We start from the raw sequence: 45,262 nt of genomic DNA on the forward strand, positions 1-45,262 counted from the left end.
TTCAGGCACTTTTCTCACGGCGGAAAGTTTCAGAATATCCTTTGATTTTTCAAAAGTAGAGGATGGTTTGCAAGTAATTTATTGACTCATATGTCAATAAAAATAGTTTATCTATCTTCTGAAAAAAAACCAATTGTTCCTTGTTTCTTTTTGTTTGCATTGATAAAAGTGGTGAAATGATGTATGATAAACGTGTAAGGATTCCAAAATAGGAGGTGTTCAGATGGACTTTCGTTTAGATCAAAGTTTAGTAGCTCTTGGTATTGATACGGTTGTGGTCGGAATTGCTAGAAATGTAGATCCCCAAGCAGTTTTGCCCCCTTCTTTTCTTGAAAAGAAGAAAGCAGTTGAACAATGGGCGCTCCAGTGTCGACTGGAAGAAGTCTCAGATTCAGCGGTTGTTACAGGTTATACAGACCTCTTGCAAAAAGTAGGGCGTAGCATCAAGAAAAATCCCCCAACAGTCCTAGCTCTTATCCGAAACATCCAGCATCGAGGTGCTCTTCCTCAGATCAATAGCATCATCGATATCTATAATGTCGAATCTCTGAAGTCTTTTCTCGCGATCGGAGGACATGACCTAGATAAGATTGAGGGACCGATTGAATTTACAGTGAGTCAAAGAGACGATCTCTTTCTCCCTATCCTTTCTAGTGAAAAACATGTCGCACCGACAGATCCTGTCTACCGGGATCAAAAAGGAGTTCTGGCTTGGTTGGATGTACGCGATAGTGACCATTACAAATTTGAGGAGACTACGCAAAACGCCCTCTTTGTCATCCAAGGAAATACCGAGACGTCAGTCGAGATGCGTTTAGAAGCGCTAGAACGAATCCACAAGGACCTTGCTCTTTGCATGCCTCAGCTTCAATTTGAGAAATTTCTCGTCACACAAAATGGAGTGGAAAAGGTCGTGTAAACAGCGAAAATTATTTTCATGAAATTTTCAATTTGACAAAGTAGACCATTTGCGGTAAGATATTGTTCGGGCACCTCATTTTGAGGTCGGAGCTCCCTAAGGATTAGGGAGCTATTTTTGTTTTTTCTGCAAAGAGGAATGGCCTCTACAACATTAGAAGAAGAGGAAAGCACATGTCAACAAAATATATTTTTGTCACGGGTGGTGTCGTATCATCCATCGGGAAAGGGATTGTCGCAGCAAGTCTTGGTCGCTTGCTCAAAAATCGTGGATTGAAAGTGACGATCCAAAAATTTGACCCTTATATCAATATCGATCCAGGGACGATGAGCCCTTACCAACACGGGGAAGTATTTGTCACAGACGATGGCGCAGAGACAGACTTGGACCTTGGTCACTATGAACGCTTCATTGATATCAATCTGAATAAGTACTCAAATGTGACAACAGGGAAAATTTATAGCGAAGTCCTTCGCAAGGAACGTCGTGGGGAATACTTGGGCGCGACTGTACAGGTGATTCCTCATATTACAGATGCTTTGAAAGAAAAGATCAAACGAGCAGCGACAACGACGGATTCAGATGTCATCATCACAGAAGTCGGGGGAACAGTTGGAGACATTGAGTCCCTTCCATTCCTTGAAGCTCTTCGTCAAATGAAGGCAGATGTTGGTGCTGAAAACGTTATGTACATCCACACCACTCTTCTTCCTTACTTGAAAGCTGCGGGAGAAATGAAAACCAAGCCGACGCAACACTCTGTGAAAGAATTGCGTGGTCTTGGGATTCAACCAAATATGTTGGTCATTCGTACAGAAAAACCAGCTGGTCAAGGAATTAAGAACAAGTTGGCTCAATTCTGTGATGTCGCACCAGAAGCTGTCATCGAGTCACTTGATGTGGAACATTTATACCAAATCCCATTGAACTTGCAAGCACAAAATATGGACCAAATCGTTTGTGACCATTTGAAATTGGATGTTCCTGCAGCAGATATGACAGAATGGTCTGCGATGGTCGACAAGGTCATGAACCTTAAGAAACAGGTCAAGATTTCCTTGGTTGGAAAATACGTAGAATTGCAAGATGCCTACATTTCTGTCGTTGAGGCCTTGAAGCACTCAGGGTATGCCAATGATGCAGAAGTCAAGATTAATTGGGTCAATGCCAATGATGTGACAGCCGAAAATGTGGCAGAACTCCTTGGAGATGCTGATGGAATCATCGTCCCAGGTGGTTTTGGTCAACGGGGAACAGAAGGAAAAATTCAAGCCATCAAGTATGCGCGTGAACAGGACGTCCCAATGTTGGGTGTCTGCTTGGGGATGCAGTTAACCTGTATCGAATTTGCCCGTCACGTTTTAGGCTTGGAAGGAGCTAATTCATCCGAATTGGATCCAGAAACCAAGTATCCGATTATCGATATCATGCGAGACCAGATCGATGTGGAAGATATGGGAGGAACGCTCCGTCTCGGTCTTTACCCATCTAAACTCAAACGAGGATCAAAAGCAGCTGCTGCCTATGACAATCAAGAAGTGGTACAACGTCGCCACCGTCACCGTTATGAGTTTAACAATGCTTTCCGTGAACAGTTCGAAGAAGCAGGTTTTGTCTTCTCAGGCGTTTCACCAGACAACCGTTTGGTCGAAATCGTTGAAATCCCAGAAAACAAATTTTTTGTCGCTTGCCAATACCACCCAGAATTGTCAAGCCGTCCAAACCGCCCAGAAGGACTTTACACAGCCTTTATCACAGCGGCAGTTGAAAACCACAATAGCAAATAAAAATCAAGGGAGCAGGTCTATAGACCTGCTCCCTTTTTGTGAAAAAATGACAAACTCTGAAAAAAGTTTGAAAAAAATCTTGACAAAAAAGTTGTTGATTGATATACTAGTAAAGTACTCAATCGCGGGGATGGCGGAATTGGCAGACGCGCAGGACTAAGGATCCTGTGACCGCTTTAGGTCGTGAGGGTTCAAGTCCCTCTCTCCGCATCGGATCAAGATAGCTTTGGCTATCTTTTTTTGTTTTTAAATTTCTTTGTGGTAGAATAGGTGTGAGATGAGGTGAGAACATGAAGAAGTATCTTGTTTTGGTCGATGGCCTCTTTGCACTATTGGGAAGTGCCATTAATTTTTTCGGTCCTATTATGATTTTAGCTATGGCGATAGGCGCATACAAGGATACTTTTAGATATTTTATCGCCTTAAACATATGGAATGTTTTCATTTTTTTAGTGGCGATTGCTTCTAAGAATCTGCTCAGAGATGAAAAAAGAATCAAAAAATGGATTCTTCATCTTTTTTTGATAGCGGGCAGTATTCTCTTTCTTGCGGCAATCCTTGCTGTGGGTGAGAATATTCCCTTTCTTGAGGGTTTGGTAAAGGGGCTTTTTGGAAAAATGTTCACCGACAGTCAATTATTTGCTGCTTATTTCTATTCTCAATGGGTTGTAGCAGTACTCCTTGTGATTTGCGGGATCGCCTTTCTCCTTTCGCTAAAAAAAATTAAAGAAGAGAATTGAGAGTGGGACAGAAATCGGTAATTCGTTAGAATTCGATTTCGTCGCCCCACCTCCGCACAGTTGTGTAGGGCTGTAAAAGCTGATGAAAGCAGCGTAGTAGAGCCCACTCAACCACTGCGTCTTGCTCGACAATTCAAAGATAACTGAGAGGCTAGGACTTTTGTCCCAGCTTCCTTTACTTGTTTGCTAGGATGAGAGTCTTAGGAGATAGGAGATTCCGTCCTATTTATCGGAAGAAATCGCTTAAAGCTACAGGAAAAGCTAGCAATTTCATCTAAAAAGTGATAAAATAAACAATGTAAGTGGGATTAACCCCACAAAAATTTATAGGAGGCCTATAACAAATGGCAATCGTTTCAGCAGAAAAATTTGTCCAAGCAGCTCGTGACAATGGTTATGCAGTTGGTGGATTTAACACAAACAACCTTGAGTGGACTCAAGCTATCTTGCGTGCAGCAGAAGCTAAGAAAGCTCCAGTACTTATCCAAACTTCTATGGGTGCTGCTAAATACATGGGTGGTTACAAAGTATGTAAAGCCCTTATTGAAAACCTTGTAGAATCAATGGGTATTACTGTACCAGTTGCTATTCACCTTGACCATGGTCACTACGACGATGCTCTTGAATGTATCGAAGCTGGTTACACTTCAATCATGTTTGACGGTTCACACCTTCCAGTTGAAGAAAACCTTAAATTGGCGAAAGATGTCGTTGAAAAAGCTCATGCTAAAGGTATCTCAGTAGAAGCTGAAGTTGGTACTATCGGTGGTGAAGAAGACGGTATCATCGGTGACGGTGAATTGGCACCAATCGAAGATGCTAAAGCAATGGTTGCTACAGGAATCGACTTCTTGGCTGCAGGTATCGGTAACATCCACGGTCCTTACCCAGCAAACTGGAAAGGTCTTCACCTTGACCACTTGCAAAAATTGACTGAAGCTGTTCCAGGATTCCCAATCGTATTGCACGGTGGATCAGGTATCCCTGATGATCAAATCCAAGCAGCTATCAAACTTGGTGTTGCAAAAGTTAACGTTAACACTGAATGCCAAATCGCATTTGCAAATGCTACTCGTCAATTCGTACGTGAATACGATGCAAACGAAGCAGAATACGACAAGAAGAAACTCTTCGACCCACGTAAATTCTTGAAACCAGGTTTCGAAGCAATTACAGCAGCTGTTGAAGAACGTATCGACGTATTCGGTTCAGAAGGCAAAGCTTAATTAAAAACAGGAAAGCAAGGTCCCATGTGGATCTTGTTTTTTTGTTTGAGAAAGGTTGCTTCCAGAGGTTAATTTTTGTACAATATGCCTATGAAAAAATTCAAACTGTGGAGCTGGATCGTTTGTGGCTTTCTCCTGCTCTTTTTAGGTGCTACATTTGTTTTCCATCAATTCAGTTTACGAAATGAAAGTAAGCTTCTCACACCCATTGGTAAACAAGTTACAGTCAATGGACATCGAATGAATGTCTCTATTAAAGGAGAAGGGCCTCAAATAATCGTTTTTCTTTCAGGTGCGGGTATCGCTTCCCCTGTCCTAGACTTTAAGAATCTATCAGATTCCCTATCCAAAAAATACAAAGTTGTTGTCGTGGAGCGAGCAGGGTATGGTTTTAGTGAAGATAGTGATCGTTCAAGAGATGTGATGGAGGTCCTTTCTGAGACCCGTCAAGCTTTGGCACAAGCTCATGTTTCAGGACCTTATGTGATTGTTTCGCATTCAATGGCTAGTTTAGAGAGTCTTGCTTGGCAAGAGAAATATCCGAATGAAGTGAAGGCTTTGATTGGCCTGGATTGGGCCTTGCCAGCGAGTTATGAAGATTTAAAGGATAATCAGGCCTTGCTTACTGTGGCTTATTGGAGCAGTAAGATTGGCTTATTACGCTATTTCCCTGAGTCCTTTTATATAAAAAATCCAACTCTGACTGAAACTGAACGACAACAATATAAATTACTAGCATATAAGCAGTTGATGTCACAAGCCATGCTTCATGAATCCCGTTTGGCAAAGGAAAATGCCAAGAAAGTTCCATCTAGCATTAATCCGAAAATTCCAGCCTTACTCCGGGTTTCTAACGGTGAAGGCACGACCTTTAGCCAATCAGAGTGGCAACGTTATGCAGAGAGATTTGCAAGCGACCAGTCTAATGTTCAAGTCGACTATATGGATGCGCCTCACGACCTCTATCATTATCAAAGCGATGCTATTGTTTCTCGTATTAAAGAATTTTTAGAGAATAATTGAGGGCTTAAAAATCCATTGAGACTGATGATAATAATTAAATGCTGAAGGATTAACAGTAGAATCGTTAATTTTCTCGATTAAAAAAATTCTTTTTCTTAACAATAAGCCTGCCCCTAAGGGCAGGTTTTTTGGTGTCTTAAGGAAACTATTTAACAGAATTTTTGATTAAAAGTTTCATTTTAAGAGAGAAATCTCTAATTTCATAATCTATAAGCAAACGCTTGCATTCCTTTTTTTATTAGATTATAATAGGTTGGTATAAAGCCTTCTGTAATAATATTGAGTAAGTGTAGAAAGTAAGGATTTAGAATATTTGTAGTCAAAAATACAATGTTGCTTCTTACGATAGGGAGATAGATATGGCAATGATAGAAGTGCAACATCTTCGGAAAAATTTTGTGAAGACAGTTAAGGAGCCGGGGTTAAAGGGAGCCTTGCGCTCCTTTATTCATCCTGAAAAGCAGACCTTTGAAGCGGTCAAGGATTTAACTTTTGAAGTTCCAAAAGGGCAGATTTTAGGATTTATCGGGGCAAATGGTGCTGGGAAGTCAACCACCATCAAAATGCTGACAGGAATTTTGAAGCCCACATCTGGCTTTTGTCGGATTAACGGCAAGATTCCGCAGGATAATCGCCAAGATTATGTCAAGGATATTGGAGTCGTTTTCGGACAACGCACCCAGTTATGGTGGGATTTGGCTCTGCAAGAGACCTACACGGTTTTGAAAGAGATCTATGATGTACCGGACTCGCTTTTCCATAAGCGCATGGACTTTTTGAATGAAGTTTTGGATTTGAAGGAATTTATCAAGGATCCTGTGCGGACTCTTTCACTAGGTCAACGGATGCGGGCGGATATTGCGGCTTCCTTGCTTCACAATCCCAAAGTTCTCTTTTTAGATGAACCGACTATTGGTTTGGATGTGTCGGTCAAGGACAACATTCGTCGGGCCATTACCCAGATTAATCAGGAGGAAGAGACAACTATTCTCTTGACTACTCATGATTTGAGTGATATTGAGCAACTCTGTGATCGGATTTTTATGATTGATAAGGGGCAAGAGATTTTTGATGGAACGGTTAGCCAGCTCAAGGAGACATTTGGAAAGATGAAGACTCTCTCCTTTGACCTGACGCCAGGTCAAAATCATCTAGTCTCTCATTATGAGGGTTTGCCTGATATGTCCATTGATAGACAAGGAAATACTCTCAATATTGAATTCGATAGTTCCCGCTACCAGTCGGCCGATATTATCAAGCAAACCTTATCTGATTTTGAGGTCCGTGATTTGAAGATGGTAGATACGGATATTGAAGATATTATCCGTCGCTTCTATCGAAAGGAGCTCTAAGATGGTCAAATTGTGGAGACGTTATAAACCCTTTATCAATGCAGGGATTCAGGAGTTGATTAGCTATCGAGTCAACTTTATTCTTTATCGGATTGGCGATGTCATGGGTGCTTTTGTGGCTTTTTATCTATGGAAGGCTGTCTTTGATTCCTCCCAGGAGCCTTTGATTCAGGGCTTCAGTATGGCGGATATCACCCTCTACATCATCATGAGTTTTGTGACTAATCTTCTGACTAGGTCGGATTCTTCCTTTATGATTGGTGATGAGGTCAAGGATGGTTCCATTATCATGCGCTTGTTGCGACCAGTGCATTTTGCGGCTTCTTACCTCTTTACGGAGCTTGGTTCCAAGTGGTTGATTTTTATCTCTGTTGGACTGCCATTTTTAAGTGTCATTGTTTTGATGAAAATCTTATCTGGGCAAGGGATTGTAGAAGTGCTGGGACTAACTACCCTTTATCTTTTTAGCTTAACGCTGGCCTATCTGATTAACTTTTTCTTTAATATCTGCTTTGGATTTTCAGCCTTTGTATTTAAAAATCTTTGGGGTTCCAACCTACTTAAGACTTCCATAGTGGCCTTTATGTCTGGGAGTTTGATTCCCTTGGCTTTCTTTCCAAAGGTCATTTCAGATATTCTGTCCTTCTTACCTTTCTCATCCTTAATTTACACTCCGGTCATGATTATTGTTGGGAAATACGATGCTAGTCAGATTCTTCAAGCACTTTTGCTTCAGCTTTTCTGGCTTATAGTGATGGTGGGCTTGTCTCAGTTGATTTGGAAACGAGTCCAGTCATTTATCACCATTCAGGGAGGTTAGTATGAAAAAATATCAACGCATGCATCTGATTTTTATCAGACAGTACATCAAGCAAATCATGGAATACAAGGTAGATTTTGTGGTTGGTGTGTTGGGAGTCTTTCTGACTCAAGGCCTGAACCTCTTGTTTCTCAATGTCATCTTTCAACACATTCCCTCCCTAGAAGGTTGGACTTTTCAAGAAATTGCCTTTATCTATGGATTTTCCTTAATTCCAAAGGGACTAGATCATCTCTTTTTTGACAATCTATGGGCTTTAGGTCAACGACTAGTTCGAAAAGGGGAGTTTGACAAGTATCTGACTCGTCCTATCAATCCTCTCTTTCACATACTCGTTGAGACCTTTCAGATTGATGCCTTGGGTGAACTTTTGGTCGGTGGAATTTTACTAGCGACAACGGCGACTAGCATTGCTTGGACTCTTCCAAAATTCCTGATTTTTCTAGTTTGTATTCCTTTTGCGACCTTGATTTATACTTCCTTGAAAATTGCAACAGCCAGCATCGCTTTTTGGACCAAGCAGTCAGGTGCCATGATTTACATTTTCTATATGTTTAATGATTTTGCCAAGTATCCTATTTCTATTTACAATTCGCTCCTTCGTTGGTTAATTAGCTTTATTGTACCTTTCGCCTTTACGGCCTACTATCCTGCCAGCTATTTCTTGCAGGACAAGGATGGACTCTTTAATATTGGTGGTTTGATTCTGATTTCCCTTGTTTTCTTTGTTATTTCCCTCAAACTTTGGGACAGGGGATTGGATGCCTACGAAAGTGCTGGTTCGTAAGAGGTAAAGTAAGACTAAAATCAGGAAAGGAACTTATGATGTTTGTAATTAAAGAAGTCAAGGGTGAAGATCAAAAAATGGCAGTTGTCGCTGAGATTTTAAGGGATTTGCCAGAATGGTTTGGAATACCAGAAAGCACGCAAGCCTACATTGAAGGAGCTAAGGATTTACGAGTTTGGGCTGCTTATCAAGAAAGTGATGTAGTAGGGTTTATAAGTTTATCATATTCGAGTGAAGATTGTGCTGAAATTGACTGTCTAGGCGTGAAAAAATCATTCCAAGGTCAAGGAATTGGAAGGGAATTAATTACGACTATAGAAAGAGAAGCAGTCAAACAAGTGGACTACCTACAGGTCAAAACAGTCGCAGAAGGTTCAAATAAAGATTATGACCGAACAAATGTCTTTTATCGCAGTCTTGGTTTTAAAAAATTAGAGATTTTTCCGCAACTATGGGATCCACAGAATCCATGTCAGATTCTGATTAAAAAGATCAACTAAAAGTGCTTGACATCCGCTATCAGAGTGCTATACTAAGAAGGTAATCGCCGATTTAGCTCAGTTGGTAGAGCAACGCACTCGTAACGCGTAGGTCACAGGTTCGATCCCTGCAATCGGCATAGAAAAAATCTGCTTTGAAGGAGCGAGACGATGAATAATGGTGATCACATATTCGTTCGGTCTCGCTCCTTCTTTTGACCACATAGGCGCCATTTTTGACCACTTAGTCAAAAGTCCTTGTCTCCGTAGGAGCTCTCTGCTATCATAGAATCATCAAAGGAAGAATACTTCCGAATAATCAAAATGAGGTATATGATGATGAAAAAACTACTTGGACTTGGATTTATTTTGGTTGCTCTTGCGGTTGTCACAATGGGAATGGTTGGTTTTCCAAAGCTCGATGTGAACATCTGGCCCCTATTTCCTGTTCTCTTATTTGCATTCTTTACACTTGAAAATCTCTTGAAAAAAGATTACAAGGCAAGTGTTATCTGCGCCTTGATCGCATTTATGATCGCAAATGCGATTTACGATGTCCTGCCGGTTTCAAATGGTCTGGTCATCACAGCAGGTGTGCTCGCTTGCGTAGGTCTTAGTTTTCTTTTACCGGACAAGGAAAGCAATAAATAAAGGAGGGCTGGTCACTTGATCAGCTTTTTTACTTCTCAAAAACTACCTCTTGATGGGGAAAACGTGCCACTTACTGAAAAGCCCTTGTTTTGTTTTCAACAGCTGTTATAATGGTACTATCAAAACGTTGGGAAAGGAGTTTTATGAAAGTTAGAATCGAATTGGATCCATCTATGGACGAGCCTGAGATCTTGATTCGAGCTCCGCGCTTGACCCCGGAGTTGACCCAGCTGCAAGAGAGAATCCTCGAACAAAAGGTTGCTCCTTTGGCCTTTTACAAGGATCGAAGTGAGTATTTTCTGGATGTGGCATCGATCCTCTTTTTTGAGACGGACGGGGAGAAGATTTTTGGGCACACCAAGGACGAGGCCTATGAGGTCAAGCAGAAGCTCTACGAGTTGGAGGAGCTGCTTCCCATCGCCTTTTGTCGGATATCCAAATCCACCATTGTCAACACCAAGCAGATCTATTCTCTGGAAAAGTCTTTTTCAGGGACCAGCACGGTCAATTTCTACCAGACCCATAAGCAGGTTCACGTATCTAGACGCTACTATCAACTCTTAAAAGAACGACTAAATGAAATGAGGTAATATCATGAGAAAAAAATTAATCGGAGTATTCTTAATCCTTTTAGCAGCCTTAATCCTTTTACAGGGCTATTTTGTAAAATGGGACATCAGCATCTGGACCTTAGCTTGGGTTACCTTGCTTGCCGTCCTGTCCCTCTCTAGTTTCTTAAAACGCCATTTTGGTTGGGGCTTCATCTATGGACTTTTAGCCCTCTTTTGTCTCAATGGGCAATACCATTTCCTCCCAGTTTCAAATTCAGTTGTCATCCTTTCCTCAATTCTCGCTGTGATTGGGCTCAACATTTTGTTTAAACCCTCTAAGAAAACAAAAGCCCGCCTAGCTTCCTATTCTGCTGGATCCATGAATAAGTCGGATGGCAATGACATCGATGTCACTTTTTCAACAGTGACAAAATATCTCAATGACCAACACTTTACCCACGGAAGTGCAGATGTAAGTATGGGAGAAGCATCGGTTTATTTTGATAATTGCCGGATTGAGGGTCCTTCTGCTCAGTTTGTTGTCGATGTTTCCCTTGGGAGTCTGAGCCTCTATGTACCAAGCGATTGGCGCGTCCATGTAAATGTGGATAATTCCCTCTCAGCGATCCAACATCAGGAAAATCCAAGTGCTCTTACTAGCAAGGATTTCTACATTACGGGCGATGTTTCCTTAGGAAATCTGGAAATTATCTATGTCGGAGCGAATTCGTTTTCTTAAGTCGGAAATGAAAAACTTTGGCCAAAAGCTTGCCAAGAGAGATTTTTTTTGGTAATATAGTACGGTATGTGGTGCTAGCACATCCGTTATATTAGATCTAATAGGAGGAAACACAGAAATGGCTAAAGTATGTTATTTCACAGGTCGTAAGACTGTATCAGGTAACAACCGTTCACACGCTATGAACCAAACAAAACGTGCCGTAAAACCAAACCTTCAAAAAGTAACTGTCCTTATCGATGGTAAACCTAAAAAAGTTTGGGCTTCAGCTCGTGCATTGAAATCTGGTAAAGTAGAACGCGTTTAATAAAGAAAGAAGGCTGGGCATAAAGTGTCCAGCCTTCGCTTTTGATAGGAATAGTAGCATGACGCAGTGGTTGATTGGAACTACTCATGTTTGAAACATTCGTACTTCCTAATCAACTGTGCGGGGGTGGAAAAATTGAAAAGGTTTGGGGAACCTTTTCAACTTTTTTTATTTTACGGAGTTCTTTCCCACTCCCTTTTCTTTTTCTCTAGAGACAGCTGTCACAGCGGGAGAAGAATAGTCCCTACCCTTTTACAGCTGATCTCTTTTATGGTAAAATAGAATATAAAATACTTTTGAGGTAGAAATTATGACAGTAAAAATCAATACAAAGGACGGTCAAATTGAATTGACTGATGAGGTTATCGCAACTGTTGTAGGCGGTGCCGCTACTGAGATCTTCGGTGTGGTTGGAATGGCCAGCAAAAATGCGATCAAAGATAATTTCCAAGCCCTCCTAGGGAAAGAAAACTTCTCTAAAGGTGTTGTTGTCAAAACAACGGAAGCAGGAACTATCGCAGTTGATGTTTACACTGTTTTGAGCTATGGAACAAAGATTAGCGAAGTCTCAAAAAATATTCAAGAACGTGTGAAATTTAGTTTGGAAAATCAACTTGGAATCACTACGGATACTGTGAATGTCTATATTCAAAATATCAAGATTGTGGGAGAATAATCGTGGCTAATATTACTACAAGTTTATTTCAAGAAATGGTTCAAGCGGGGGCTACGCGCTTAAATAAACAAGCGGAATATGTAAACTCTTTGAACGTCTTTCCTGTACCAGATGGAGATACAGGGACTAATATGGGAATGACCATCGAAAATGGGGCCAAAGAAGTATCTGACCGTTCTGCATCAACTGTTGGAGAAGCGGCAGGGATCTTCGCTAAAGGTCTCTTGATGGGTGCGCGTGGGAACTCAGGAGTCATCACTTCTCAATTGTTCCGCGGATTTTCTCAAAGTGTCAAAGACAAAGAAGAATTGGATGGAGCAGCACTTGCAGCAGCCTTCCAATCTGGGGTAGAAGTTGCTTATAAAGCTGTTATGAAGCCGGTTGAAGGAACCATTTTGACGGTTTCTCGTGGGGCAGCTATCGGGGCTAAGAAAAAAGCAGAATCTACCAACGATGCAGTAGAAGTTATGCGTGCCGCTCTTGAAGGAGCTAAAACTGCTCTTGCGAAGACTCCAGATATGTTGCCAGTCTTGAAAGAAGTTGGCGTGGTAGACTCTGGTGGTCAAGGGTTGGTCTTCATCTATGAAGGATTCTTGTCAGCCTTGACAGGTGAATTTATTGCTTCTGAAGAGTTCCAAGCAACACCTGCAACCATGTCAGAAATGATCAATGCAGAACACCACAAGTCAGTTGCTGGCCATGTGGCTACTGAAGACATCAAGTTTGGTTACTGTACAGAAATCATGGTCGCTTTGAAACAAGGTCCAACCTATGTCAAAGACTTCGATTACGATGAATTCCGTAACTATTTGAACAACCTTGGGGATTCCCTATTGGTGGTGAATGACGATGAGATTGTCAAAGTTCACGTCCATACAGAAGATCCAGGTCTTGTCATGCAAGAAGGTCTTAAGTACGGAAGCTTGGTCAAGGTGAAAGTCGACAACATGCGCAACCAACACGAAGCGCAAGTTGAAAAAGAAGAACGTCAAGCCAAACCAGTTGAAGAAAAAGAATATGCCATCATCGCAGTAGTTGCTGGTGACGGATTGGCTGATATCTTTAAAGCGCAAGGAGTTGATTACATCATCTCTGGTGGTCAAACCATGAACCCATCAACAGAAGACTTTGTCAAAGCGGTTGAAGAGTTGAATGCGCGCAACATCATTATCTTGCCAAACAACAAAAATATCTTGATGGCGGCTCAATCTGCAGCAGAAGTGATTGATCAACCTGCAGCAGTTGTTGAGACCAAGACTATCCCTCAAGGATTGACTAGTCTTCTTGCCTTTGATGAAAGCAAGTCGATCGAAGAAAACTACGAACGCATGAGCGCTTCATTGGGTGATGTTGCGTCTGGTAGTGTGACAACAGCGGTTCGCGATACCACTATTGATGGGCTTGAAATCCATGAAAATGATAATCTTGGAATGGTCGATGGCAAAATCGTTGTTTCAAATCCAGATATGATGGAAACCTTGGAAGAAACATTCGCTCATATGTTGGATGAAGACAGTGAAATTGTGACCATCTATGTCGGTGAAGACGGCAGTGAGGAGTTGGCAAATGAATTGGCCCAAGCCCTTGCTGAAAAATACGAAGATGTAGAAGTAGAAATCCACCAAGGTGGCCAACCTGTCTACCCATACTTGTTTAGTGTAGAATAATTGAACAGAAGGTTCCTTTCGGAACCTTTTTTGTATATAGAAAAACGAGGAGATTCCCTATGAAATCAGCGTGATTCAGAGGGATTGAGACTGAAGTGAACCCTCCACTGAGGCTTTATTCGTGAGAAAAAGGGGTTTCTGCAAAAAGTCTCAAATTCATCAGTTTTTTATTCAAATTGAAGAGCTTGAAAAGAGGGGGAAATGGTTTGAGAAGTGGAGTTTTTAGACAAGAAAGACGCGATATGTTATACTGGTATCAGTATGTGAAAGGAGAGTTATAAAAATGAAGAAATTTTTTGTAACCCTTGGGCTAGCCATTTTGGTATTGACTGGTTGTTCGCAATCCCAAACGAAGAAAACTACAACCGCTAGCTCATCTAGCAGTTCCACTGTTAAAAAAGAAGTAAAAAATGAAGAAAAAACCACAACCTTAGTAGGAGATATCAATGGAACAAAACACCGGGATATCATCAAATCTAAGGGAGATAAGGTTGAAAACCTTCGTATCGAAGTGACAGCTGATCTGCCCCAACAACTTAGAACTATCGCAGCAGAGAAGTCACCTGAAGAGCTCACGGCAGCCATTCAAGCTTTGCTGGAGCAAAATGAAGACTATAAGAAGCTAAAAACCGTTCCCGGTTTTAGTTTGGAATACACAGTCACACCAGAGAAAAAATTGCTCTCAACCAGTGTGATTGACCTCAACCAAATTGACGCCAAGTCTCTAGAAGAAATTTCTTACTTCAAAGATGCTGGTCTCAATGATTTGAAAAACATGAAGGCAGATGCCTTGGTCAAGGCCTTGAAACTGCATGGCATGAAAGAAGAAGGTCAGTAAGAAGAATAGAAAAAGTCGAGTGAAGTCACTTGGCTTTTTTTAGTGACTTTTGTCATGTGAGCGAGTGACAAAATTATCTAGTGGCTGTTATTTTCTTTCGCTATAATATAGTCAGAAAGTAAGAGGTAAGGAAAAATGAAACAATGGTTCTATAAAGTGTTTACGTTAACAGTGGTGGGGATGGTCGTCTATTTGATCTTTTCAAAGGATGATAGTCTCTATTACCATTTTCCTTGGGAATTATTTGCTGGGCTTGGCATCATGAGCTGGGCAGTCCAGGAAGTTTTGAAAATGGTCAAGGCGGTTAAAAAGGAAATGGAGCAATGAACAAAACGGGAGTGACCTTGGTTGTTTTTGTCAACATTCCAGCTAGCCAAGCCTGCTTGAAAGGAGAGTATCATGAGCGTCATTAGAGTAGAGAACTTGAACAAAAGTATCAAAGGAAAGGTGATCCTAGAAGATCTTTCTTTTGCGGTTGAACGGGGGGATTGTCTGGCCTTGATCGGGCCAAACGGAGCTGGGAAAACAACCTTGATGAACTGTCTTCTGGGAGATAGGAAGGCGACTTCTGGGATCATTGAAGTAGAGGGGAAGGCTCCTGGTCATCCTCAGTTGAAGGCTAGTGTAACCTATCTCCCTCAAGAGAATGCCATCGTTCAAAAGTTAACCGTGCAGGAACTGATCAACTTCTTTCGCTCTATTTATCCCCAACCCTTAACAGGGGAAGAAATCGATGATTTATTACGTTTTAGCTCAGAACAAAAGAAGCAATTGGCTAGTAAGTTGTCTGGTGGTCAAAAGCGTCTCTTATCTTTTGTTCTAACCTTGATTGGTCGTCCTAGCTTACTGTTCTTAGATGAGCCAACTGCGGGAATGGATACGTCCACTCGCCAACGCTTTTGGGAGATTGTTGGGCATTTAAAGGATCAAGGTGTAACCATTGTCTATTCTTCCCATTACATCGAGGAAGTAGAGCACACGGCCGATCGAATTTTGGTCTTGCATCAGGGGCATTTGCTTCGGGATACGACGCCACTAGCTATGAGAAGCGAAGAGGTAGAAAAACATTTTACCCTGCCTTTGCGCTATCAAGCTCTAGTGGCAGAGATGAAAGACGTTGGTGAAGTGGTCATTAAACCCGATGCCCTTCAGGTTGTGACAGGCGATGCTAATCGTTTGTGGAGGCGATTGCAAGAAGAAGGATGTTCGATCCAAGAAATCGAAGTAACCAATCGAAGTTTATTGGATTCTATTTTTGAAAATACAAAGGAAGTAGGTAGAGAAGATGAAACGCATGAAAGCTCTCGGCGTGGTTGAGTGGCATTTGACCAGTCGCCAAGCTATTTATTACTTGTTATCAATTGGGATGCCCACGGCCTTTTATCTCTTCTTTTCAGGGATGTACCAGGACACGCCAGGGGCCCCCGCTCACTTTATGAGGGATTATCTCCTCTCCATGACGGCTTTTTCCATGATGTCTACGGCTATCTTTTCTTTTCCAACCGTTCTTGAAACCGATAGACTCAATAATTGGCAAAAAGTCTTGCACCATACCCCCGTATCTATGGTAGAATATTATCTAATAAAGGTTGTGGGTCTCTTTGTCGATTTTCTCCTATCGATTGGAGTTGTCTTTACCGTGGGCCATGTGGTGCGGCATGTGAATATGTCCCTACAGGATTGGGTCTTAGCAGCCTTTATTCTCATCCTAGGGAGCCTAGCTTTTGTAGCGATCGGTCTGGTCTTGACCCTGCTTCCTTCTAGTCAATTGATGTCTGTTGTGGGCAATCTCCTTTACATGGGACTGGCTGTCATGGGTGGACTGTGGATGCCCATTAGTCTCTTTCCAGAATGGATGCAAGCCATCGGCAAATGCCTGCCAACCTATCAATTGATGGAACTGATTAAGACCTTTTTAAACAAGGGGCAGGTTAATGTCTTTGCGAGTGCCTATTTAACCTTGTTTACCCTGGTCTTGTTTGCCCTTGTTATCGTCTATCGTCGTCATTCTGAGGTTCGTTCATGATTGAAAAACTCAAACATATTCACCATATGTTTTACGTAGGCTTAATCTTTATGGCCTTTCCCTTTGCTTCTATTTTCTTGGGGCAGATTCCCTGGTGGCATTTCTTTTTAGCCATCTTCTTTATGATAAGCTATCTAGGAATCCTCATTACTGAAAATAAGAAACTGACCTGGCTTTTTTGGATTTATCTTCTGCTGTATATTGCAGGAAATACCTTTTTTGTTGGAACTAGCTTTTGTTGGTTTTACTATTATCTGAGCAATATTTTGCTCTATCGTTTAGGGATTCGCGATTTTCGCTCGCCCTTTCTTTGGACGGCTGTTGGATCACTACTGATCCTTTTTGGAGCCCTGTTATTTAATAGGGAGATGAGAGAAAATGATTGGCTTTTTGTACTGATCATCTGCCTGTTCATCGCGATTATGACCTATAGTATGGCCCGGGCTGAGATGATGGAAGAGTTGAAAGCTGACCACGCCAAGCAAAATGCCCAGATCAATCTTTTGCTGGCAGAAAACGAGCGCCATCGGATTGGCCGTGATCTGCATGACAGTCTAGGACACACCTTTGCCATGCTCAGTGTCAAGGCGGACCTAGCCGATCAATTCTTGGCATTGGGTCAGGTTGAGAAGGCCCAGGAGCAGGTGCAAGAGATTCAAGCCATCAGTCAAGAGTCCATGCACCAAGTCCGAGAGATTGTCGAGAACTTGAAGCAGCGAACCCTGGCAAGGGAGCTAGAAACCGTCAAGCAAATGCTGGAAGTAGCGCAAGTAAAAGTGGAGATTCAAAATGAGCTTGATACAGCCAGCATCTCGCCGATCCTAGAATCTGCTCTGGCTATGGTATCTCTGGAATTAGCCACTAATATGATCAAACATGCCAAAGCGACGCAAGCCCTTCTCTCTTATCGCTCCAGCGAGACAGGTGTGGAAATGGTCGCAGAAGATAATGGCATCGGATTTGACAAAGTCTCTGACAAAGACCTGCACTCGATTCGCGAACGGATTGCCTTATTGGGAGGAGAGTTAGAGATCAGTCGTCGTCACAAGCCAACCCGCATAGAAATACGGATCCCCTATCAAGAAAGGAAATAAGATGCGCTTATTAGTTGCTGAAGACCAAAGTATGTTGCGCGATGCGCTCTGCCAGCTCTTGCTCCTGCAAGAGGATGTGGAAGATGTCTTGCAGGCTGGCGATGGGCAAGAGGCCATTCGTTTACTCGAAACACATCCAGTCGATATTGCGATTTTAGATATCGAAATGCCCATTAAAACTGGGTTAGAAGTGTTGGAATGGGCCAAAAATCAACAACCCCAGCTCAAGGTCGTCATCGTTACCACCTTTAAGCGGCCGGGCTATTTTGAGCGGGCTCTCAAAGCTGGAGTCGATGCCTATGTCTTAAAAGAACGCCGCATTACGGATTTGATGGCGACTCTTCATGCAGTTTTAGCAGGGCAAAAAGAATATTCGCCTGAATTAATGGAAGGGATCTTGACCCATCCCAATCCTCTGAGCCCTCAAGAAAAGGCAGTTTTAAAAGAAGTCGCAAAAGGGGCTTCTAACCAAGAAATTGCTGATCGCTTATTTCTCTCAAACGGGACCATCCGCAATTATATGTCAACCATTCTGACCAAATTGGATGCGGAAAACCGGACTGAGGCAGCAAAAATTGCCCATGAAAAGGGTTGGTTATAAGGAAGAAAAGTTTCTAGGATTTCCTAGAGACTTTTTTTCTGATAGACCTAGCATTTTTAGAAAAACTCTCATTATTCGAATTTGGATAGAAAATTCAGAAAATTTACTATTTTTCCTTGAAATATTTTCTAAAAATGGTATGATAGTAGCATGCTAATTTGATATACAAAGTACTGGAAAGGAGAGACATGGAGAAAATTACCTTAGAAACTGCAAAAACCGGTTCAGAGCTCGTTCTTGAAACCCTGCGTGATTTGGGCATTGACACGATTTTTGGTTATCCTGGTGGAGCGGTTTTGCCTTTATACGATGCCATCTATAGCTTTGAGGGTATCCAGCATATCTTGGGTCGTCATGAACAAGGATGCTTGCATGAGGCTGAAGGCTACGCTAAATCAACTGGAAAGCTGGGTGTCGCAGTCGTCACTAGTGGACCGGGGGCTACAAATGCCATTACAGGGATTGCAGATGCCATGAGCGATAGCGTTCCCTTATTAGTCTTCACTGGTCAAGTCAATCGTGCTGGGATCGGGAAAGACGCCTTTCAAGAAGCGGATATCGTGGGAATTACCATGCCCATCACCAAGTACAACTATCAAGTACGTGAGACGGCAGATATTCCACGAATTATCACAGAAGCTGTCCATATTGCGACGACCGGCCGTCCTGGCCCTGTGGTAATTGACCTTCCAAAGGATGTGTCTGCTTTAGAGACAGATTTTATCTATGAACCAAGTGTGAAGCTTCCAAGCTACCAGCCTACCATTGAACCCAATGAATTGCAGATCAAAAAGATTTTGAAGCAATTGAGTAAGGCTAAAAAACCAGTTCTTCTTGCTGGTGGTGGCGTGAGTTACGCTGGAGCTGCAAAAGAGTTGATTGCTCTAGCAGAGCGCTATCAGATTCCAGTAGTGACTAGTCTTTTAGGTCAAGGAACGATTGCGACCAGTCATCCTCTTTTCCTAGGGATGGGAGGAATGCACGGATCCTTCGCGGCCAATATCGCTATGACAGAGACGGATTTCATGATCAGTGTTGGTTGTCGATTTGATGACCGTTTGACAGGGAATCCAAAGACTTTCGCTAAAAATGCTAAGGTTGCCCATATCGACATTGATCCTGCAGAGATTGGGAAGATCATTGCTGTCGACATTCCTGTTGTTGGCGATGCAAAGAAGGCCTTGCAGCAGTTGCTAGCAGAGCCGACGGTTCATAACAACACAGAAAAATGGATCGAAAAGGTGACCCAAGATAAGAACCGAGTTCGTTCATACGACAAGAAAGAACGGGTTGTGCAGCCACAAGCTGTGATTGAACGCATTGGAGAGTTGACCAAGGGGGACGCTATTGTCGTCACAGACGTTGGACAACACCAAATGTGGGCAGCTCAATACTATCCTTACCAAAATGAGCGCCAATTGGTAACATCTGGTGGTCTAGGAACGATGGGATTCGGTGTTCCTGCAGCTATCGGAGCGAAAATTGCCAATCCAGATAAAGAAGTTGTTCTCTTTGTCGGAGATGGTGGTTTCCAAATGACCAACCAAGAATTGGCGATCTTAAATATTTATAAGGTTCCGATCAAGGTCGTTATGCTCAACAACCACTCGCTTGGGATGGTCCGTCAATGGCAAGAAGCCTTCTATGATGGTCGGACGTCAGAGTCAGTCTTTGATAGCCTTCCGGATTTCCAATTGATGGCGCAAGCTTATGGGATCAAGAATTATAAATTTGATAATCCTGAAACTCTTGAGAAGGATTTGGAAGTCATCACAGAAGATGTACCAATGTTCATCGAAGTAGATATTTCTCGGAAAGAGCATGTCTTGCCGATGGTACCAGCTGGTAAGAGTAATCATGAGATGTTGGGGGTGAAGTTTAATGCGTAGAATGTTAACAGCCAAACTTCAAAACCGCTCAGGTGTTCTGAACCGCTTTACTGGAGTCTTGTCGAGACGTCAAGTCAATATCGAAAGCATCTCTGTTGGCGCAACAGAAAACCCTAATGTATCGCGGATTACCATTATCATTGATGTTGCTTCGCATGATGAAGTAGAGCAAATCATCAAACAGCTCAACCGCCAAGTGGATGTGATCCGTGTCCGGGATATCACTGATAAACCACACTTGGAGCGCGAAGTGATCCTGGTGAAAGTTTCTGCACCAGCTGAGAAGCGGGCAGAAATCTTGGCCATTATTCAACCTTTCCGTGCGACCGTGGTCGATGTGGCCCCAAGCTCTATCACCGTTCAAATGACGGGAAATGCAGAAAAGAGCGAAGCCCTTATTCGGGTTATTCGTCCGTATGGCATTAAAAACATCGCTCGTACCGGTGCAACCGGGTTTACTCGAGATTAATTCTCGACTGAAAATTGTTATCCTCGCCTTAAAAAGGCAAATTAAAATAGAAAAGAGATTTTACTTATGGCAGTTCAAATGGAATACGAAAAAGACGTTAAAGTACCAGCACTTGATGGTAAAAAGATCGCCGTTATCGGTTACGGTTCACAAGGTCATGCCCACGCACAAAACTTGCGTGATTCAGGTCATGATGTGATCATCGGTGTGCGTCCTGGTAAATCATTCGATAAAGCAAAAGAAGATGGTTTTGAAGCTTACCCAGTTGCAGAAGCAACTAAATTGGCTGATATCATCATGATCTTGGCACCAGACGAAATCCAAAAAGATATCTACAAAGATGAAATCGCTCCAAACTTGAGCGCTGGTAAAGCTCTCGGATTTGCTCATGGTTTCAATATCCACTTTGGTTACATCAAAGCTCCTGAAGACGTAGATGTCTTCATGGTTGCACCAAAAGGACCAGGTCACTTGGTACGTCGTACTTACACTGAAGGATTTGGTGTACCAGCACTTTACGCTGTCTACCAAGATGCTACTGGTAATGCCAAAGATATCGCAATGGACTGGGCAAAAGGTGTTGGTTCAGCACGTGTTGGTCTTCTTTCAACAACCTTCAAAGAAGAAACAGAAGAAGATTTGTTTGGTGAACAAGCCGTTCTTATGGGTGGTTTGACAAGCTTGATCGAAGCTGGATTTGAAGTTTTGACAGAAGCTGGTTATGCCCCTGAATTGGCTTACTTCGAAGTACTTCACGAAATGAAATTGATCGTTGACTTGATCTACGAAGGTGGCTTCAAGAAAATGCGTCAATCATGTTCAAATACTGCGGAATTTGGTGATTTCGTAACTGGTCCACGTGTCATCGGTCCAGAAGTAAAAGAAAACATGAAAGCTGCCCTTGCTGATATCCAATCAGGTAAGTTTGCGCGTGAATTTGTTGAAGACCACGATGCTGGTTTCCCACGTTTGAAAGCCTTCCGCAAACAAGCTGAAGAACTTGAAATTGAAAAAGTTGGTGCTGAATTACGTAAAGCAATGCCGTTCGTTGGTCAAAACGACGATGACGCCTTCAAAATCTACAACTAATTGTCTGTAGAAGACTGAGCAAGTTGGGACACCCTGGCTTGCTTTTTTCATCAAAACACAGCAACAGAGGTATGAAATGATAACAGCAAAAGATGTGGCTAAGGCCCATAAAATATTAAGAGGGGTCGTTGTTAATACGCCCCTTGAATACGACCACTATTTATCTGAAAAATATGGGGCAAAGATTTATTTGAAAAAAGAAAACGCCCAACGTGTTCGTTCGTTCAAGATTCGTGGAGCGTATTTTGCAATTTCTCAACTCTCAAAAGAAGAGCGTGAGCGTGGTGTAGTGTGTGCTTCTGCGGGAAACCATGCGCAAGGGGTTGCTTATACTTGTAATGAAATGAAGATTCCAGCGACCATCTTCATGCCGATTACGACACCGCAACAAAAGATCGGTCAAGTTCGATTCTTTGGTGGGGATTATGTAACGATCAAGTTAGTTGGGGATACTTTTGACGCGTCAGCTAAGGCGGCTCAAGAATTTACTCTTGCAGAAAAACGGACCTTTATTGACCCGTTTGATGATCCACACGTACAGGCTGGCCAAGGAACAGTGGCCTATGAAATTCTTGAGGAAGCTCGAAAAGAATCGATTTCTTTTGATGCTGTCCTTGTCCCTGTCGGTGGAGGAGGCCTCATTTCAGGTGTTTCTACCTATATCAAAGAAACAGATCCTCGGATTGAAGTCATCGGGGTAGAGGCTGAAGGAGCGCGCTCCATGAAGGCTGCTTTTGAAGCAGGTGGTCCCGTCAAATTACCAGAAATCGATAAGTTTGCAGACGGGATTGCTGTGCAAAAAGTGGGACAATTGACTTATGAAGTGACCCGTCAACATGTGGAAACTTTGGTTGGGGTCGATGAAGGCTTGATTTCAGAGACCTTGATTGATCTTTATTCCAAACAAGGGATCGTAGCTGAACCAGCAGGAGCGGCCAGTGTGGCATCCCTTGAAATCTTGCGCGAATACATCAAGGGGAAAACCATTTGTTGTATTATCTCAGGTGGGAACAATGACATCAACCGTATGCCTGAAATGGAAGAACGGGCTTTGATCTACGATGGGGTCAAACACTACTTTATCGTCAACTTCCCACAACGTCCGGGAGCTCTTCGCGAATTTGTAAATGATATCTTAGGGCCAAATGATGATATCACACGTTTTGAATACATCAAGCGTGCTAGTAAGGGAACAGGCCCTGTCTTGATTGGGGTTACTTTGGCCAATAAGCATGACTATGCAGGTTTGGTCAATCGTATTGAGCGTTTTGATCCGTCTTTCATTAACTTGAACGGCAATGAAACTCTCTATAATATGCTGGTCTGAGTATCATGCAGAAATAATCGACTATTTAAGCAATATATTTTTATGGAATATATTGCTTTTTTATGAAGACTTGTGATATGATATGCGTAAATTAAAAGGAGGAATTTTTTATGCCTGGATTTTTTATCTTTATTTTATTCTTGCTAATGGTTGCAGGATTCATTGTGATTAGCTCACTATATGTGGTCAAGCAACAATCTGTTGCCATCATCGAGCGTTTCGGACGTTATCAAAAGATTAGCGATAGTGGCATTCATATGCGAGCGCCTTTTGGCATCGATAAAATTGCCGCACGAGTTCAATTGCGCGTCTTGCAGAGTGAGATCGTGGTTGAAACAAAAACTCAGGATAACGTATTCGTTACCATGAATGTGGCGACACAATACCGAGTGAACGAAAGCAACGTAAAGGATGCCTACTACAAACTCATGCGTCCAGAATCACAGATTAAATCATACATTGAAGATGCTTTGCGCTCTTCTGTACCTAAGTTGACCTTGGATGAATTATTTGAGAAAAAAGATGAAATCGCTCTTGAAGTTCAAAAACAAGTGGCAGAAGAAATGTCAACTTATGGATATATTATTGTTAAAACCTTGATCACCAAAGTTGAGCCAGATGCCGAAGTGAAACAATCCATGAACGAGATCAATGCGGCGCAAAGAAAACGCGTGGCAGCTCAGGAATTGGCAGAAGCAGACAAGATCAAGATCGTTACTGCTGCTGAAGCTGAGGCGGAAAAAGACCGTTTGCACGGGGTTGGTATTGCCGAGCAACGGAAGGCCATTGTCGATGGATTGGCAGACTCTATTAAAGAGTTAAAAGGTGCGAATGTAGACTTGACGGAAGAACAAATCATGTCTATTCTCTTAACCAACCAGTACTTAGATACCTTAAATAATTTTGCAGATAAAGAAGGGAATAATACGATTTTCCTACCAGCAAACCCGGATGGTGTCGAAAACATTCGTACACAAATATTATCAGCCTTGAAAGCAAAGTAAACTTTTTATCATTTTTTAAAAAAGGTTCGTATTTTCAGCGATTTTAGTTGACAAAATGTGCAAAAAAATTTATATTAGTATTGGAAATAATAATATAGGAGAAAGATCATGGCTAAATCGAACTTTGAAAAAGTAGAATCAGTTGTTGGTTGGGTACGCGATAAGAAAATTACAGGGTATCGTATCAGTAAAGAAACAAATGCCCGTGAAATGTCTATCATTGCCTTGGCTCAAGGACGTGCAAAAGTAAAGAATATCTCGTTTGAAACTGCACTTGGATTGATTGATTTTTATGACAAAAATCATCAAAAATTTGAAGATTAATTTGTTGTTCCAATTGAAAACCAGAGAGTTTGCTCTCTGGTTTTTTCTATGCCTCAAAAGCAGAAGCGGTACAAAAAACAGCTTGCTTCCATAGCGGTAAACAAACTGTTTCAAGAGATTAATGTAAGAAGCGTTGAAGGAATTCCTTGGTCCGTTCTTCTTTTGGATTGCTAAAGATTTCTTTTGGATCTCCTTGCTCAGCGATGACACCCTTGTCCATGAAGATGACCCGGCTAGAGACATCGCGGGCAAATTCCATTTCGTGGGTGACGACAATCATGGTGAGTCCTTCTTTTGCAAGGTCCTGCATGATTTTCAAGACTTCCCCAACCATTTCTGGGTCTAGGGCAGAAGTCGGTTCATCGAAGAGAATGGCATCAGGATCCATTGAGAGGGCCCGTGCGATGGCGACCCGTTGCTTTTGACCACCTGAAAGTTGTTTCGGACGGGCAGCCCAATATTGAGATCCCATACCGACTTTTTCAAGGTTTTCTTTAGCAACTTTCTCTGCAGTTTCACGATCGCGCTTGAGGACGGTTGTTTGTGCAACGATCGTATTTTCCAAGACGTTTAAATTTTCGAAGAGATTAAAGCTTTGGAAAACCATCCCTAATTTCTCGCGGTAGTGGGTAAGATCATACTCAGGATCAAGAACATTTTGTCCACGATAGAGAATCTCTCCAGCTGTAGGAGTCTCTAGAAGATTGATGGAGCGAAGGAAGGTTGATTTTCCGCTACCAGAGCTCCCGATGATGGAGATCACCTCTCCTTTTTCAACCGTAAGGGAAATATCTTTCAAAACCTCATTTTGACCATAAGATTTTTTTAAATGTTGGATTTCAAGAATTTTTTCTGCCATTATTTCACCTCATTGACTTGCATTTGATTGGCACCTGTAGTATAAGTATCAGAATCTAAGCGACGTTCGATGTAGCGAAGAATTCGTGTGATGGTAAAGGTGAGAACGAAGTAAATCACAGCGATGATCGTAAAGGTTGGGAAGTATTGGTAGTTTTGAGTTGCGACCGTATTTCCTGTAAAGTACAGTTCAACTACAGAGATAACATTCAAAACAGATGTATCCTTGATGTTAATAACGAATTCATTCCCTGTTGCTGGTAAGATATTGCGAACAACCTGTGGAAGGACGACCTTGCGCATGGTTTGTCCATGGGTCATTCCTAGAGCAGTCGCTGCTTCAAACTGACCTGGATCCACTGCTAAGATCCCACCACGAACAATCTCACTCATATAAGCTCCGGTATTGATTGATACGATAAAGATGGCGGCCCAGGTACGATCCAAGGAAATGTTGAAGGCTTGGGCGGAACCGTAGAAAATGACCATGGATTGAACGATCATCGGAGTTCCACGGAAGACTTCAATGTAGACATTGAGGAACCAACCAAAGGCAGTTTGGCATCCAGCAAGGAATTTATTTTTAGCCTTCGGAGCTGTCCGGAAGACACCGATTAACAAACCGATAATCAACCCAGCGATAGTTCCAGTCATAGAGATTAAGAGGGTCATTCCAGTTCCCCGTAAGAACTGTGGGCCATTATCCTTTAAAATCTTCATCATTTGGCTAAAGAATGTCTGCTTATCATCACTAGCATCACTGGAAGCTGGTTGCTTCTTAATCATATCATCCATGAGTTTGACTTGGTCTTCAGACGAAATCTTAGCTAGTGCGGCATTGACTTGGTCAATTCTAGTGTCACCCTTCTTCATCCCGATAGCGATCGTCGCATCTTCTTCCCCAACTTCAAATCCTTTTTTGAATTGAATCATCTTAAATTTAGAATTAGCGGACTCGGCGGTTAGGGCTTCGGGACGTTCAGAAACATAGGCATCAATAACACCCGATTCTAAAGCTTGACGCATCTGGGCAAAATCACCCATTGCAGTTTCTTGTTTCGCACCCTTGAGTTGGGAAATGAGAGAATAGAGGTAGACCCCTTGTTGAGAGGTGACCTTTGCATCCTTAAAGTCATCTAAGGTAGTAGCATTTGCATAGTTTCCGTCTCTGCGGACCAGCATGACTGGCTCGCTGGTATAGTAGCTATTAGAGAAGGCGACCTCTTTTTTACGTTCAGCAGTGGGACTCATCCCAGCGATAATCATATCGATTTTACCAGAAGTGAGGGCTGGAATTAAACCGTTCCAAGATGTTTTTACGATCAGAGGTTTTTTACCTAACTCCTCAGCAACTTTTTTGGCGATTTGGACATCGTACCCATTGGCATATTGATTGGTACCGTCAATTTTAACAGCTCCATTTGCATCATCTTCTTGGGTCCAGTTGAAAGGAGCGTAGGCTGCTTCCATTCCGATTCGTAAATAGTCATCTGCATGAACAACCTGTGTGATCCCCAGGCAAATGAAAAGCCCTGTTAAGAGCGCGAATAATGTTTTTTTCATTTTTTCTCCTCTTCCTTATTTTAACTTCTCCTATTGTACAGTAAAATAGGCTGCATTTCAAACATGGTCCTCTTTTTATTTAAAAAATGCTATAATAATACAAAGGAGCATGATCAAATGAAAAAGTATTTGTATGTTATTTTCGCCTTTCTGGCCTGCCTTTTTGTTAGTCAGAACGTCCATGCATCTAGCCCATCTTATGATGTACTTTACTATGGTGGAACCTTGACCTTGGACACCTGGGACGACGCCACCTATGAGGAAGAACTGGTTTATTATTTCAAAGATTCTTATAGAGGGCAGTATGTTAGCCTAGGAACGGCAGGGAACATGCCACAAGGCTTTGCAATTGAGATACCGCCAAAGGTTGAGGTGGAAGGTCGTGAGCTTCAAAGAGAACCCGAGATTACGAATCTAGGTGATGGCTACCGAGTGAAAATTTATAACAGTGGTGTAGCGCAAGATACAGTCAAAATAAAAGTCACATGGAAATTAAAAAATCTCCTCTATTCACACAAGGATATCTTGGAGTTGAACTGGAAACCGATCACAGATGGTGATCAGAAGGTGGACGAGGTTCAATTTCGTGTTATTCCTAAGTTTGCACCAGCTAATGCCCAATCGGAACTGTATATCCATACAGCCTTTATGGGACCGGATGTGACTGTAAAGAAAGAAGATGGAATCTATTCTGCTACTTTCTATAACCTAGGTAAAGGAAAGGCTGTGGAGTTGTATGGTTACTGGTTGAAGTCAGACCTAACTACCTTATATGATTCTGGTCGAAATACAGGATTGACCAAATTGGATGAATTTCACAAGAACCAAGCTAAAATTGAACAGGAAAAATACTGGACACGCATGTTTTGGAACTGGATCTTGCCAGCCTTCATTATTGCACTCTGGCTTCTTTCTCTCTTGGGTCGCAAACGGTTCAAAAAAATGATTTGGCCTGGTGTGACTTATCCGACTGATACTCGTCTTTATGAGATTCCACAGGATATTGCACCTCTTGTTATGAGCTCGGTTGTTTATTCAGCCGAATTAGACGAGGCTTCCCCAACCAATAAAGAGAAGGCGACTCCGCCAGTATTCACATTTGAAAAAATGCTTCAAGCTACTTTGCTGGATCTGATGGATCGTGGAGTGATTGTCTACGAGCAACAAGGAAATGAAGTCGTTTTGACCAGAAAGTCTCATGGACATGTGGATGATTTTGAACGCTCCTTTATGAATATGGCTTTTGGGGATCAAGTTTCCTGTCCTGTTAACCGTCTCTTTGAGAATTATGAATTCAGTGATGATGTATACAAACATGCCAAAAAAGCAGATCAAGATGCGATTCGTTCACTAGGAAGTAAGGCTCAGGCTCGTTTTGATACGGCTGTCAACCAAGTGGCCCGAGATGTTCATCGCAAGGTGGAAGATCTCCATTTGCCAAGCTACTATCGCCCTTTAGAAGCAAAAGAAGAAGCGCAAGCTAGACGAAGTCTCTTCTTTGGTTGGGCTGCTTGGTTTATCGCTCTTGGAGCAGAAATCTTTGCTATCTTTGGGATGGGTTGGTTCTCTGTTCCTTGTTTGATAGGGATCCTCATACTTTGGTTTATGCCAGTGCGCTTCAATGGTGTCTTTAAAGCCTACCTACGAGATGGTGTTGTCAATCTTGCGGGTGCTGAGCAACGCTATTACTGGGATAGTTTTGGTCGGATGTTGAAAGAGATTGCCCACCTCAACGATGCAGAGTTGCAGTCTCTGGTCCTATGGAATCGCTTATTGATCTATGCGGCCTTGTATGGTGTAGCTGATCAGGTCACAAAGGTCATGAAGCTTCGGAATATTCATTTAGAAAATCAAGCCTTAAACGCCTTCGTTTACACCCCGTTCTATCATGATGTGACCCACTCAAGTCATGCCATGTCTACTTATGGATCGACAGCATCGACAGCTAGTCATTTCACAGTTTCCTCTGGTAGTGGAGGAGGTTTCTCTGGCGGAGGAGGCGGAGGAGGCTTTGGTGCCTTCTAAGTAGCACTAAGAATGGTCTTGGTCGCTCTTTCCCTTCTAGTTTAGAAGGCCTGGTCCAGTCCATAGAATTATGATATAATAGAGCAAATGTAAGTTTAGGAGAAAAAGATGTTTCTGATCGAATTAATCAAGGCGGTTCTTTTTGGGATTGTCGAGGGGATTACAGAATGGTTACCGATCTCAAGTACAGGTCACTTGATTCTGTTACAGGATTTTGTGCAGTTTAAAAATCAAGATCCAGCCTTTATGGAGATGTTCAATGTTGTGATCCAATTGGGAGCGATCCTAGCGGTTGTGGTGATTTATTTCGATAAATTGTATCCCTTCAAACCTGGTAAATCTCCACTAGAAGTACGTCGGACCTGGCAATTATGGGCAAAAGTTGCGGTTGCAACGCTCCCGCTTGTCTTTGTTTTTAAATTGGATGATTGGTTTGAGGCGCATTTTCACAATTCGATTTCCGTTGCGATTATGTTGATCACCTACGGGATTGCCTTTATCTATCTGGAAAGACGAGAACAGGTTGAGCCAGCAGTAACGGAATTGCATAAGCTCCCTTATCGAACAGCTCTTTATATCGGACTCTTCCAAGTTTTATCGCTATTTCCAGGAACAAGCCGTTCAGGTGCTACGATTGTAGGCGGCTTGATCAATGGTGTTAGTCGTCCAGTGGTGACAGAATTTACCTTTTATTTAGGGATCCCAGCCATGTTTGGCGCTAGCCTCTTAAAGGTTGGAAAATTCGCTCTTGGCGGACATTCACTAGCACTGGGGCAACTCTTTATTCTACTGGTAGCGATGGGAGTGGCCTTTGTGGTCAGCATGTACGCTATCCGCTTCTTGACAGATTATGTGAAAAATCATGATTTCACCGTCTTTGGGAAATACCGGATTGTTCTTGGTTCCATCTTGCTATTGTATGGACTCTTCCGTGTTATTTTCTAAGAGAACGGTTGAACTTGATCAAATTATTTTTCGAGGTTGGAGACTTTTGTCCCGACCTCTTTTCTATGCATCCTTTTTTTGAATTCTATCCAATTTTTTAGTATAATAGTAAGACTAGAAGTATGAGGTTATGCTATGAAGATGAAGCAAATTAGTGATTCAACTATTAAGATCACGATCCAACTAGAAGACTTAGAAGAACGTGGGATGGAAATTGCTGATTTCCTTGTCCCACAAGAAAAAACAGAAGAGTTTTTCTACGCCATTTTGGATGAACTCGAAATGCCAGAAAGCTTCCTGGATAGCGGGATGCTTAGTTTTCGTGTGACACCAAAACCAGATAAACTGGATGTTTTTGTTACCAAATCAAAAATTGACCAACAATTGGATTTTGAGGATTTGTCAGATCTTCCTGATATGGAAGAGTTGTCGCGCATGACGCCAGATGAATTTATCAAAACCCTGGAAAAAACCATCTCTGATAAGACAAAAGGGGATGCAGAAGCTATTCACCATTTGGAACAAGAAGAGTTGCGGGACAATCAAGAACAAGATCCTACATCTGAAGCACCAGTAAGTCAGTATATTTATTACATTTTGCGTTTTTCAAATATCCAGCAAGCAGTTGCCTTTTCAAAAACGGTCAGCTTTCCAGTGGATACCTCTGAATTATACAAAATGGGATCTGATTATTATTTAACCGTCTTGATCGATACAGAGGATCAACCAAATCAATATCCAACCTGGTTACTTGCCATCATTCGGGAGTATGCGGATGATTCAGAAGTGACACGAGCTGTTCTGCAGGAACATGGTCACTTACTAATGGTGTCTGGTGCGATTGAGAATTTGAAGAAAGTTGCTAGCTTATGATGTCTTTTTCCTTGCAATTTGTTCTGGTGCTGATTGGAACTTTTATGATTGCCTTGGTATTGACGCCCTTGGTTCGCTTGTTCTCCTTTAAGATTGATGCCGTAGATTATCCGAATGCGCGTCGGATCAATACCAAGCCCATGCCAAGCGCGGGTGGACTGTCTATCGTGATTGCTTTTTCAATTGCGACTCTTGTGTTTATTCCTATGCTGACATCCACCACCGCACCAATCAAAAGTTACCTATCCTATACCTTGCCGATCGTAGGCGCAGGATGGATTATCGCTCTCACAGGCTTGATCGATGATGTAAAAGAGTTGTCAGCCAAGAAAAAGATGATCGGTATCCTGCTGGCAGCGAGTCTAGTCTGGTTTTTGACAGATTTTCGGCTGAATGATTTCAAGATTCCATTTGGTGGTCCCTTACTTCATTTTGAACCGTGGCTTTCTTATCTTTTGACAGTGATTTGGATTGTTGCCATTACCAATGCGGTCAATCTGATTGATGGATTAGATGGCTTGGTGAGTGGGGTCTCTATTATTTCCCTAGTGACAATGGGGATTGTGTCCTATTTCTTTCTACCAGTACCCAATCTCTTTCTGACCATGACGATCTTTGTCTTGGTTGCGTCCATCGCTGGCTTCTTTCCCTTTAATTACCATCCGGCCATTCTCTATCTGGGAGACACCGGTGCCCTGTTTATCGGATTTATGATTTCTGTCTTGTCCTTGCAAGGCTTGAAAAATGCAACGGCAGTTGCGGTAGTCACGCCAATGATTATCCTCGGAGTGCCGATTACAGATACCTTTTTAGCCATTATCCGTCGGACCCTATCTGGTCAAAAATTTTATAAACCGGATCGCAATCACTTGCACCACCGACTTCTTTCTCTGGGCTTGACACATCGGGGAACTGTACTTGTGATCTATGGAATTTCGATGATTTTCTCCTTGATTTCTCTCTTGCTCAACATCTCGAGTCGCATTGGGGGCGTCCTACTAGTGATCGGGCTCTTGTTTGGAGTAGAGTTGTTAGCAGAATTGATTGGGGTATTGGGGCCACATCATAGTCCTTTGTTAAATGTTCTGCGCTATATAGGGAATTCTTCCTACCGGGAGGAAGTTCGTCAAAAAAGAAAAGAAAAAACTAAATAAGAATAGTTCTAATCAAAAGAAAAGCCATTTAGGCTTTTTTTTGATATACTTGAAAGGTAAAAAAATACTTTGTGATGAAGGGATCTTTGCTTTGAGAACCTTCTAGACTTCAAAGTAAAAAGAAAGGGAATGCAATGTCGACATTAGAAATTAAAGACCTTCACGTTGAAATTGAAGGCAAAGAAATTTTAAAAGGTGTAAACCTGACCCTAAAAACTGGTGAGATCGCAGCCATCATGGGACCAAACGGAACAGGGAAATCTACTCTGTCAGCTGCCATTATGGGAAATCCGAATTATGAAGTAACCAAAGGGGAGATTCTGTTTGATGGTGTCAACATCTTGGAATTGGAAGTAGATGAACGTGCACGGATGGGCTTGTTCCTTGCCATGCAATACCCTTCAGAAATCCCAGGAATTACCAATGCAGAATTTTTACGTGCAGCCATGAATGCTGGTAAAGAAGAGGACGAGAAGATCTCTATTCGTGATTTCATCAAAAAATTGGATGAAAAGATGGAACTGCTCAACATGAAAGAAGAAATGGCAGAACGCTATTTGAACGAAGGGTTCTCAGGTGGTGAGAAAAAGCGCAATGAAATCCTTCAATTGTTGATGTTGGAGCCAACATTTGCCCTTTTGGACGAAATTGACTCTGGTTTGGATATCGATGCTCTTAAAGTCGTATCTAAAGGGGTTAATGCAATGCGAGGTGAAGGTTTTGGAGCTATGATCATCACCCACTACCAACGTCTGTTGAACTATATTACTCCTGACGTCGTTCATGTGATGATGGAAGGCCGTGTCGTGCTTTCAGGTGGACCGGAATTGGCTGCACGCTTGGAACGTGAAGGCTATGCTCAACTCGCAGAAGAACTCGGTTACGACTATAAAGAAGAACTATAACCTGATGACAAGTGATCTAATGTTGTCATAAAATCAAACAGATAGTATCTTTATTAGGAGAAAAAAATGAGTATTGAAAATATTACCCTCTTTTCGGAACTGCATGCTGAGCCAAGCTGGCTGCAAGATTTACGAAAAAAAGCTTTTGACAAGATCGATCAGTTGGAATTGCCAGCCATTGAACGCGTCAAATTCCACCGCTGGAATCTTGGGGATGGAACGATCACAGAAAGCGAGGCTTCTGCCAATGTTCCCGATTTTACAGCCCTCGATTCAAATTTAAAATTAGTCCAAGTTGGAACCCAAACTGTATTTGAACAGGTGCCACAAGCCTTGGCAGACCAAGGAGTTCTTTTCACAGATTTCCATTCTGCCCTAGAAGAAATTCCGCAGGTGGTAGAAGACTACTTTATGTCTTCGGTCAAATACGATGATGACAAGCTGGCAGCTTACCACACAGCTTATTTTAATAGTGGGGCGATCCTCTATATCCCAGATAATGTTGAGATTGCAGAAGCAATTGAAGGGATTTTTTATCAGGATAGTGATAGTGATGTACCTTTTAACAAACACATCTTGATTATCGCAGGCAAAAACAGTAAGTTCAGCTATTTGGAACGCTTAGAATCAAAAGGTGATGGCTCAGAAAAAGCAACTGCTAATGTGACGGTTGAGGTGATCGCCCGCTCAGGTGCCCAAGTGAAATTTGCAGCGATTGACCGCCTTGGTGAAAATGTTACAGCCTACATTAGTCGCCGTGGAAAACTAGGCCAGGATGCTAGCATCGATTGGGCTATCGGTGTCATGAATGAAGGCAACGTGGTTGCAGACTTTGACAGTGACTTGGTTGGAAACGGAAGTCATGCAGATTTGAAGGTCGTTGCCTTATCAAGCGGTCGTCAGGTGCAAGGAATTGACACACGTGTGACCAACTTTGGTTGCAACTCGATCGGAAATATCTTACAACATGGGGTTATTCTTGAAAAAGGAACCTTGACCTTCAATGGAATCGGTCATATTATCAAGGGGGCTAAAGGAGCAGATGCCCAGCAAGAAAGCCGTGTCTTGATGTTGTCGGATCAAGCGCGTTCAGATGCTAACCCAATCCTCTTGATTGATGAAAATGACGTTACAGCAGGCCATGCTGCATCGATTGGTCAGGTAGATCCAGAAGATATGTACTACCTTATGAGTCGTGGTCTGGATCAACACACAGCAGAACGCTTAGTGGTGCGTGGTTTCTTGGGATCTGTTATTGTTGAAATCCCAGTTAAAGAAGTACGTGATGAAATGATTGCGACCATCGAAGAAAAGTTATCTCAACGCTAAGGAGAAACAATGCTAGATAAAAATACGATTGCTCAAGATTTTCCCATTCTCGATCAACTAGTTCACGATGAGCCTTTGGTTTATCTAGATAATGCAGCGACGACGCAAAAACCTAAACGTGTTCTTGAAGCAGTTAATCACTATTATTTGCAAGATAACGCCAATGTTCATCGTGGAGTCCATACTTTGGCTGAACGAGCGACAGCAGCCTATGAGGCAGCGCGTGAGAAAGTCAGAAAATTTATCAATGCTTCATCAACCAAGGAAGTGCTCTTTACAAGAGGGACAACGACCGGACTCAACTGGGTAGCCCGCTACGCAGAAGAAGTCCTAAAGGAAGGGGATGAGGTCCTGATTTCCATCATGGAACATCACTCCAATATCATTCCTTGGCAGCAAGCCTGCAAGAAGACGGGAGCAAAACTGGTCTATGTCTATCTAAAAGATGGCTTACTGGATATGCAGGACTTAAAGAGCAAGCTTAGTGAGAAGACAAAATTTGTCTCCATCATCCATGCTTCGAATGTCTTAGGGGTGGTCAATCCGATCAAGGAAATTGCTCGATTAGCTCATGAAGTTGGAGCGATCATGGTCGTAGATGGGGCTCAATCAACCCCTCATATGGCCATTGATGTACAAGACTTAGATGCGGATTTCTTTGCTTTTTCTGGCCACAAGATGGCTGCACCAACAGGGATTGGTGTCCTCTATGGGAAGGAAGAAATCTTAGAGCAAATGTCTCCGATCGAGTTTGGGGGCGAGATGATTGACTTTGTTTACGAGCAATCTGCCTCTTGGAAGGAATTGCCTTGGAAATTTGAAGCTGGAACCCCTAATATGGCTGGTGCAATTGGTCTTGGTGCAGCGATCGATTATTTAGAGGAGTTGGGAATGGACCAGGTAGAAACCCATGAGCATGAATTGATTGCCTATGTGTTTCCAAAATTACAGGCTATTGAAGGCTTGACCATCTATGGTTCCCAAGACTTAGCCCAACGTTCTGGCGTCATTTCCTTCAATCTAGGAGATCTCCATCCGCATGACTTAGCAACAGCATTAGATTATGAAGGGATTGCCGTTCGTGCAGGTCACCACTGTGCACAACCGCTCCTTCAATACCTACAAGTTCCAGCGACAACGAGAGCAAGTTTTTATATCTACAACACCAAAGCGGACTGTGATAAATTAATTGAGGCATTGATCAAAGCAAAGGAGTTTTTCAATGGCACTTTCTAAATTAGATTCGCTGTACATGGCGGTCGTAGCCGATCATTCAAAACACCCCCACCACCAAGGACAAATTGAAGATGTTGATCAGATCCAACTCAACAATCCAACTTGTGGAGATGTGATCCAGTTAAGTGTGAAATTTGATGAGAATGACAGGGTGGAAGATATTGCCTTTGTGAATTCAGGCTGTACGATCTCAACGGCTTCAGCTAGTATGATGACAGATGCTGTAATGGGAAAAACAAAAGAGGAAGTCGAAGAATTGGCACAGGTTTTTTCAGAAATGGTCCAAGGCCAGTCAGATCCTCGCCAAGAGGAATTGGGAGACGCAGCCTTCTTATCTGGAGTCTCAAAATTCCCACAACGGATTAAATGTGCGACCCTCTCCTGGAATGCTCTTAAAAAAGCGATCGAACGTAGCAAATAATTAAAAGAAGAAACAGAGAAAGAAAGGAAATTATGGCTGAAGAAAGAGTCGAACCGAAACCAATTGATCTCGGTGAATATAAATTTGGATTTCACGATGACGTTCAACCCATTCTCTCTACCGGGAAGGGATTGAATGAAGCGGTTATTCGTGAATTGTCTGCAGCAAAAAATGAACCAGAATGGATGCTCGAATTCCGTTTGAAATCTTTTGAAACCTTCAAAAAGATGCCCATGCAAACCTGGGGAGCCGATCTATCAGAAATTGACTTTGATGATTTGATCTATTATCAAAAACCTTCGGATAAACCTGCCCGTTCATGGGACGAAGTTCCAGAGAAAATCAAGGAAACCTTTGAGCGTATCGGGATTCCTGAAGCAGAACGTGCTTACTTAGCAGGGGCTTCTGCTCAGTATGAATCAGAAGTGGTTTACCACAATATGAAAGAAGAGTTTGAAAAGTTAGGGATTATCTTTACCGATACGGATTCTGCCCTAAAAGAATACCCAGACCTTTTCAAACAGTATTTTGCGAAGTTGGTACCGCCAACGGATAACAAATTGGCTGCCCTCAACTCAGCAGTCTGGTCTGGTGGAACCTTCATTTATGTACCAAAAGGCGTAAAAGTAGACGTTCCCCTTCAAACTTACTTCCGTATCAACAATGAAAATACAGGTCAGTTTGAGCGTACCTTGATTATCGTGGATGAGGGAGCAAGTGTTCACTATGTGGAAGGCTGTACAGCGCCGACCTACTCAAGCAATAGCCTGCATGCAGCGATTGTTGAGATCTTTGCCTTAGATGGTGCTTATATGCGTTACACGACCATCCAAAACTGGTCGGACAATGTCTACAACTTGGTCACCAAGCGGGCCAAAGCTCAAAAAGATGCTACAGTTGAGTGGATCGACGGGAACTTAGGAGCGAAGACAACCATGAAGTACCCATCTGTTTATCTAGATGGAGAAGGAGCGCGTGGGACCATGTTGTCCATTGCCTTTGCGAATGCAGGTCAACACCAAGATACAGGTGCCAAGATGATCCACAATGCCCCTCACACTAGCTCGTCTATCGTATCCAAATCCATCGCGAAGGGTGGCGGAAAGGTAGACTACCGTGGACAAGTGACTTTCAACAAGAACTCTAAGAAATCAGTTTCTCACATCGAGTGTGACACCATTATCATGGATGATTTATCTGCATCAGATACGATTCCATTTAATGAAATCCACAACTCACAAGTTGCTTTGGAGCACGAAGCCAAGGTTTCAAAAATCTCAGAAGAACAACTGTATTATTTGATGAGTCGTGGTTTGTCTGAATCAGAAGCGACAGAAATGATTGTCATGGGATTTGTAGAGCCCTTTACAAAAGAACTTCCAATGGAATACGCCGTTGAGTTAAACCGACTCATTAGCTACGAAATGGAAGGATCTGTAGGATAATTCGTTTTAATAGCAAAATAAAATCACAATGGATTTGACTCCATTGTGATTTTTTTGCTTATAGCTTTTCGTTGACATAACGAACAAATTCATTCCACCAAACCTTTAAGAAAAAGCTTTTCTCAATGGTTCTTCCCGATACCATATCGACCGTTGGCTCTTGATCTTCTAAGTAGCCACGTCCGATTTTATCTGGATCAGTGTAGTGTAATTTTCCAAGATTTGTGCCTGATTTGACAGGTGCTCGGAATGATTCTTGGTTACTCTTGAATTGAATTTTTGGTTCCGCTTGACTGCCTTGCTTTTCAACGATATAGAAGTCTTTTTTTGCAACAGCTAAAACAGTCTCGGACTTCCCGTCCATGACAGTTGCCTTACTTTTTCCGTAGGGATCTCCTTCTTTGACGACAATGGAAGAAACAAAGGTTCGTACCACGTAGTTCATCAGAGAAGAAGTAGCCACAAAGCGTGCATATGGATCACCGTCAACTGCCTCCACTCCTAGGACAACCGTGATCATGTGGATGCCATTTTGCGTCGTTGATGCAGCAAATGTGATACCACCTTTGGTAGAGTTGCTGACCCGAAGGCCGTCGACTCCCGACCGGTAATTCGGCATGCCTTCTAGCATCAGGTTGGGGTTTTCAATCTGCGTGTTTGAAAAAAGAGCAGTGGGTTTTGAAGTATATTTGGTCACTTCAGGAAAATCCTGGAGTAAGTGCTTGGCAATGACAGCAATATCATAAGCACTCAATTGATTTTCGTCTCCTTTCCCGTCAGGATCTCCGCTGATGGTTTGAGTATTTAATCCGGTAGCATTAATTAAATGAGGAGATTGAATGCCCCATTCAGAAAGTTTCTGCTTCATTTTTTCAACGAAGCTTTTCTCAGAGCCCCCCACTTTCTCAGCTAAGGCCAAGGCAGCAGTACTAGAATTTCCAACTAAAAGAGCAGTCAATAACTGTTCAACCGTATATTGGTTCGCTTCCATAGGAAGAGTACCAGCACCTTCGATATCATTTAAGGCCAGAGCTTTCTCAGACAATTTGATAGGATCTTTTAGAGAAAGTTTTTTTTCATGAATGGCTTCGAAAATCAGATAAGTAGTCAAGAGTGTAGATAGTCCCCCCACATCTCGCTTTTTCTCCGAATCCTTTTCATATAAGATTTTACCTGTATCAGCTTCAACAGCAATAGCACTTTGAGCAGGAAGATCTAGATCGTCTGCTAGAACGACATGATAAGGTAAACTGCATAACAGCAGGATGAAGGTTAAAAAAGAAAGAAAGAATTTTTTCACAGTTGTTTCCTCGTTGCTTAGTCCTCTCTATTGTATCATACAAATGATTAATGGAAAATCGTAAAATCATCAATTAGGCTAAAAAGTCAATCATAGCAAGGTTTTTGGATGGGATTGAAGCAAATATTCAGAAAATTTAGTTTACTTTTTTTTCTACTTGTGATATAATCTTAAACAAATCTAAAAAAACTATTGGAGAATTCCTATGAAAAAAGGTAAAGTATTCGCAGTTGCCGGAGTAACACTCCTTGCAGCTGGATTGTTAGCTGCATGTTCTGGTTCTAATACTAGTAAAGCAAGCTCAGGCGAAGACAAAAACTATGGTTATATCTACACAGATGATCCTCAAACTTTGGACTACACTGTGTCTTCTAAAGCTGCTACACATGATATCACTACAAACGTCGTAGATGGTTTGATGGCAAATGACAAGTATGGTAATCTCGTACCATCACTTGCGGAAGATTGGTCTGTTTCAAAAGATGGTTTGACTTATACCTACAAGATTCGTAAGGGTGTTAAATGGTACGATGCAGATGGTGAAGAACATGGCGAAGTGACTGCTAAAGACTTCGTGACTGGTTTGAAACACGCTGCTGATAAAAAATCTGAAACCCTTTCACTTGTTCAAGGTTCTGTCAAAGGCTTGGATGATTATGTCCAAGGGAAAATCACAGACTTCAGCCAAGTTGGTGTCAAAGCTGTAGACGATTACACACTTCAGTACACATTGAACAAACCAGAAACTTTCTGGAACTCTAAAACAACAAACGGAATCTTGTTCCCAATTAGCACAGATTTCTTGAAGAGTAAGGGAGATGATTTTGGTCAACCAAACGATGTGAAATCAATCCTTGCAAACGGACCTTTCCTTCTTAAATCAATCACTTCAAAATCATCTGTTGTATTTGAAAAGAATGACAACTACTGGGATAAGAAAAACGTTCACCTTAAAGAAGTGAAATTCACTTATTATGATGGATCAGACCAAGATTCATTGGCGCGTGGTTTCTCTGATGGTGCTTATACAGTCGCTCGTCTATTCCCAGCAAGTTCAAACTTTGCAACTGTATCTAAAAAATACAAAGACAACATCTATAATACACCGGCTGGTTCAGGGGTAGCGGTTCTTGGTTTCAACATTGACCGTCAATCATACAAACACACTGCTAAGAAATCAGATGCTGAAAAGACTGCGACTAAGAAAGCAATCTTGAACAAAGATTTCCGTCAAGCTATCACCTTTGCCTTGAATCGTGAAAACTACTCAGCACAAGTAAATAGTAAAGCATTTGCTAAACCAGCTATCCGTAACACCTACACAGCTCCAGCCTTTGTGCAAGTAAATGGAAAAGACTTTGGAGATGTGGTTGCAGATAAATTGAGCACATATGGTGATCAATGGAAAGGTGTCAACCTAGCAGATGGTCAAGATGGTCTTTACAACAAAGACAAAGCAAAAGCACAACTTGAAAAAGCAAAAGCTGAACTTCAAAAAGATGGCGTTCAATTCCCAATTCATATTGACGTACCAGTAGCACAAAACTCTACAAACTTTGTTTCACGGATGCAATCATTGAAACAAACAGTGGAAGATACTCTTGGTAAAGACAATGTCGTTCTTGACCTTCAAATGATGGACTCAGACGAAGTGTTGAACATCACATTGAATGTTCCATCAGCTGCAGATGCAGATTGGGATCTTCAAGGATTGGTTGGATGGAACCCAGACTATGATGATCCATCAACTTACCTTGATACTCTTCAACCATCATCAGAAGACCAAACAAAAGTCTACCTTGGTTTTGCAGGTGGTGTAGATAATGCTTCAGCCAAAGCAGTTGGCTTGGATGAGTATGCAAAACTTCTTGCAGACGCTAATAGCGAATCACTTGATGTAGCTAAACGTTATGAAAAATACGCAGCTGCTCAAGCTTGGTTGAGTGACAGTGCCTTGGTAATTCCTACAATGTCAAGTACAGGTGCAGCAACTGTTGTTTCCAAAGTAGTTCCATTCTCTGGCCCATCATCTCAAACAGGTAACAAAGGATCAGCATACTTCAAATATGTTGAAGTTCAGGATGAACCTGTCACTAAGAAACAATACGAACAAGCACGTGAAAAATGGCAAAAAGAAAAAGCTGAGTCAAACAAAAAAGCTCAACAAGATCTTGAAAAACACGTTAAATAATTAAATTATTGCTTTTCATTAGAACTTTCTCTTCTAGGGGAGAAAGTTCTTTTGGACATTAAAGGAATGAAATATGAAAAAATATGTTTTTATGCGTATTTTGCGTTCGTTAGTGTCGATCTTTCTCGTCACGACATTAACCTACATGATTATCTATACGCTAACACCGAGAAATCTCATCTTTAAAAATGACCCTAACTACAATAAAGTAGCGAAGACAAAAGATTCGAAGATCAACTACGAAAATACTGTCTACGATCGCATGGGTTATTTGGAATACATGGATTCAAAGAGCTTGCAACAAAAAGCAAGTAAAGAAGATTCTTCTGTAACAGTTGATGCGACTACTGCTAATGAAAAGATCTATAAAGAATACATTAACAAATTAGGTCATGGTTGGCAGTTGAAACGTTTCCCAGAAAGTAAGTCTTTTTATGCGGTGCGTGAAATTCCGGTTTTTGAACGTGTCATCAGTTTCTATGCAAATTTGATTCAATTTGATCATCCAGGTTGGGTGAAAGATGCCTCAAATCCAAATCTTAAACGCTATATCCGTATTGAAAATGATCCATCTATTGGTTGGTCAGTTGTAGGTTCTGGTACGAAACACAAATACCTCTTGTACTTTAATGGTCAATTCCCATATGTACACCAAAACTTTGTGACCTTAAACCTTGGAAATTCATATCCAACTTATTCAAATACCCCTGTTCTTCAAGTTATTACACAAGGACAAGGAACAACTAAGAAGAGTGAAGTGAACTTCCCAACAGGTAAAAAGACATCTTCCATCGATATCTACTCACGTACCTACAAATCACCAAGTAAGGCAGACTCACAAGACATCAGTCGATTTGGTAAAGGGGACGCTTATACAGCAACGTTGAGCAACTATGAGAATCCATCCATGATTGCATCTTCTTCAATCATTGGTTTGATTGGTATTGCGATTGCTTACTTGATTGCGATCCCATTAGGATCATACATGGCGCTGTTCAAGAACTCATGGTTTGATAGTATCTCAACAGCAACCTTGACATTTATGATGTCTCTTCCAACTATTGCCCTTGTTTACATTGTGCGTCTAGCAGGTTCATTTGTTGGACTTCCAGACTCATTCCCAGTACTTGGAGCACAGGATTGGCGTTCATATGTATTGCCATCTCTGATTCTTGGTTTGTTGAGTGCGCCATTTATCGCAGTTTGGATTCGTCGTTACATGATCGATATCCACTCGCAAGATTTCGTCCGTTTTGCTCGTTCAAAAGGATTGTCAGAACGTGAGATCTCAAGAAAACACATCTTCAAAAATGCGATGGTTCCATTGGTATCTGGTATTCCAGGTTCTATCATTGGAGTTATCTCAGGTGCGACACTTACTGAAACAGTCTTCGCTTTCCCAGGTATGGGTAAAATGTTGATTGACTCTATTAAAGCATCAAACAACACCATGGTCATCGGACTTGTCTTCATCTTCACATCACTTGGTATCTTTGCTGCCATGTTAGGTGATATCTTGATGACAGTGCTTGATCCACGGATTAAATTAACGAATACGAAAGGAGGCAAATAATGGCTACAATCGATAAAAATAAATTTCAGTTTGTAAAACGCGATGACTTTGCCTCTGAAGTAATCGATGCTCCAGCGTATTCATACTGGAAATCTGTATTCAGACAATTCTTGAAAAAAAGAACCACGATCATTATGCTTGCTATTTTGATTGGGATTCTCTTGATGAGTTTTGTCTACCCGATGTTTTCAAATTTTGATTACAACGACGTAAGTAAGGTAAATGACTTTTCAGCACGTTTGAATCCACCAAGTGGGAAAGCACTATTTGGTACAGATAATAACGGTAAATCCCTCTTTGATGGAGTTTGGTTTGGTGCTCGGAATTCAATTATCATTTCCTTCATCGCCACTGTTATTAACGTGGTTGTCGGAGTCATCGTAGGCGGAATTTGGGGGATCTCAAAATCTATCGACCGTATCATGATGGAAGTTTATAACGTTATTTCAAACATTCCATTTATGTTGATCGTTATCGTCTTGACTTACTCAATGGGATCTGGTTTCTGGAACTTGATTCTTGCCATGTCCTTAACCGGATGGATCGGAATTGCTTATACCATTCGTGTCCAAATCATGCGTTACCGTGATTTGGAGTACAACCTTGCCAGCCGAACATTAGGAACACCAACTTTGAAAATTGTTACGAAAAACATTTTGCCTCAATTGGTATCTGTTATCGTGACACAAACATCACAGTTGCTTCCAAGCTTTATTTCTTACGAAGCCTTCCTTTCCTTCTTCGGACTTGGTCTTCCAATCACAGTTCCAAGTTTGGGACGGTTGATTTCTGACTATTCTCAAAACGTAACTACAAATGCTTACCTATTCTGGATTCCGCTTACTGTTTTGATTTTAGTATCCTTGTCATTCTTTATCGTCGGACAAAACTTGGCCGATGCCAGCGACCCACGTACACATAGATAGGAGGAGTAGATATGACATCAAATAACAATATTATTTTATCTGCTCAAGATATCGTAGTGGAATTTGACGTGCGCGATCGCGTATTGACAGCTATTCGTGGCGTATCGCTTGAGCTAGTAGAAGGTGAAGTTCTTGCCTTGGTTGGTGAGTCAGGTTCAGGAAAATCAGTTTTGACAAAAACATTCACCGGAATGTTAGAAGATAACGGCCGTATTGCTCAAGGTTCGATTAAGTACCGTGGCCAAGAATTGACGGATTTGGCATCCAATAAAGATTGGGAAAATATTCGTGGTTCTAAAATCGCTACAATTTTCCAAGACCCAATGACAAGTTTGGACCCAATCAATACAATTGGTTCACAAATTACTGAAGTCATTATCAAACACCAAGGGAAAACAGCTAAAGAAGCTAGAGAAATGGCTTTGGACTATATGGAGAAAGTTGGAATTCCGGATGCTGAACGTCGTTTTGACGAATATCCATTCCAATATTCAGGTGGGATGCGCCAACGGATCGTTATTGCGATTGCCTTGGCCTGCCGTCCAGATATCTTGATCTGTGACGAACCTACAACAGCTCTTGACGTAACCATTCAAGCGCAAATCATTGATTTGTTGAAATCCCTTCAAAAAGAATACCAATTTACAGTTATCTTTATCACCCACGACTTAGGTGTGGTTGCAAGTATTGCTGATAAAGTAGCCGTTATGTATGCTGGAGAAATCGTTGAGTTTGGTAAAGTAGAAGAAATTTTCTATGATCCAAAACATCCATACACATGGAGTTTGCTTTCAAGCTTGCCTCAATTGTCAACCTCAGATGGTGATCTTTATTCTATTCCAGGGACTCCACCATCATTGTATGCTCCAATCAAAGGAGATGCGTTTGCTCTTCGTTCAGACTATGCGATGCAAATTGATTTTGAAGAAGAAGCACCCGCCTTTAAAGTTACAGATACTCACTGGGCTAAGACCTGGTTGCTCCATCCAGATGCACCAAAAGTTCATAAACCAGAAGTAATCGATAACCTTCACGAAAAGATTGGCTCAAAAATGGGCTTCACTCACATTACAGAATAGGAGGAAGGAAATGACTGAAAAATTAGTTGAAATTAAAGATTTAGAAATTTCCTTCGGTGAAGGAAGTAAAAAATTCGTTGCTGTAAAGAACGCCAACTTTTTCATTAATAAGGGAGAAACTTTCTCTCTTGTTGGTGAATCAGGAAGTGGTAAGACAACAATTGGGCGTGCGATCATCGGTTTGAATGATACAAGTGCTGGAGAAATTATTTATGACGGTCGCAAGATCAACGGAAAAAACTCTCATAGTGAAAAATCAGAGTTGATCCGTAAAATTCAAATGATCTTCCAAGACCCAGCAGCAAGTTTGAATGAACGTGCAACAGTTGATTATATTATCTCTGAAGGTTTGATCAACCACCATTTGTTTAACAGCGAAGAAGAACGTCAGGAAAAAGTAAAAAATATTATGCATGAAGTTGGGCTTCTAGCAGAACATTTGACACGTTATCCTCACGAATTCTCAGGTGGTCAACGTCAACGGATCGGTATTGCCCGTGCACTTGTCATGGAACCAGAATTTGTCATTGCGGATGAACCAATCTCAGCTCTTGACGTTTCAGTACGTGCACAGGTCTTGAACCTTTTGAAAAAATTCCAAAGAGAATTAGGCTTGACCTATCTCTTTATCGCCCATGACTTGTCAGTTGTGCGCTTCATTTCTGACCGTATTGCAGTTATCTATAAAGGGGTTATTGTAGAAGTAGCAGAAACTGAAGAGCTATTTAACCACCCAATCCATCCATACACCCAATCCCTACTTTCAGCGGTCCCAATTCCAGATCCAATTCTAGAACGTAAAAAAGTTCTAAAAATCTACGATCCAGAACAACATGATTATTCTGAAGATAAACCACAAATGGTTGAAATTAAACCAGGTCATTATGTATGGGCTAACAAAGCTGAAGAAAACAAATACAGACAAGAATATAAATAGAGAGGCATTCCTCTCTATTTTATTTTTTTCAAAAAAACTTTCAAAAAAATAAATTTTTTTGAAAAAAAGTGTTGACAGTAAGAGAAGGTCATGATATACTAATATAGTTGTCGCGCG

The 45,262-nt window shown here is 41.8% G+C and carries 44 protein-coding genes and 2 tRNA genes; 43 read left to right on the top strand and 3 right to left on the bottom strand.

Translation table 11 applies throughout. The features are described 5' to 3' along the window. The first annotated feature begins 223 nt into the window (after positions 1-223). From HMPREF2686_RS06480 to HMPREF2686_RS06620, 29 genes are all read left to right on the top strand, one after another. On the top strand, positions 224-919 hold the full coding sequence (locus tag HMPREF2686_RS06480) for a B3/B4 domain-containing protein (RefSeq protein WP_070449808.1): 696 nt from the start codon (positions 224-226) through the stop codon (positions 917-919). Between the two features lie 173 nt (positions 920-1,092). Further along, the gene (locus tag HMPREF2686_RS06485; RefSeq protein ID WP_070449810.1) at positions 1,093-2,706 is read left to right on the top strand and encodes a CTP synthase; all 1,614 of its coding nucleotides are present in this window, start codon (positions 1,093-1,095) and stop codon (positions 2,704-2,706) included. Between the two features lie 124 nt (positions 2,707-2,830). Next, positions 2,831-2,916: transfer RNA gene (locus tag HMPREF2686_RS06490), tRNA-Leu, on the top strand. An 80-nt stretch (positions 2,917-2,996) separates the two neighbouring features. Next, complete coding sequence (locus HMPREF2686_RS06495; RefSeq protein WP_070449813.1) at positions 2,997-3,446, top strand: hypothetical protein; 450 nt, start codon at positions 2,997-2,999, stop codon at positions 3,444-3,446. 344 nt (positions 3,447-3,790) lie between these two features. Then, the gene (locus HMPREF2686_RS06500) at positions 3,791-4,672 is read left to right on the top strand and encodes a class II fructose-bisphosphate aldolase (protein WP_003004573.1); all 882 of its coding nucleotides are present in this window, start codon (positions 3,791-3,793) and stop codon (positions 4,670-4,672) included. Positions 4,673-4,756: 84 nt separating this feature from the next. After that, positions 4,757-5,695, top strand: coding sequence for an alpha/beta fold hydrolase (locus tag HMPREF2686_RS06505; protein ID WP_070449816.1), 939 nt, complete (start codon positions 4,757-4,759; stop codon positions 5,693-5,695). A gap of 359 nt (positions 5,696-6,054) precedes the next feature. Continuing rightward, positions 6,055-7,047: an ABC transporter ATP-binding protein gene (locus tag HMPREF2686_RS06510; protein ID WP_013904684.1), complete on the top strand. Its 993-nt coding sequence runs from the start codon at positions 6,055-6,057 to the stop codon at positions 7,045-7,047. 1 nt (position 7,048) lies between these two features. Beyond that, positions 7,049-7,867, top strand: coding sequence for an ABC transporter permease (locus HMPREF2686_RS06515; RefSeq protein WP_003017344.1), 819 nt, complete (start codon positions 7,049-7,051; stop codon positions 7,865-7,867). A gap of 1 nt (position 7,868) precedes the next feature. Beyond that, positions 7,869-8,654 carry an ABC transporter permease gene (locus tag HMPREF2686_RS06520; protein WP_003017328.1) on the top strand — a complete coding sequence of 262 codons (786 nt, stop codon included), beginning with the start codon at positions 7,869-7,871 and terminating at the stop codon, positions 8,652-8,654. A gap of 38 nt (positions 8,655-8,692) precedes the next feature. Then, positions 8,693-9,154, top strand: a complete 462-nt coding sequence (locus HMPREF2686_RS06525; protein WP_003017336.1) for a GNAT family N-acetyltransferase — start codon at positions 8,693-8,695, stop codon at positions 9,152-9,154. 46 nt (positions 9,155-9,200) lie between these two features. After that, positions 9,201-9,273, top strand: a tRNA-Thr gene (locus HMPREF2686_RS06530). Between the two features lie 199 nt (positions 9,274-9,472). Then, a complete protein-coding gene (locus HMPREF2686_RS06535; protein ID WP_049471759.1) occupies positions 9,473-9,784 on the top strand; it encodes a LiaF transmembrane domain-containing protein in 312 nt (103 codons plus the stop codon). Between the two features lie 143 nt (positions 9,785-9,927). Continuing rightward, positions 9,928-10,374 carry a LytTR family DNA-binding domain-containing protein gene (locus tag HMPREF2686_RS06540; protein WP_031576497.1) on the top strand — a complete coding sequence of 149 codons (447 nt, stop codon included), beginning with the start codon at positions 9,928-9,930 and terminating at the stop codon, positions 10,372-10,374. Positions 10,375-10,378: 4 nt separating this feature from the next. Then, positions 10,379-11,074: a LiaF transmembrane domain-containing protein gene (locus HMPREF2686_RS06545; RefSeq protein ID WP_070449818.1), complete on the top strand. Its 696-nt coding sequence runs from the start codon at positions 10,379-10,381 to the stop codon at positions 11,072-11,074. A 118-nt stretch (positions 11,075-11,192) separates the two neighbouring features. Next, on the top strand, positions 11,193-11,381 hold the full coding sequence (rpmB, locus tag HMPREF2686_RS06550; RefSeq protein WP_001140948.1) for a 50S ribosomal protein L28: 189 nt from the start codon (positions 11,193-11,195) through the stop codon (positions 11,379-11,381). A 310-nt stretch (positions 11,382-11,691) separates the two neighbouring features. Continuing rightward, positions 11,692-12,057, top strand: coding sequence for an Asp23/Gls24 family envelope stress response protein (locus HMPREF2686_RS06555; protein WP_003004393.1), 366 nt, complete (start codon positions 11,692-11,694; stop codon positions 12,055-12,057). 2 nt (positions 12,058-12,059) lie between these two features. Further along, a complete protein-coding gene (locus HMPREF2686_RS06560; protein WP_014712937.1) occupies positions 12,060-13,724 on the top strand; it encodes a DAK2 domain-containing protein in 1,665 nt (554 codons plus the stop codon). A gap of 283 nt (positions 13,725-14,007) precedes the next feature. Then, positions 14,008-14,562: an SP0191 family lipoprotein gene (locus HMPREF2686_RS06565; protein WP_070449821.1), complete on the top strand. Its 555-nt coding sequence runs from the start codon at positions 14,008-14,010 to the stop codon at positions 14,560-14,562. A gap of 135 nt (positions 14,563-14,697) precedes the next feature. Then, positions 14,698-14,889, top strand: coding sequence for a hypothetical protein (locus tag HMPREF2686_RS06570; protein ID WP_070449824.1), 192 nt, complete (start codon positions 14,698-14,700; stop codon positions 14,887-14,889). A gap of 72 nt (positions 14,890-14,961) precedes the next feature. After that, a complete protein-coding gene (locus HMPREF2686_RS06575; protein WP_070449826.1) occupies positions 14,962-15,879 on the top strand; it encodes an ABC transporter ATP-binding protein in 918 nt (305 codons plus the stop codon). Continuing rightward, positions 15,848-16,588 carry an ABC transporter permease gene (locus tag HMPREF2686_RS06580; protein ID WP_070449828.1) on the top strand — a complete coding sequence of 247 codons (741 nt, stop codon included), beginning with the start codon at positions 15,848-15,850 and terminating at the stop codon, positions 16,586-16,588. Before HMPREF2686_RS06575 ends, HMPREF2686_RS06580 begins: the two co-directional genes overlap by 32 nt. Then, positions 16,585-17,682: a sensor histidine kinase gene (locus HMPREF2686_RS06585; protein ID WP_070449830.1), complete on the top strand. Its 1,098-nt coding sequence runs from the start codon at positions 16,585-16,587 to the stop codon at positions 17,680-17,682. The genes HMPREF2686_RS06580 and HMPREF2686_RS06585 overlap by 4 nt, the downstream gene beginning before the upstream one ends. Position 17,683: 1 nt before the next feature. Beyond that, positions 17,684-18,283, top strand: coding sequence for a response regulator transcription factor (locus tag HMPREF2686_RS06590; protein ID WP_070449833.1), 600 nt, complete (start codon positions 17,684-17,686; stop codon positions 18,281-18,283). A 188-nt stretch (positions 18,284-18,471) separates the two neighbouring features. Continuing rightward, positions 18,472-20,172: an acetolactate synthase large subunit gene (locus HMPREF2686_RS06595; RefSeq protein ID WP_003004603.1), complete on the top strand. Its 1,701-nt coding sequence runs from the start codon at positions 18,472-18,474 to the stop codon at positions 20,170-20,172. Then, entirely contained in the window at positions 20,165-20,641 is a 477-nt protein-coding gene (gene ilvN / locus HMPREF2686_RS06600) for an acetolactate synthase small subunit (protein WP_003010242.1), read from the top strand. Before HMPREF2686_RS06595 ends, ilvN begins: the two co-directional genes overlap by 8 nt. 66 nt (positions 20,642-20,707) lie before the next feature. Continuing rightward, positions 20,708-21,730 carry a ketol-acid reductoisomerase gene (ilvC, locus tag HMPREF2686_RS06605; RefSeq protein WP_003004157.1) on the top strand — a complete coding sequence of 341 codons (1,023 nt, stop codon included), beginning with the start codon at positions 20,708-20,710 and terminating at the stop codon, positions 21,728-21,730. A gap of 76 nt (positions 21,731-21,806) precedes the next feature. Then, positions 21,807-23,057, top strand: coding sequence for a threonine ammonia-lyase IlvA (ilvA, locus tag HMPREF2686_RS06610; RefSeq protein ID WP_070449837.1), 1,251 nt, complete (start codon positions 21,807-21,809; stop codon positions 23,055-23,057). Positions 23,058-23,167: 110 nt separating this feature from the next. Further along, the gene (locus HMPREF2686_RS06615; protein WP_003010253.1) at positions 23,168-24,061 is read left to right on the top strand and encodes an SPFH domain-containing protein; all 894 of its coding nucleotides are present in this window, start codon (positions 23,168-23,170) and stop codon (positions 24,059-24,061) included. Positions 24,062-24,169: 108 nt separating this feature from the next. Then, entirely contained in the window at positions 24,170-24,385 is a 216-nt protein-coding gene (locus HMPREF2686_RS06620) for a capsule biosynthesis transcriptional regulator (protein WP_003004771.1), read from the top strand. A gap of 118 nt (positions 24,386-24,503) precedes the next feature. Here the strand turns inward: HMPREF2686_RS06620 and HMPREF2686_RS06625 are convergent, their stop codons facing one another. Both HMPREF2686_RS06625 and HMPREF2686_RS06630 read right to left on the bottom strand, forming a co-directional pair. Beyond that, the gene (locus HMPREF2686_RS06625; protein WP_003010256.1) at positions 24,504-25,244 is read right to left on the bottom strand and encodes an amino acid ABC transporter ATP-binding protein; all 741 of its coding nucleotides are present in this window, start codon (positions 25,242-25,244) and stop codon (positions 24,504-24,506) included. Continuing rightward, positions 25,244-26,806, bottom strand: a complete 1,563-nt coding sequence (locus HMPREF2686_RS06630; protein ID WP_070449839.1) for an ABC transporter substrate-binding protein/permease — start codon at positions 26,804-26,806, stop codon at positions 25,244-25,246. Before HMPREF2686_RS06630 ends, HMPREF2686_RS06625 begins: the two co-directional genes overlap by 1 nt. A 117-nt stretch (positions 26,807-26,923) precedes the next feature. On the opposite strand from HMPREF2686_RS06630, the gene HMPREF2686_RS06635 reads away from it, so the two are divergent. From HMPREF2686_RS06635 to sufB, 9 genes are all read left to right on the top strand, one after another. Next, a complete protein-coding gene (locus tag HMPREF2686_RS06635) occupies positions 26,924-28,831 on the top strand; it encodes a DUF2207 domain-containing protein (protein WP_024055091.1) in 1,908 nt (635 codons plus the stop codon). Between the two features lie 108 nt (positions 28,832-28,939). Further along, positions 28,940-29,776, top strand: a complete 837-nt coding sequence (locus HMPREF2686_RS06640) for an undecaprenyl-diphosphate phosphatase (RefSeq protein WP_013904699.1) — start codon at positions 28,940-28,942, stop codon at positions 29,774-29,776. A 135-nt stretch (positions 29,777-29,911) separates the two neighbouring features. Then, positions 29,912-30,649, top strand: a complete 738-nt coding sequence (mecA, locus tag HMPREF2686_RS06645) for an adaptor protein MecA (protein WP_003004768.1) — start codon at positions 29,912-29,914, stop codon at positions 30,647-30,649. Continuing rightward, entirely contained in the window at positions 30,646-31,803 is a 1,158-nt protein-coding gene (locus HMPREF2686_RS06650) for a glycosyltransferase family 4 protein (protein ID WP_070449842.1), read from the top strand. Before mecA ends, HMPREF2686_RS06650 begins: the two co-directional genes overlap by 4 nt. A gap of 134 nt (positions 31,804-31,937) precedes the next feature. After that, on the top strand, positions 31,938-32,708 hold the full coding sequence (gene sufC / locus HMPREF2686_RS06655; RefSeq protein WP_003004238.1) for a Fe-S cluster assembly ATPase SufC: 771 nt from the start codon (positions 31,938-31,940) through the stop codon (positions 32,706-32,708). A gap of 66 nt (positions 32,709-32,774) precedes the next feature. Further along, a complete protein-coding gene (gene sufD, locus HMPREF2686_RS06660) occupies positions 32,775-34,037 on the top strand; it encodes a Fe-S cluster assembly protein SufD (protein ID WP_070449846.1) in 1,263 nt (420 codons plus the stop codon). Positions 34,038-34,046: 9 nt separating this feature from the next. Further along, positions 34,047-35,273, top strand: a complete 1,227-nt coding sequence (locus tag HMPREF2686_RS06665; RefSeq protein ID WP_070449849.1) for a cysteine desulfurase — start codon at positions 34,047-34,049, stop codon at positions 35,271-35,273. Further along, entirely contained in the window at positions 35,260-35,694 is a 435-nt protein-coding gene (gene sufU / locus HMPREF2686_RS06670; RefSeq protein ID WP_003010276.1) for a Fe-S cluster assembly sulfur transfer protein SufU, read from the top strand. The genes HMPREF2686_RS06665 and sufU overlap by 14 nt, the downstream gene beginning before the upstream one ends. Positions 35,695-35,726: 32 nt before the next feature. Next, positions 35,727-37,139, top strand: coding sequence for a Fe-S cluster assembly protein SufB (gene sufB / locus HMPREF2686_RS06675; RefSeq protein WP_003010279.1), 1,413 nt, complete (start codon positions 35,727-35,729; stop codon positions 37,137-37,139). A 58-nt stretch (positions 37,140-37,197) separates the two neighbouring features. Here the strand turns inward: sufB and HMPREF2686_RS06680 are convergent, their stop codons facing one another. Continuing rightward, positions 37,198-38,439, bottom strand: a complete 1,242-nt coding sequence (locus HMPREF2686_RS06680; RefSeq protein ID WP_070449852.1) for a serine hydrolase — start codon at positions 38,437-38,439, stop codon at positions 37,198-37,200. Positions 38,440-38,644: 205 nt separating this feature from the next. Between HMPREF2686_RS06680 and HMPREF2686_RS06685 the strand changes: the two genes are divergently transcribed. From HMPREF2686_RS06685 to HMPREF2686_RS06705, 5 genes are all read left to right on the top strand, one after another. Then, the gene (locus tag HMPREF2686_RS06685) at positions 38,645-40,630 is read left to right on the top strand and encodes a peptide ABC transporter substrate-binding protein (protein WP_070449855.1); all 1,986 of its coding nucleotides are present in this window, start codon (positions 38,645-38,647) and stop codon (positions 40,628-40,630) included. Positions 40,631-40,703: 73 nt separating this feature from the next. Then, on the top strand, positions 40,704-42,203 hold the full coding sequence (locus HMPREF2686_RS06690) for an ABC transporter permease (RefSeq protein WP_021154493.1): 1,500 nt from the start codon (positions 40,704-40,706) through the stop codon (positions 42,201-42,203). Further along, entirely contained in the window at positions 42,203-43,129 is a 927-nt protein-coding gene (gene oppC / locus HMPREF2686_RS06695) for an oligopeptide ABC transporter permease OppC (protein ID WP_049475082.1), read from the top strand. The genes HMPREF2686_RS06690 and oppC overlap by 1 nt, the downstream gene beginning before the upstream one ends. Before the next feature lie 11 nt (positions 43,130-43,140). After that, a complete protein-coding gene (locus HMPREF2686_RS06700) occupies positions 43,141-44,208 on the top strand; it encodes an ABC transporter ATP-binding protein (RefSeq protein WP_049505885.1) in 1,068 nt (355 codons plus the stop codon). Positions 44,209-44,218: 10 nt separating this feature from the next. Then, a complete protein-coding gene (locus tag HMPREF2686_RS06705) occupies positions 44,219-45,145 on the top strand; it encodes an ATP-binding cassette domain-containing protein (RefSeq protein ID WP_003010296.1) in 927 nt (308 codons plus the stop codon). Positions 45,146-45,262: the final 117 nt, after the last annotated feature.

The sequence above is a fragment of the Streptococcus sp. HMSC057G03 genome, assembly GCF_001808745.1.
GTDB classification, from domain to species: domain Bacteria; phylum Bacillota; class Bacilli; order Lactobacillales; family Streptococcaceae; genus Streptococcus; species Streptococcus parasanguinis_Z.

Excerpts from the sequence above, each read along its gene's own strand:
- HMPREF2686_RS06480 (WP_070449808.1), top strand. The coding sequence starts at position 224 with ATGGACTTTCGTTTAGATCAAAGTTTAGTAGCTCTTGGTATTGATACG.
- HMPREF2686_RS06485 (WP_070449810.1), top strand. The coding sequence starts at position 1,093 with ATGTCAACAAAATATATTTTTGTCACGGGTGGTGTCGTATCATCCATC.
- HMPREF2686_RS06495 (WP_070449813.1), top strand. The coding sequence starts at position 2,997 with ATGAAGAAGTATCTTGTTTTGGTCGATGGCCTCTTTGCACTATTGGGA.
- HMPREF2686_RS06500 (WP_003004573.1), top strand. The coding sequence starts at position 3,791 with ATGGCAATCGTTTCAGCAGAAAAATTTGTCCAAGCAGCTCGTGACAAT.
- HMPREF2686_RS06505 (WP_070449816.1), top strand. The coding sequence starts at position 4,757 with ATGCCTATGAAAAAATTCAAACTGTGGAGCTGGATCGTTTGTGGCTTT.
- HMPREF2686_RS06510 (WP_013904684.1), top strand. The coding sequence starts at position 6,055 with ATGGCAATGATAGAAGTGCAACATCTTCGGAAAAATTTTGTGAAGACA.
- HMPREF2686_RS06515 (WP_003017344.1), top strand. The coding sequence starts at position 7,049 with ATGGTCAAATTGTGGAGACGTTATAAACCCTTTATCAATGCAGGGATT.
- HMPREF2686_RS06520 (WP_003017328.1), top strand. The coding sequence starts at position 7,869 with ATGAAAAAATATCAACGCATGCATCTGATTTTTATCAGACAGTACATC.
- HMPREF2686_RS06525 (WP_003017336.1), top strand. The coding sequence starts at position 8,693 with ATGTTTGTAATTAAAGAAGTCAAGGGTGAAGATCAAAAAATGGCAGTT.
- HMPREF2686_RS06535 (WP_049471759.1), top strand. The coding sequence starts at position 9,473 with ATGAAAAAACTACTTGGACTTGGATTTATTTTGGTTGCTCTTGCGGTT.
- HMPREF2686_RS06540 (WP_031576497.1), top strand. The coding sequence starts at position 9,928 with ATGAAAGTTAGAATCGAATTGGATCCATCTATGGACGAGCCTGAGATC.
- HMPREF2686_RS06545 (WP_070449818.1), top strand. The coding sequence starts at position 10,379 with ATGAGAAAAAAATTAATCGGAGTATTCTTAATCCTTTTAGCAGCCTTA.
- rpmB (WP_001140948.1), top strand. The coding sequence starts at position 11,193 with ATGGCTAAAGTATGTTATTTCACAGGTCGTAAGACTGTATCAGGTAAC.
- HMPREF2686_RS06555 (WP_003004393.1), top strand. The coding sequence starts at position 11,692 with ATGACAGTAAAAATCAATACAAAGGACGGTCAAATTGAATTGACTGAT.
- HMPREF2686_RS06565 (WP_070449821.1), top strand. The coding sequence starts at position 14,008 with ATGAAGAAATTTTTTGTAACCCTTGGGCTAGCCATTTTGGTATTGACT.
- HMPREF2686_RS06570 (WP_070449824.1), top strand. The coding sequence starts at position 14,698 with ATGAAACAATGGTTCTATAAAGTGTTTACGTTAACAGTGGTGGGGATG.
- HMPREF2686_RS06575 (WP_070449826.1), top strand. The coding sequence starts at position 14,962 with ATGAGCGTCATTAGAGTAGAGAACTTGAACAAAAGTATCAAAGGAAAG.
- HMPREF2686_RS06580 (WP_070449828.1), top strand. The coding sequence starts at position 15,848 with ATGAAACGCATGAAAGCTCTCGGCGTGGTTGAGTGGCATTTGACCAGT.
- HMPREF2686_RS06585 (WP_070449830.1), top strand. The coding sequence starts at position 16,585 with ATGATTGAAAAACTCAAACATATTCACCATATGTTTTACGTAGGCTTA.
- HMPREF2686_RS06590 (WP_070449833.1), top strand. The coding sequence starts at position 17,684 with ATGCGCTTATTAGTTGCTGAAGACCAAAGTATGTTGCGCGATGCGCTC.
- HMPREF2686_RS06595 (WP_003004603.1), top strand. The coding sequence starts at position 18,472 with ATGGAGAAAATTACCTTAGAAACTGCAAAAACCGGTTCAGAGCTCGTT.
- ilvN (WP_003010242.1), top strand. The coding sequence starts at position 20,165 with ATGCGTAGAATGTTAACAGCCAAACTTCAAAACCGCTCAGGTGTTCTG.
- ilvC (WP_003004157.1), top strand. The coding sequence starts at position 20,708 with ATGGCAGTTCAAATGGAATACGAAAAAGACGTTAAAGTACCAGCACTT.
- ilvA (WP_070449837.1), top strand. The coding sequence starts at position 21,807 with ATGATAACAGCAAAAGATGTGGCTAAGGCCCATAAAATATTAAGAGGG.
- HMPREF2686_RS06615 (WP_003010253.1), top strand. The coding sequence starts at position 23,168 with ATGCCTGGATTTTTTATCTTTATTTTATTCTTGCTAATGGTTGCAGGA.
- HMPREF2686_RS06620 (WP_003004771.1), top strand. The coding sequence starts at position 24,170 with ATGGCTAAATCGAACTTTGAAAAAGTAGAATCAGTTGTTGGTTGGGTA.
- HMPREF2686_RS06625 (WP_003010256.1), bottom strand. The coding sequence starts at position 25,244 with ATGGCAGAAAAAATTCTTGAAATCCAACATTTAAAAAAATCTTATGGT.
- HMPREF2686_RS06630 (WP_070449839.1), bottom strand. The coding sequence starts at position 26,806 with ATGAAAAAAACATTATTCGCGCTCTTAACAGGGCTTTTCATTTGCCTG.
- HMPREF2686_RS06635 (WP_024055091.1), top strand. The coding sequence starts at position 26,924 with ATGAAAAAGTATTTGTATGTTATTTTCGCCTTTCTGGCCTGCCTTTTT.
- HMPREF2686_RS06640 (WP_013904699.1), top strand. The coding sequence starts at position 28,940 with ATGTTTCTGATCGAATTAATCAAGGCGGTTCTTTTTGGGATTGTCGAG.
- mecA (WP_003004768.1), top strand. The coding sequence starts at position 29,912 with ATGAAGATGAAGCAAATTAGTGATTCAACTATTAAGATCACGATCCAA.
- HMPREF2686_RS06650 (WP_070449842.1), top strand. The coding sequence starts at position 30,646 with ATGATGTCTTTTTCCTTGCAATTTGTTCTGGTGCTGATTGGAACTTTT.
- sufC (WP_003004238.1), top strand. The coding sequence starts at position 31,938 with ATGTCGACATTAGAAATTAAAGACCTTCACGTTGAAATTGAAGGCAAA.
- sufD (WP_070449846.1), top strand. The coding sequence starts at position 32,775 with ATGAGTATTGAAAATATTACCCTCTTTTCGGAACTGCATGCTGAGCCA.
- HMPREF2686_RS06665 (WP_070449849.1), top strand. The coding sequence starts at position 34,047 with ATGCTAGATAAAAATACGATTGCTCAAGATTTTCCCATTCTCGATCAA.
- sufU (WP_003010276.1), top strand. The coding sequence starts at position 35,260 with ATGGCACTTTCTAAATTAGATTCGCTGTACATGGCGGTCGTAGCCGAT.
- sufB (WP_003010279.1), top strand. The coding sequence starts at position 35,727 with ATGGCTGAAGAAAGAGTCGAACCGAAACCAATTGATCTCGGTGAATAT.
- HMPREF2686_RS06685 (WP_070449855.1), top strand. The coding sequence starts at position 38,645 with ATGAAAAAAGGTAAAGTATTCGCAGTTGCCGGAGTAACACTCCTTGCA.
- HMPREF2686_RS06690 (WP_021154493.1), top strand. The coding sequence starts at position 40,704 with ATGAAAAAATATGTTTTTATGCGTATTTTGCGTTCGTTAGTGTCGATC.
- oppC (WP_049475082.1), top strand. The coding sequence starts at position 42,203 with ATGGCTACAATCGATAAAAATAAATTTCAGTTTGTAAAACGCGATGAC.
- HMPREF2686_RS06700 (WP_049505885.1), top strand. The coding sequence starts at position 43,141 with ATGACATCAAATAACAATATTATTTTATCTGCTCAAGATATCGTAGTG.
- HMPREF2686_RS06705 (WP_003010296.1), top strand. The coding sequence starts at position 44,219 with ATGACTGAAAAATTAGTTGAAATTAAAGATTTAGAAATTTCCTTCGGT.